The 57,671-nt window shown below is 37.3% G+C and carries 43 protein-coding genes, 1 tRNA gene and 3 pseudogenes (2 of these 47 cut by a window edge); 32 read left to right on the top strand and 15 right to left on the bottom strand.

Going from position 1 to position 57,671, the window contains the following annotated elements; genetic code table 11:
* The 7 genes and pseudogenes from J7E77_RS09105 to J7E77_RS09080 form a co-directional block, all read left to right on the top strand.
* Positions 1–1,722 carry the 3' portion of a PTS sucrose transporter subunit IIABC gene (locus J7E77_RS09105; protein WP_214713599.1) on the top strand. 168 nt of this gene lie to the left of the window's left edge, so 1,722 of the gene's 1,890 nt are visible here — the last part of the coding sequence; the start codon falls outside the window, past its left edge; it ends in the stop codon at positions 1,720–1,722.
* A gap of 132 nt (positions 1,723–1,854) precedes the next feature.
* The gene (locus tag J7E77_RS09100) at positions 1,855–2,562 is read left to right on the top strand and encodes an IS6 family transposase (RefSeq protein ID WP_214713598.1); all 708 of its coding nucleotides are present in this window, start codon (positions 1,855–1,857) and stop codon (positions 2,560–2,562) included.
* A gap of 222 nt (positions 2,563–2,784) precedes the next feature.
* Positions 2,785–2,928, top strand: a pseudogene (locus J7E77_RS31705) (recombinase zinc ribbon domain-containing protein); the annotation flags it as partial.
* 15 nt (positions 2,929–2,943) lie between these two features.
* A complete protein-coding gene (locus tag J7E77_RS09095; protein ID WP_251028019.1) occupies positions 2,944–3,384 on the top strand; it encodes a hypothetical protein in 441 nt (146 codons plus the stop codon).
* A gap of 383 nt (positions 3,385–3,767) precedes the next feature.
* Positions 3,768–3,908, top strand: a complete 141-nt coding sequence (locus tag J7E77_RS09090; RefSeq protein WP_214713597.1) for a hypothetical protein — start codon at positions 3,768–3,770, stop codon at positions 3,906–3,908.
* Positions 3,895–4,311: a recombinase zinc beta ribbon domain-containing protein gene (locus J7E77_RS09085; RefSeq protein ID WP_215018209.1), complete on the top strand. Its 417-nt coding sequence runs from the start codon at positions 3,895–3,897 to the stop codon at positions 4,309–4,311. The genes J7E77_RS09090 and J7E77_RS09085 overlap by 14 nt, the downstream gene beginning before the upstream one ends.
* Complete coding sequence (locus J7E77_RS09080) at positions 4,311–4,562, top strand: hypothetical protein (RefSeq protein WP_214713595.1); 252 nt, start codon at positions 4,311–4,313, stop codon at positions 4,560–4,562. The genes J7E77_RS09085 and J7E77_RS09080 overlap by 1 nt, the downstream gene beginning before the upstream one ends.
* 294 nt (positions 4,563–4,856) lie before the next feature.
* Here the strand turns inward: J7E77_RS09080 and J7E77_RS09075 are convergent, their stop codons facing one another.
* The 5 genes from J7E77_RS09075 to J7E77_RS09055 all read right to left on the bottom strand — a co-directional run bounded on the left by J7E77_RS09075 (position 4,857) and on the right by J7E77_RS09055 (position 10,133).
* The gene (locus J7E77_RS09075; protein WP_214713594.1) at positions 4,857–5,315 is read right to left on the bottom strand and encodes a DUF1643 domain-containing protein; all 459 of its coding nucleotides are present in this window, start codon (positions 5,313–5,315) and stop codon (positions 4,857–4,859) included.
* Between the two features lie 509 nt (positions 5,316–5,824).
* Positions 5,825–6,865: an AbrB family transcriptional regulator gene (locus J7E77_RS09070; RefSeq protein WP_251026930.1), complete on the bottom strand. Its 1,041-nt coding sequence runs from the start codon at positions 6,863–6,865 to the stop codon at positions 5,825–5,827.
* A 103-nt stretch (positions 6,866–6,968) separates the two neighbouring features.
* Complete coding sequence (locus tag J7E77_RS09065) at positions 6,969–7,949, bottom strand: VOC family protein (protein WP_214713592.1); 981 nt, start codon at positions 7,947–7,949, stop codon at positions 6,969–6,971.
* 93 nt (positions 7,950–8,042) lie between these two features.
* Entirely contained in the window at positions 8,043–9,212 is a 1,170-nt protein-coding gene (locus J7E77_RS09060) for an acyl-CoA dehydrogenase family protein (RefSeq protein ID WP_214713591.1), read from the bottom strand.
* Positions 9,213–9,236: 24 nt separating this feature from the next.
* Positions 9,237–10,133 (bottom strand): alpha/beta fold hydrolase, encoded by an 897-nt coding sequence (locus tag J7E77_RS09055; RefSeq protein WP_214713590.1) that lies wholly within the window; start codon positions 10,131–10,133, stop codon positions 9,237–9,239.
* A 178-nt stretch (positions 10,134–10,311) separates the two neighbouring features.
* Between J7E77_RS09055 and J7E77_RS09050 the strand changes: the two genes are divergently transcribed.
* Complete coding sequence (locus tag J7E77_RS09050; RefSeq protein WP_214713589.1) at positions 10,312–12,117, top strand: V4R domain-containing protein; 1,806 nt, start codon at positions 10,312–10,314, stop codon at positions 12,115–12,117.
* A gap of 195 nt (positions 12,118–12,312) precedes the next feature.
* Here the strand turns inward: J7E77_RS09050 and J7E77_RS09045 are convergent, their stop codons facing one another.
* A complete protein-coding gene (locus tag J7E77_RS09045) occupies positions 12,313–13,608 on the bottom strand; it encodes an MFS transporter (RefSeq protein ID WP_214713588.1) in 1,296 nt (431 codons plus the stop codon).
* 546 nt (positions 13,609–14,154) lie between these two features.
* Here J7E77_RS09045 and J7E77_RS09040 point away from each other — a divergent pair.
* The 5 genes from J7E77_RS09040 to J7E77_RS31700 all read left to right on the top strand — a co-directional run bounded on the left by J7E77_RS09040 (position 14,155) and on the right by J7E77_RS31700 (position 17,653).
* Positions 14,155–14,628 carry a flavin reductase family protein gene (locus tag J7E77_RS09040; RefSeq protein ID WP_214713587.1) on the top strand — a complete coding sequence of 158 codons (474 nt, stop codon included), beginning with the start codon at positions 14,155–14,157 and terminating at the stop codon, positions 14,626–14,628.
* Between the two features lie 14 nt (positions 14,629–14,642).
* The gene (locus J7E77_RS09035; protein ID WP_214713586.1) at positions 14,643–15,443 is read left to right on the top strand and encodes a 2-keto-4-pentenoate hydratase; all 801 of its coding nucleotides are present in this window, start codon (positions 14,643–14,645) and stop codon (positions 15,441–15,443) included.
* Positions 15,444–15,462: 19 nt separating this feature from the next.
* Positions 15,463–16,257, top strand: a complete 795-nt coding sequence (locus J7E77_RS09030; RefSeq protein WP_214713585.1) for an FAD synthetase family protein — start codon at positions 15,463–15,465, stop codon at positions 16,255–16,257.
* Between the two features lie 531 nt (positions 16,258–16,788).
* A complete protein-coding gene (locus J7E77_RS09025) occupies positions 16,789–17,229 on the top strand; it encodes a S1 domain-containing RNA-binding protein (protein WP_214713584.1) in 441 nt (146 codons plus the stop codon).
* Positions 17,230–17,542: 313 nt separating this feature from the next.
* Positions 17,543–17,653: a DUF3934 family protein gene (locus J7E77_RS31700; protein WP_374102962.1), complete on the top strand. Its 111-nt coding sequence runs from the start codon at positions 17,543–17,545 to the stop codon at positions 17,651–17,653.
* Between the two features lie 373 nt (positions 17,654–18,026).
* Here the strand turns inward: J7E77_RS31700 and J7E77_RS09015 are convergent, their stop codons facing one another.
* The gene (locus J7E77_RS09015) at positions 18,027–18,449 is read right to left on the bottom strand and encodes a CBS domain-containing protein (RefSeq protein WP_214713583.1); all 423 of its coding nucleotides are present in this window, start codon (positions 18,447–18,449) and stop codon (positions 18,027–18,029) included.
* A 1,002-nt stretch (positions 18,450–19,451) separates the two neighbouring features.
* On the opposite strand from J7E77_RS09015, the gene J7E77_RS09010 reads away from it, so the two are divergent.
* Positions 19,452–19,548, top strand: a tRNA-Sec gene (locus J7E77_RS09010).
* 760 nt (positions 19,549–20,308) lie between these two features.
* On the opposite strand, the gene J7E77_RS09005 is transcribed toward J7E77_RS09010, so the two are convergent.
* From J7E77_RS09005 to J7E77_RS08995, 3 genes and pseudogenes are all read right to left on the bottom strand, one after another.
* Positions 20,309–20,761: a helix-turn-helix domain-containing protein gene (locus J7E77_RS09005; protein ID WP_214713582.1), complete on the bottom strand. Its 453-nt coding sequence runs from the start codon at positions 20,759–20,761 to the stop codon at positions 20,309–20,311.
* 39 nt (positions 20,762–20,800) lie between these two features.
* Positions 20,801–21,199: a hypothetical protein gene (locus tag J7E77_RS09000; RefSeq protein ID WP_214713581.1), complete on the bottom strand. Its 399-nt coding sequence runs from the start codon at positions 21,197–21,199 to the stop codon at positions 20,801–20,803.
* Positions 21,200–21,401: 202 nt separating this feature from the next.
* Positions 21,402–21,872: pseudogene (locus J7E77_RS08995) on the bottom strand (hypothetical protein); the annotation flags it as partial.
* Between the two features lie 1,129 nt (positions 21,873–23,001).
* Here J7E77_RS08995 and J7E77_RS08990 point away from each other — a divergent pair.
* The 5 genes from J7E77_RS08990 to J7E77_RS08970 all read left to right on the top strand — a co-directional run bounded on the left by J7E77_RS08990 (position 23,002) and on the right by J7E77_RS08970 (position 33,608).
* Positions 23,002–29,262, top strand: a complete 6,261-nt coding sequence (locus J7E77_RS08990) for a TIM-barrel domain-containing protein (RefSeq protein ID WP_214713579.1) — start codon at positions 23,002–23,004, stop codon at positions 29,260–29,262.
* Between the two features lie 106 nt (positions 29,263–29,368).
* Positions 29,369–29,518 (top strand): hypothetical protein, encoded by a 150-nt coding sequence (locus J7E77_RS08985; protein ID WP_214713578.1) that lies wholly within the window; start codon positions 29,369–29,371, stop codon positions 29,516–29,518.
* A 72-nt stretch (positions 29,519–29,590) separates the two neighbouring features.
* Entirely contained in the window at positions 29,591–29,704 is a 114-nt protein-coding gene (sda, locus tag J7E77_RS08980) for a sporulation histidine kinase inhibitor Sda (RefSeq protein ID WP_214713577.1), read from the top strand.
* 618 nt (positions 29,705–30,322) lie between these two features.
* A complete protein-coding gene (locus tag J7E77_RS08975) occupies positions 30,323–32,722 on the top strand; it encodes a glycoside hydrolase family 66 protein (RefSeq protein ID WP_214713576.1) in 2,400 nt (799 codons plus the stop codon).
* Between the two features lie 181 nt (positions 32,723–32,903).
* Complete coding sequence (locus J7E77_RS08970; RefSeq protein ID WP_214713575.1) at positions 32,904–33,608, top strand: SAM-dependent methyltransferase; 705 nt, start codon at positions 32,904–32,906, stop codon at positions 33,606–33,608.
* Between the two features lie 177 nt (positions 33,609–33,785).
* Here the strand turns inward: J7E77_RS08970 and J7E77_RS30540 are convergent, their stop codons facing one another.
* Entirely contained in the window at positions 33,786–33,965 is a 180-nt protein-coding gene (locus J7E77_RS30540) for a hypothetical protein (RefSeq protein ID WP_251028018.1), read from the bottom strand.
* 3 nt (positions 33,966–33,968) lie between these two features.
* Positions 33,969–34,145, bottom strand: a complete 177-nt coding sequence (locus J7E77_RS30535; protein ID WP_251028017.1) for a transposase — start codon at positions 34,143–34,145, stop codon at positions 33,969–33,971.
* Between the two features lie 998 nt (positions 34,146–35,143).
* Here J7E77_RS30535 and J7E77_RS08960 point away from each other — a divergent pair.
* The 13 genes and pseudogenes from J7E77_RS08960 to J7E77_RS08895 form a co-directional block, all read left to right on the top strand.
* Positions 35,144–36,796 carry a type 2 periplasmic-binding domain-containing protein gene (locus J7E77_RS08960; RefSeq protein ID WP_214713574.1) on the top strand — a complete coding sequence of 551 codons (1,653 nt, stop codon included), beginning with the start codon at positions 35,144–35,146 and terminating at the stop codon, positions 36,794–36,796.
* 72 nt (positions 36,797–36,868) lie between these two features.
* Positions 36,869–37,759 carry an ABC transporter permease gene (locus tag J7E77_RS08955; protein WP_214713573.1) on the top strand — a complete coding sequence of 297 codons (891 nt, stop codon included), beginning with the start codon at positions 36,869–36,871 and terminating at the stop codon, positions 37,757–37,759.
* Positions 37,760–37,776: 17 nt separating this feature from the next.
* Positions 37,777–38,718, top strand: coding sequence for a carbohydrate ABC transporter permease (locus J7E77_RS08950; RefSeq protein ID WP_214713572.1), 942 nt, complete (start codon positions 37,777–37,779; stop codon positions 38,716–38,718).
* A 35-nt stretch (positions 38,719–38,753) separates the two neighbouring features.
* Positions 38,754–39,470 carry a YesL family protein gene (locus J7E77_RS08945; RefSeq protein WP_214713571.1) on the top strand — a complete coding sequence of 239 codons (717 nt, stop codon included), beginning with the start codon at positions 38,754–38,756 and terminating at the stop codon, positions 39,468–39,470.
* Between the two features lie 139 nt (positions 39,471–39,609).
* Positions 39,610–41,400, top strand: a complete 1,791-nt coding sequence (locus tag J7E77_RS08940; RefSeq protein WP_214713570.1) for a cache domain-containing sensor histidine kinase — start codon at positions 39,610–39,612, stop codon at positions 41,398–41,400.
* Positions 41,393–42,931, top strand: a complete 1,539-nt coding sequence (locus J7E77_RS08935) for a response regulator (RefSeq protein ID WP_214713569.1) — start codon at positions 41,393–41,395, stop codon at positions 42,929–42,931. Before J7E77_RS08940 ends, J7E77_RS08935 begins: the two co-directional genes overlap by 8 nt.
* Positions 42,932–42,979: 48 nt before the next feature.
* Positions 42,980–44,227 (top strand): extracellular solute-binding protein, encoded by a 1,248-nt coding sequence (locus tag J7E77_RS08930; protein WP_214713568.1) that lies wholly within the window; start codon positions 42,980–42,982, stop codon positions 44,225–44,227.
* Positions 44,228–44,230: 3 nt separating this feature from the next.
* Entirely contained in the window at positions 44,231–45,907 is a 1,677-nt protein-coding gene (locus tag J7E77_RS08925; protein WP_214713567.1) for a glycoside hydrolase family 13 protein, read from the top strand.
* 330 nt (positions 45,908–46,237) lie between these two features.
* Entirely contained in the window at positions 46,238–50,524 is a 4,287-nt protein-coding gene (locus J7E77_RS08920) for a glycoside hydrolase family 66 protein (protein ID WP_214713566.1), read from the top strand.
* A 247-nt stretch (positions 50,525–50,771) separates the two neighbouring features.
* Positions 50,772–51,758, top strand: coding sequence for an ROK family glucokinase (locus J7E77_RS08915; RefSeq protein WP_214713565.1), 987 nt, complete (start codon positions 50,772–50,774; stop codon positions 51,756–51,758).
* 53 nt (positions 51,759–51,811) lie between these two features.
* Positions 51,812–52,000 carry a hypothetical protein gene (locus tag J7E77_RS08910; protein ID WP_214713564.1) on the top strand — a complete coding sequence of 63 codons (189 nt, stop codon included), beginning with the start codon at positions 51,812–51,814 and terminating at the stop codon, positions 51,998–52,000.
* 1,219 nt (positions 52,001–53,219) lie between these two features.
* Positions 53,220–53,675, top strand: a complete 456-nt coding sequence (locus tag J7E77_RS08900) for a DUF3967 domain-containing protein (RefSeq protein WP_214713562.1) — start codon at positions 53,220–53,222, stop codon at positions 53,673–53,675.
* A gap of 84 nt (positions 53,676–53,759) precedes the next feature.
* Positions 53,760–54,092: pseudogene (locus J7E77_RS08895) on the top strand (aldo/keto reductase); the annotation flags it as partial.
* Between the two features lie 226 nt (positions 54,093–54,318).
* Here J7E77_RS08895 and J7E77_RS08890 read toward each other — a convergent pair.
* The 3 genes in view from J7E77_RS08890 to J7E77_RS08880 are tightly spaced (at most 27 nt apart) and all read right to left on the bottom strand, a layout consistent with a single transcriptional unit that may run on beyond the window.
* Positions 54,319–55,578, bottom strand: coding sequence for an extracellular solute-binding protein (locus tag J7E77_RS08890; protein WP_214713561.1), 1,260 nt, complete (start codon positions 55,576–55,578; stop codon positions 54,319–54,321).
* Between the two features lie 27 nt (positions 55,579–55,605).
* Positions 55,606–57,180, bottom strand: coding sequence for a response regulator (locus J7E77_RS08885; protein ID WP_214713560.1), 1,575 nt, complete (start codon positions 57,178–57,180; stop codon positions 55,606–55,608).
* A gap of 25 nt (positions 57,181–57,205) precedes the next feature.
* Positions 57,206–57,671: the end of a cache domain-containing sensor histidine kinase gene (locus J7E77_RS08880; RefSeq protein ID WP_214713559.1), read on the bottom strand. Its footprint extends 1,319 nt past the window's final position; only the last 466 of its 1,785 coding nucleotides appear in the window; its start codon lies beyond the right edge, outside the window — the gene reads right to left on this strand; it ends in the stop codon at positions 57,206–57,208.

Here is a 57,671-nt window from a genome sequence, read left to right as displayed (position 1 = left end):
AATTCTGGTCAGTTTCAGATTATCTTGGGAACTGGATTGGTAAACAAAGTCTATGACGAGGTCATGATATTATTGGGTGATAATATTCAAAGTCAGACTCCTATCAAAAAAGAAGGAAATCGCTTTCAACGTAGCGTTAGAATTTTTGGAGATGTTTTCGTTCCAATTATTCCGGTTCTGGTTGCGACTGGTTTATTTATGGGCTTAAGAGGTTTGCTTACACAAGAATCTGTTTTGGCATTGTTAGGTTTAACACCTAACAGTATTCCCAAAGAACTCTTATTGTTCACTCAGATCCTAACAGATACAGCTTTTGCCTTTTTACCAGCGTTAGTTTGTTGGTCAACGTTTAGGATCTTTGGAGGTAATCCAGTTTTAGGGATCGTACTAGGTTTAATGCTTGTAAACCCTGTTTTACCAAATGCTTATGAAGTAGGTCAACAGGCTGCAGACCCATTAGTGTTTTTTGGATTTATTAAGGTGGTAGGTTATCAAGGATCTGTTTTGCCGGCATTTATAACAGGAATTGTAGGAGCAAAAATTGAAAAATTCTTGAAAACAAAAATACCTGACTCCCTTGACCTTATTTTGACGCCATTTCTAACACTTCTTTTTGGTATTACACTAGCATTATTTGTTATTGGACCTATTTTCCACGAAGTTGAACTGCTTGTCTTATATGCTGTTCAATTTTTATTGGAGTTACCGTTTGGAATCGGTGGCTTGATTTATGGAAGTTTTGGACAACTATTAGGTATTTTTGGTATTCATCATATATTGAATTTCTTGGAAATTAACATGCTTTCACAAACAGGTTGGAATATGCTAAATCCAATTGGAACTTGTGGTAATATGGCTCAAGCTGGTGCAGTCCTAGCAGTAGGGATCAAAACTTTTTCTCCAAAAATGAAACAAATAGCTTATCCAGCAAGTCTTTCTGCTACTTTAGGTATTACAGAACCAGCAGTCTTTGGGGTGAACCTTAGGTTGGTGAAACCTTTTGTTATGTCAATGATTGGTGGGGGAGTGGGAGGATTCTTAGCGTCTATCTTACAATTAAAAGCTACTGGAATGGCATTAACAGGTATTCCAGGAACCTTATTATACTTGAATAATCAATTGCCCCTTTATATTCTTGTAAACGTTGTCGCTTTCTCTGTGTCATTTGTTTTAACTTACACAATTGGTTACAAACCAGTCGAGACTGGGAATCAAAAACAAGTAAACAAAATATCAAATTCATCAATTATGCCACAGTTCGTAAATGTTAAAGACGAGAAGCTTTATGCACCAGTTACAGGAAAGGTCATGGATTTAAGCGAAGTCAATGATCCCGTTTTTTCCAAAAAATTGATGGGCGATGGCTTTGCAGTCACACCTAGTGACGGGCAGATTGTTGCTCCGGTTGTCGGCACTGTTTCAATGGTGCAAGGACATGCAGTTGGTTTGACCCGCACTGATGGCTTGGAAGTTCTCGTGCACTTGGGCATAGATACCGTTTCGCTGAAAGGCGCACCATTTTCTAACAAGGTCAAAGTTGGTGACTTTGTCAACGGAGGTGACCCGATTGCGATGGTTGACTGGAAGAAGGTTACCGACGCTGGTTTAGCAACAACGACTATGGTTGTGATAACGAATACCAACGACAAACTTGATAGCATGGATTTTCACACGGGTGAAGCGACCGATGGAGCCTGCATCGGTGTCGCTAAGGCAAAATAGCGATCGTGTTCAACTTTCATACAAATAGTATTACCTGCTACATTAATAATTTGGTTCTGGTGCAAAAAGTTTAACAAATCTCTAAATCTTGGACATACAGATACTATTACTCTAAAAAAGGACGTGATCAGTATGGAAAAGCAAAATTTATTTAAGTGGAAACATTATCAGCCCGACATTATTTTGTTAACAGTAAGATGGTACCTGCGGTACAACTTAAGCTTTCGTAACATAGGGGAGATGATGGAGGAACGTGGCTTATTCATCGCTCACACAACGATTATGCGTTGGGTACATCAATATGGTCCTGAGTTGGATAAGAGAATCCGTCGCCATCTCAGGCAAACGAATGACTCATGGAGAGTCGATGAGACCTATATCAAGATAAAAGGGGAATGGATGTATCTGTATCGTGCAGTAGATTCCGAAGGAAACACCATTGATTTTTATCTCAGAAAAAATAGAAATGCCCAATCAGCCAAGTGCTTTTTCAAAAAAGCCTTGGCTTCTTCGCATGTATCCTCTCCTCGTGTGATCACAGTTGATAAGAATCCAGCGTATCCTGTTGCGATTCAAGAATTACAAGAAGAAAAAAGCATGCCTTCAGGCACGCAAATAAGACAACAGAAGTACCTAAATAATATCATTGAGCAAGACCATCGCTTTATAAAGAAGCGAGTTCGTTCTATGCTAGGATTGAAATCGTTTCGAACTGCCAAAAAGATATTGAGTGGTATGGAAGCGATGCATATGCTTCATAAGAAGCAAGTTTTCTTACGGGAGAAGTCTGTCAAAAACCAGAAAGAATTTATACATCAGTTGTTTGGACTTACAGCATAAGGTAGGATTCCGTAAGGAATCTATTCATTTTTTCAAACCTTTATTGTATTTGCACCAGAACCGCTTAATGTATTTGGTGATTTATAGCTATGATGTAACCCGAATTCTCATTCGATATTCATCACCATGCGGCTTAATTGTAAATAGGTATTCATTTCATTGTGCAAAGTTTCATATTAGAACACTAAACGACCAAAGGAAAAGAAACATTTATTCACTAATATTGTTTTTTGTGCTGATTGTGGGACTGCATTATGGTATATGCAAAATAGGCAGGGGTATATATGTGGCAGATATCGTAAACATGGTATTCAAGCATGTTCAAGCCATGTAATTAGGGAAATGAAGTTAAAGGAATTAATTTTACAGGATTTACGAGAAATGGTATCTATAACGGTGAATAAATCCGACTTCCTTCAAAAGGCCAACGATAAGATAAAAAGAATAGAGAAGGAGGTTCATAATAAACAGCAAAGAATAACAAAAGAAATTGAGATGTTAAAAATTGAAAATAAAAATCTTCTAAGGCTATTGGCACAAGGTACCATTACACAAGAAGAATACCGAACGGTTGCGGATGAGAACCAGCAGAAAGTTCAAGACTTAGAGCAACAGTTTATGGTTCTAAACAAGCAGTTAAACGATCAAACTGATTATTTTGAGGTAACATCAAAAATAATGAAATATGTAGATAAAATACTTGAATTTCAAGATTTAAATGAAGAACTTTTGCATCGAATAATTGAACGAATTGATGTAAAGGAAAACAAGGATATTGTGAAAAACTACCGTTTCGCAAATCCTTATTCCAATTTAATGTAGTCACCGGCACACCACACATGTGGAGTGTGTCGCGCAGCTTATTCTTTTAAAGTAATATATAGAGAATTTATGCCTATTCTTCGGAGTGGGCTTTTTGCGTAGCTTAGAAAGGGATTGATTTTAGAGAAAGTTCGCAAATTATTTTCTCGACAAGATTTGGCAATCTTCGGGTCATGACAGGCACCCAACTTTAAGGGATAGGTGTTACTTACCATTCTTACTTCCTTGCACAAGATGAAAGCAGGTCCATATCTGAAAACTCTACTTGGGGAATCAGCAGAAGGTACGAAAACGGCAAATTTGGTATAAGTTCAAAGAGATTTCTCGGCGACTCCACAGATGCAGATGGCAAACTGATTGTTAACCATGAAGAGGCGAAGATTGTGGTGAGACTTTACGATGAATACCTTTCTGGAAAAACGGTGGATTATATTAAACGAATTTTTGAACTTGAGGGTATAAAGAAACTGGAACGGAAAGGAAAAATGGCAAGCAACAACCCTCCAAAGTATGCTCCACAATGAAAAATACAAAGGCGATGCCATTTTGCAAAAAAGCTACACGGTGGATTTCCTTTCGAAGAAACGGGTCAAAAATGAAGGGCAGATTCAGCAGTATCATATTGAGGATAACCACGAAGCAATCATTGACCCTTTAATTTGGGAAGAGGTGCAACATGAACATCAACGTAGAAGCAACTATTGTGAAGAACACAGTTTGAATTCATTTTCACGCACACCCGAAGCAAATCCTTTTGCAGGAAAGGTAATTTGCGGAACCTGCAATCAAGCCTTTACAAGAAGAGGGCGGAAGACAGGGGATAATTACCGAAAAGTTTGGCAATGCCAAGAACGCTATCGAGTGAAAGGTCTACAAGGATGTACGAATCGACATGTGGATGAAGCCATTCTTGAGCAGCCTTTATGATGGCTTGGAACGCTTTGATAGATAATCGGGATGAGATAAAGGCACGATGGGAGACACATGCTGAATTTGGTAATCCGTTAGAGCAATACAGAGCGGTCCAGTTCGCAGATATAACAGAAAATGCAAAACACATCACGGATTTTGAAATAGATTTCATGTTAAAGACAATTGATCACATCACCGTTTTTGAAAGTGGAAAACTGGTTGTCACTTTCATGGATGGGACGGAAATAGAATGCAATGGGGAATAGTACAAGTACGACAGCAGCCTTTTTGAACGAATATAATAATAGGCTTAGTTCTCTTTAAATAGAGAAAAACCTATTATTTATTACTAGTTCGTCCGAGAAAATCATCACAAATAGCTCTATGAATTAATCATTCTATTTAACTTATCTCACTGCATTTGATGGATAAGGTGAAATATCCTCATAATCATACCAATACTTGCCATGACCTGGATAATTATTATTATTTACCATTGGACCAACACGATAAAGGGGTTTATCTCCAATTAGCTTTATAACATCACGTATTCTTTCCTTTTATTTACTCTCAAGTAGAGGCTTATAGTTCCCCCAAGCTGCAATAATGATATCCTTCTCAACATTAATATTGGACAATAATTGCAATAATACTTCATTGTTGTATGTTCGATACCTCAGCTCATCATCCGTTCCAATGTAATCTCTTAAATAATCTGGTGTGCCACTGACCATCGTAAATAAATTGACAATGGTTACCTTTTGAACATTCCCTAGTTTATATAGATAATCCGTTATCTTATAAATTGTATCATCAGAAACTTTTCTTCGCTGAGTATCTTCTTTACCTGCATTAATTGGATTTTTTAATATCACAATGGCATGCCCACCATCTATTCGATTATGAAAAGGTATCGTAATTGAAAAACGGTGGAGTGTCTTTTCACTTGAATCAAAAAATTTAGGGTTCATCATAATATTTTCTTCGTCAATAAAATTTGAAAAGGAAACGGTTTTCAAAACCTCACCTCATTATGGATAACATTCTTCTAACGTTATCTTACATTAATTTTAGAATTTTTTGTAATTAAAGAATTAAATAGCCAAATAAATGCAGTGTTTTTCTAACAGTGAGTTAGAAAATTTTTATTACATTTAAAGTAGTTATAAATAAAATTATAAACTACTTTGACAACGATATATTTGAGAGATATAGTTTGGGTATAAGAGGAGGGATATTATGGTAAAAGATTTAGTGGCAAAATGCCCAAGATGCGATGAAAACCTAATCGCAACACTTTCGCACTCTTCAAGCTTTGCCTGATGTTCATTTCAATTATTCTAAGTCTCATCATTTGATACAGAAAACACTGAATTCCTTCTATTATATATGGTTAACTTTCACCCTTATTAATATCAATCAAAAAAACGTCCCACTGACATAAATTCAATCAGCAGGGCGTTTTCGCCATAGTTATAGATTCTCAATAAAAATTTTCCAAAATACGCTTTTATATATTAATACTTTACTATACTGCTTGCTTGATTGTAGACAATCTCTTTTTTTCTCGCCAACCGTAAAACATTTTCATCAAAGGCATAATTAAAATAAAGATGAACAATAGCCTGAACGTTTGGAACATCGAAACAAGCGAGACTTCTGCTTTAACTGCATCAGCTAATAATACCATTTGATCTAAGCCACCTGGGGCTGTGCTTAGAAAACTTGTAGCGAATGTTGTGTCCAATTCAAACGACATTAGGAAGCTTGAGCCGAATGTTAGGGCGATCAGTGCAAATGCGCTGAAAATGCCGCCTACAAGTACACGTACTGGAAGCTTAATCATATGTGGCTTGAGCATTAAGCCAATATGGGCGCCGATTAGTAGCTGTGCGACGTTCATGAACATGCTAGGTACTTGTGGCATTGCGATTGGTGTTGTAAGATGCAACGTAATCAACAAAATAATGGGTGTGATGAAAAATGCAACAGGCAAATGGATACGTTGCATTAAATATGAGCATACCCATGCAAGTGCAATTAATAATACTAAACTAATCGTAAGCTTCGCGTCGGTTGGCTGCTTACTTATTACTTGTCCAGCGACGATAAACGGTACGAATACAACGACTAGTAACAGCCGAATTACTTGAAAATAAGAAATAACGCCAATTTCTTCAACTTTTTCTTCTTCAGCAAATACGACGATTTGACCTAAACCGCCGGGGATTGCACCAAGTACAGCAGCTTTCATCGGGATTTTTGCCCATTTACTAGTTAAGTAAGCGATGCCGATTGAGCCACCGATTAAAATAATGTTTAGCGTTATCATGTAAAATAAAATTGAGCCCATCATGCCGAATAAATCGATGTTAAATTGTACTCCTATTACGGTACCGACCATGACGACACCTAAATCACGCATTTGGCCGGACCATCTGAGCGGTCCTTTATAAACAAATTGGGCTAACATGATGACAACAATTGGGCCGAGCATCCATGGAATAGGGATGTGCAGTAGGCTAAAAATATAACCGCCAATTAAAGATAAAACTAACACCTTTAACATTGCCTTCAACAGTAACACCCCTTCCTATAATAATATTCCTAGCTACATTTATTACTTAAGAAACCACCAGCGTTCATCGTCATGAATACTGGTGGTCTAGTTATTATAATTTCGCTAATTCTTTTACTTGTGCTTCACGATCTACGTCATCGCGGCGACGATCACCCCAGTATGCGGAACCATTTTTCAAATATTCTTCATAAGTCCATTTCACTGGCTCCCAGTCTGGTTCGAAGATTAAGTAGCTATTTGTAAAGATTTCAAGACGCAAGCCGCTTCCCGGGTCTTTTACGTAAATGTACATTGCTTGAGATATACCATGTTTACCAGGACCAACGAATTGTACATCTGCTTCACATAAAATGTCAGCAGCACGTAGTAAGTCTTGTGCGTTATCTAACCAGTAAGCGATATGGTGCATTTCGTTTGGCTCTTTTGAACGTGATGTAGACATGATTGCTACATCATGTACTAAGTTTGTTACTGATAACCAGCTAGCTACTTGCACATCGTCTGGATTTACGAAGTATTCGCGTAGCTTGAAACCTAATGCTTCTTGTAAATATTTTACGATCTCAGCATTGTCGTGAGAAGTTTGTAAGTTTACATGATCGATACGGCGTGGAGATACACCTTTCGCCCAAGATTTATAAGTTTGGTTTTTAAGTACTGATTTACGAGATTCATCAGCAGGTGTTTTTTCCATATCGTAGTAAAGTTCGAAGCGGTGACCACTTGGTAATTCGAAGCGGATTGCTTCACCTTGCGCTACTTCTTCACCTGCCTCTATCCAACGTACTTCTGTACCAGCATCTTCTAATAATGTTGCGAAAGTTGCTATGTCCTCGCGACGTTTTGTACGCCAGCCGATGTGATCGATGTAAGAAGTTTCACCAGCTGTAATTGATAATGTATGGTGTTCGAAGTCGCCCCAAGCTCTTAAGTAGTGTACACCATCTACAATTTCTGTTTCTTCTAGGCCAATTGTGTCGCGGAAAAACCATAAAGATTTTTCAAGATCTGTTGACACTAAAGCTACGTGTCCCAATTTTGCAATTTCTGGTGCGTAATGAAATTTTTCCATTTATATTCACCTCATAATTAGTTGTTTTTTTATTTAAGAGGATATGTGAATTATGAATCCACTCTTTATAAATCACATTTCCGAGTACTAATATTACCCTTGAATGTTTGTATTTACGCCGAATAAATGTCTACCGTAACCTAAAATGCCGTCTTCATATAAAGAAGTAATGTGTGTTGCGATTGCCATTAAGTCACGAGTGAATAGCTCGACTGGGTGACCTTTTAATAATGCGTGTCCACCTAAAGTAAGTAGTGATTTAACGCCGATTTGTGTACACTTATCGATAATCTTTGCACGGATTGCTTTATATTTTGCCCCTTCGTATGGGCCGCCTTTATCTGTTTCCATCATTGCGATGTATTCATTTAATAAACTTTTAGCAGTAAGCATTTCAAGCTTTAATTCCGAAAGCACACGTTGGCTCGTAGGAGAATCTTTTTCGTTAATTCCAGAAAAGCGTACGCGACCTGCTGTATGCTTTTCGAATTCGTCAAGTACACGCTCTGCACCACCAACAGCCATCGCTGCGAACCCTACATAGAAGCCAGGGTAGAATGGTGTGTTGTAGTATAAGTAGTCTTGATCGAACTCTTCATACGGTGGTTGGCTCTTTTCGATAATTTTGCTAAAGCGTAAAATAGCATCAGGCTTAACGAAAACATTATCGATGATTAATGTATTACTACCAGATCCACGAAGACCAAGCGAATCCCAAGTTTTCACAACTTCTAAGTCAGAAACTTTTAATAAAATACCTACACGCTCAGGTTGGTCGTTGTCTTCGAATTTCATAATTGCGCCAACTCCAACCCAATCGCAGTAATTGATACCGCTTACAAAGTTGTACTTACCCGAAACGATATAGCCGTCTTCAACTGGTTCTACTTTTCCGATGGGTGCAAATACGTCAGCTACGAAGCCGCCTTGGTTAATGACTTCATCGCGAATGTGCTTTGGATAGTAGCATACCCAAGAGTTGTGCACTGAGAAGAAGTATGTTAACCACGAAGCAGATAAGTTGTGGTAACCAACTGTACTTACCATATCAACGAACGTGCGCCAATCAAGTTGTGGATAGCCGAACTCTTTCGGTAAAATTAAACGATGAATTTCCTCCTCGCGGATAATATCCGCGATGCGTGGAGAAATTGTCGAGTTTAGATCTGCTTCGATTGCTTCTAACCCTGCAGCTTCACCGATACGCTTCGCCTTTTGCATAATTTCTTCATAAGTAGCTTTATTTTCAACTACTGTTAACATTTGATCATTCCTTTCAAAAATAGTTTATTGTGCTGTAACTACTTGATCTTTTTCCACTGCTAAAAAATTGGTGACTAGTTTGTTCACGATTTCTGGTTGGTCAGTTTGTGCTTGGTGACCGCAGCTTTCGATATATTCGAATTTAATGTTCGGTAATAATTTCTCAAGCTTATAACCTGTCTCAACTGGTGCAACAGAATCTTGGTTACCCCAAATGAATAAGCCAGGGATTTTTAATTTTGGGAATGCATCTTTAATGCAGTAACGATCCCAAAGCCTTGGTTCTTCATTCATTCTTGCTAAGTAAGCATCGAACGCGTGATTTGATTCTTTTACACCTGGTCGAGTTGCTGCTTGATGACGTAGTTGAATTAGTTCTTCAGGAATGACTGTGTCTTCACTTGAATTGCGATACATAAATTTACGTAACGATTCTTCTGTATAGTCGTAACCAATCACTTCTAAGAATGAACGTAGCTTTCTTTCGGGTACTTCTTGCATCGCTTGATAAATTGTATTACTGCCGATATAAACAACCTTATTTACTTTTTCAGGGTGGTCAATTGCATATTTAGCTGCAACGTAAGCACCTTGTGAGTTGCCGACAAGTGATACTTCATCTAGGCATAATGCTTCAATAAAATTATGTACATGGTCCACTAAGCTTTGATGACCATTTACTGGCCATGCGTGAGGGCGTGCATCTGTGAAGCCCATTGATAGTTGATCTACGGCGTATGCTCGGAAGCCAGCTTTTGCTAATGCAGGTAACATCAAACGCCAACCCGCTGCGCCGCAAGCTCCAGGTCCTGCACCATGTAGTAAAATTACAGCTGGTCCTTCTGTTCCGGCCCAGGAATAATGTGTACGTACACCGTTTGCTAATACGAAACTATTATGAAATCCTTCAAAAATTGTCATCGTTTTGCCCCCTTGTATTGTATTGATTGTTATTTTCTGTTTTGAGTATAACTGTTAAAAATATTAAACGTCATAGTGATTTTTATTGAATGAATAGTAATAATCTTTAAAATTTATTGAAAAATGAATCTCCTTTTTGTAATATGGGAAATAGGAAATCAAAGGGGATGTGATTTTAATGAGTGAAATAGCATTTGATTCTAGCGAAACGAAAAATATTTTAATGTCGGCAAATGCCTTCCACACATTAAAAAACAATTTATTTAACAACATCGGCTCTCATAAAACGAAAGGCTTTTTATTCCGATTTGGTAAAGAGTTTGGGATGGAATCAGCAAAAAATATGCTCCAAAGTAAAAACTCGATCAATCCTGTCGGTAAAAGACATTCGCGCTTAGGTCACGTAAAAGATGTTATTTTCATGGGGGAAATTGTGCGCCATCCGGACGGCACGATTGAATGTATTGATACGTGGGGACAATGGGTAGAATCATTCGAAGCAGCATTACACCTTAAAAATTACGGTTTAGCAAATGAATGTGTTTGTCATATGTTATGCGGCTTTGCAAGTGGTGCATTGACATATGAGTTTGGCGAGTCAATTATTGCCGTTGAGTACAAGTGCGTCGCAAAAGGTGATCCATGCTGTGAGTTTAAAGTGCGTTTGGAGCGCGATTGGCTCAAAGAGAAGGAGGATCTTATTCACCTTTATCAAAACGACAACATTCTATCCGAGCTTGAAATGACATATGATGCACTTTTGCATCATAAGCAAATGCTCGAAAAAATTTCGATATTTCAAGGTCAACTTACGCAAAAAGTAACAGATAAGCATTCGATGGATGAAATTGTACAGGCTGCGTATGAGCTGTTGAACATCCCGATTTTAATTGAGGATATTCACGGCACTCCGTTAAGTCAAATCGGTTTAACGGAAGAACAGCAGCTAGTAATAAAAAAAGATAAGGCGAAATTATCGCATTTTGTCGATAAGCACAACGTTTCGCATTATAAAGGTGATAAATATTGGAAGTTGACGGCACCTGTTCTCATTAATAAAAAAAGTTATGCCACTTGTTCGTTTTTTTACTTTGATGACAAGTATATGGATGAAAACGACCACTTATTTTTAGAGCGTATTTCGACGGTCGTGGCGTTATGTATTTTATACGAGGAGACGCAGTTTGAAGAGCAACAACGTATGCGTAGCTCGCTATTAGAGCGCTTAATTCATAATCGAAATATTAAAGATATCGAATCTTACTATAAATTCTTACCGTTTAAGTTTCAGCCGCCATTTTCTACAGGTATAATTAGTGTGAAAAAGAAAAAGAAAAATCACGAAATTATTGACATTCATGACCAGCTAACAGAGCTTTCAAAGTTGGCAAAAGAGTGGGATTTATCTTGTATTTTTGCTGTACTCGGGGAAGAAATTGCTCTCCTTAACTCGCTAAATAGCGATCAGCAAGGTTGGCAAAGGAAAATCACGAAAATTTTTCAAAAGATGGAGAAGCAAAATAGCAATTATAAATATTCAATAGGGCTAAGCGGAACGTTTAGCAACTTTAAAGATTTCGAACGTTCTCTACAAGAGGCGCGTATCGCACAGCGCTTCCCAAACCAAAAGCTACTAACAGATTACGAAGATTTAGGAATGCTTGGCGATATCGTAAAGAACATGAGTATTGAGCAACTGCATGAAATGGCGAAAAAGACGTTAAAAGACTTATACAATTTCAATGATGTACGTAAAAAAGAATTGTTGCACACGCTTTACGTCTATTTATTAAATAGCCAACGCTTAAAAGAAACGATGGATGAGTTGACGTTATCAATCGGCGGTATCCAATATCGTATAAAGCAAATTGAGGAGCAGCTACAAATTTCACTAAAAAACGCATCAACTGCAGCGTATACTTTATTAGTTATTCAGGCACTAATTTTGTCGGATAGCTTAAACTTTGAGGAATTTGCACGCTAAAAAGCCAAATCATATGGACGACAAAAGGCATCGAAAGTTAACCTCTCGTATGCCTTTTGTCATTTGATTTGGACATCAAGCACTCGTACTTAATGATTACCATTAATAATCAAAAAAGACTGTAAACACACTCACTATTTGAGTTTGTCTACAGTCGGATATATTTTTTCTTATGGGATAAACCCATGTTGAATATTATTGCTCTACAACAACGTCTAAGTTCATTTGCACTTCTTCAGCAGCACGACTTGCATCTTCTTTTTCAGTTGATGTAATTTTTAATGTACGCGTAGCTAATAACACGATTGCAGTTACAACATATAAACTAACGATAATTATCACCCCTGAGTTGAAGCCAGAGCGAACGTCATCACCTGCAAGTGTAATTAAGTAACCAGTAATCCATGGACCAATTATACCAGCCATACTTGAAATAGATAGTGTAAAACCTGTCACACTGCCTACTAAGTTTTTCGGAATGATTATTGTTGTCATCGCAGCATTTAACGGTAATAAGCTTGTGTTCATTATTAAGCCCACTCCTAAGAAAATACATGCTAAAACTGGGGAAGATACAATGGTTGTCATTGCGTAAGAGGTTGCACCAACAAGTAATACTGTAACTAATACACGGTCATAAGATTTGATAAGGCTTTTATTTTTCTTGAATAAGAAATCTGTAAATTTACCTGCACAAATTGCGAATACTGTACCTGTAATACCCATTCCAGCGAATATTAAGCTCATCCTTTGTGGCTCAAGACCAACGATTTTTGTTAAGTAAGTTGGTGCCCAAGTAAGAACCCAAGTTGTAATCCACATGGATACGAAACCTACAACAAAAATTGATAATACATACGGGTTGATTAATACTTTTAAAATTTGCTTGAAGGGTACTTCCTTGTTAGAAGCTAAAGATTTTACGTCTTCGATCAGTGGTTGCTTTGGCTCGTCTCTCATAAAGAAGAAGAAGAGTGCCCATGCAAAGCTTGCTACCCCTAACATTGCAAAAGAATGTTGCCAACCTAAGTTTGTAATACCCATAACTATAAGTGGTGCAGCTAAATACGTACCAACTGTTGTACCAGAAGTCATAATAGCTGTAGCGACACCACGTTGTGCAATAGTGAACCATCGTGCAAGGTGTACTAGGCAAAAACCGAGCGTAGCACCCTCGAAGAAACCTAAGACAACACGTAGTAAAATTAATTGAGTTAACGTTTCGACAAAATAAGCGCTTGCTAATGAAAGTGTCCATCCAGTAGCGATCATCATTAATAAATATTTTGAGTTGAAGCGATACGTTAATGTGCCTAGAATAATACTTCCGACAGCGTATGCAGCGAAGAAGCTACTTCCCACTAAACCAAACTGATCGTAAGATAAATTTAGTTCAGTCATGATTGGTTCTGCGGCTAATCCTAAAACTGATTTATCCGTATAGTTTAAAACAGAAAGCAAGAATAGAAATCCTAATACAACCCAACGCATGAAAAGCCCCCTTATATTTCCGTATTTTCCCATCCCTATCATTTTGTAACCAAATTGTTAGATATACTTGAAAATTCTTTAGGCAATTTCACATCTCCACTTTACTCTAAGGCGATTGTCAGCGTTTTCAAAAAATTGTTAGGATAATTTCCCACCTCCATTTTTTTTGCAAGATACGCATTCATTTCAGCGATTCTTTAATAAAATAATAGTGTCTATTGGGAATATTCAGATTACGAATCTTCCATGAAAAGAATTCTATTTGAAAAAAAAGAGATTTACAAGAAAAAAAAAGAAGGATACTAATTTGTTTTTGGAAGAGAACAAATTAGAAAGAACTAAATTCCAATTCCAAAAAGTGAAATTTTTGACATGATGATATATTGATAGATCTGACTTTTTCTTAAAAAAAATTCACAAAAAATTCAAATTTGGTTTCGGGTAAATTTTATTGTTTATATTTGAATTTTCAATAAAAAATACCATGATAATATTAAATTAACTCAATTATGATTAAATCAATCGATTAAGAATGGAGGAATTGAGATGGATGATCGTTTATTTAGGGATGCAATGGGAAAGTTTGCTACAGGGGTGACGGTTCTTTTAACTGAAAACGAGGGAGAAACACATGGAATGACAGCAAACGGTTTCATGTCAGTATCATTGGATCCGAAGCTTGTCTTAATTTCTATTGGACATAAAGCAAAGTTTTTAGAGAAAGTTTCACAGTCTAAAAAATATACAGTAAATATTTTAGCGGAAGATCAAGAGCATTATTCACGTCATTTCGCTGGAAAACCTGGTGAAGAAGTTGAATTTGAGACGTTAGCTGAACTACCTGTATTAAAAGGGGCGATCGCTCAAATCGCATGTGAAGTTGTATCAGAACATATAGAAGGTGACCATACATTATTCATTGGTAAAGTAGTAGATTTACGTCTTCTGGATAAAGATCCGTTATTGTTCTTCAGCGGTAAATATCGTCAATTGACTGTGTTAGAAACAGTTAAATCATAAAAGGAGAATTGTCTATGAATATTCAAATAATGGCTGAAGCATTGCTTGAAGCAGAACGGACGAAACAACCCATTGCCCCATTAACTGAAACCTATGAAAATATTACAGTTGCAGATGCTTATGCAGTGCAATTAGCGCAAATTCGTCAGAAGATTGACACAGGGGCGACAGTAAAAGGGCTAAAAATCGGTTTAACCAGTAAAGCGATGCAAGAAATGTTGAATGTATATACACCAGACTACGGCTTTATTTTAGATACGATGGTATATGACGAGGAAGATGGTTTAGTGGCCGAGTCCTATATTCAACCAAAGGTAGAGTTTGAAATAGCATTTGTTTTCAATAAAGAGTTAAAAGGGCCAAAAGTAACCGTACAAGATGTAATTGATGCAACAGCTTATGTTGTACCAGCAGTAGAAGTAATCGATAGCCGTATTGCGAATTGGAAAATAAAATTCGAGGATACAGTGGCAGACAATGGTTCTTCAGCAGGTGCGATTTTAGGCGAAAAGCGTACACTGCTTAAAGAAATTGAAGACATCACAAATATTCCAATGATGGTGAAGAAAAATGGTGAATTTTTAGACGAAGCAACGAGCTCGGCCGTGTTAGGTAACCCACTCCATGCGGTTGTTTGGTTAGCAAATGAAGTAAGTGCATATGGCATTTCTATCGAGCCAGGCATGTTTGTTTTATCAGGAGCACTATCAAAGGCTGTTACCTTTGAGACAGGCGATGAATTCGAAGTTGACTTCGGTATACTGGGAAAAGTAAACGTTACCATTTTGAAGGAAGTAGTGAAAAAGGCAAGATAAAAGAAAAAGGAGAATCGCAATGAAGGTAATCTATGTGAATGCTAATAACTTACAAGAGATTAGACAAACAGCTCCTGATGTCGCAATGGCGCTTGGTTATTTTGATGGTGTGCATTTAGGGCATCAAAGTGTAATTCAAACAGCTAAAGAAAAAGCAAAAGCACAAGATTTATCATTAGCCGTTCTCTCTTTTTTCCCGCATCCAAAAAGTGTGTTATTTCCAGACAAAGAATTCTCCTATCTAGAGCCACTAGAACAAAAAGTAGAAAAGTTAGAAAAGCTTGAAGTGGATATTTTTTATATCGTAGAATTTACAAAGGAATTAGCTAAAGTAGAAGCGAACGATTTTTTAGATGATTATATTATCGGTTTGAATGCTAAGGAAGTTATTTGCGGTTTCGACTATACATATGGGGCAAAAGCAAGTGGTACTGTTAAAACACTGGCAGTTTATGCGGCGACACAGCAAGTAGGCCTAACTGTTGTCGAGGAGTTAAAGTGGAATAATCAAAAAATTAGTTCGACTTTGATTCGGAAGCACTTAACAGAACGAAAGCTTAGTGAATTACCGAGTTTATTGGGAGGCTTTTATAAAACTAAGTATTGTCAAAAGAATGGTATACTACCGAATTATTCGTTACCGAATGTAGGTAGTTATAAAGTATTGATTGAAGATCGACATTCTTTCATTGAATGTGTTGCAACAGTAAAGTGTAAAAAATATATTCAGATTCATCATGAAGTGTCTACACTACCGAATTTATTAACGATACAATGGGTTGATCGTTTCAACAATACCAAGCTGATTATTTAGCCTTTGATTTTATTGATAAACCCACCAACATCCCTTTGTGTTGTCAATTACACTCCACACATGTGGAATGCAGAAACATTGGTGGTCAACTGGTGGCAGATGGATTGCAAACTTGCCGTATTGCTTGTTCCAATGATATATGTAAGTCGTAAATTAAAAAAAATAAAATTAATTATTGATTCTATCAATATTTTTAAAATATATTTCAACATATATGTCAGGTTATCTTATATATTTACATATAAGTTATTTTTAATTATGTTGATCATATCATCATTATTATTAAACAATGGGATTGCTGTGGTAGCTTCTTTTTCTTTTGGCCCTGTTAAAATAATAGTGTTGATTTTTAAATATGGAAAAAATCAGGATGAACAATTGATGGAAAACCATGAAGAAATACGCTTTTGTCTTTTGGTTAAGAGGACGAACTAATCAAAATTAAGAGGATAATAACTTCAGTTGATTTCATTTACCTTATTTAGTTATAATGAATTGTTTTTAACATTATTGAGGAGGAACATTATTTTTATGTCAGTAGAAGTAGGCAGCAAAGTACAAGGTAGAGTAGCAGGCATTACTAATTTTGGAGCTTTCGTGGAATTACCGGGAGGCACAACAGGTCTTGTACATATCAGTGAGGTTGCTGATAGCTACGTTAAAGACGTTAATGACCATCTCAAAGTTGGCGACCTGATTGAAGTAAAAGTGATTAGTGAGAAAGACGGAAAAACTGCCTTGTCAATCAAACAAGCGATAGATAGACCCGAAGGACAAACTTCTTCTTATCCACAACGCCAAGGAAGAGATTCTAGCCGTTCAAAAGACTTCCGTTCAAAAAGTAATTTCAAACCAAAGGAAAATTTTGAAGATAAAATGGCTCGTTTTTTAAAAACTAGTGAAGAGAATTTGTCTACCCTCAAACGTAGCACTGGAGCAAAACAAGGCGGTAGAGGAGGAAGACGCGGATAATCTGCTGCGTTTTTTAAAACTTCATCATATAGATAAAGGCAAGCCTGTATAATAAACGGGCTTGCCTTCTTTAATGTAACTCAAACAGACATTAAAACAATATTAAAGTTTAATAGAGCATTCTTATGACTAACGGAAGGGCTTAGGTGAATAAGGAAATTGGTGTATATGACTTTTTTAAAATGTTTATGTTTCAATACGAACCCTCCTGAAATGATATGGTATATTTCGTGTGCTTGGTTAATAACGTATAAAATGGATAAAACTAACAAACCACAGGAGCTCAGATTTACTATAATAATGGAGTGATTATATTTTAAATAAAGCTAAGGGTAAAGGCGAAACAGGTAGAGGTACAAGCAAGAAAGGCCAAGATCGTTGGAAAGCTAGTGCCACAAGGCAAAGAGTGCCAAACCTTATATAAGCAAGGTAATCTGAATTTTATTGATGATAATGCAATATGGAATATGGCCATAAATAAATTGAATTAATTCAGGATTCAAGGAAGGCAATTAATAAATATAAAGATGGACGAGGATGGAAGCGTAAACTAGAAGTGTTTATTTTCGGAGGATCCAAATGAATACATATGAATAAATTACATATATTAGGACTCATGGAAAAACGTTATTGAAAATGAGAGATAATATAAGGCACTTTTTAGTGCCTTTGGAGTAAAGCACCCATCCTAAATATTTTCGAGGTATTAAATGTTTGAAATTAGAGATATCGATTACATGATCAAAATATTCAAAAAAAATAATCCCTTCCTAATGTTGGAAGGGTAAATTATGATATTAGTGAATTTGTTCAGAAATATGACTTAATGCTTCTCCTGCTTCGTTAACATGAATGTTTACTGTTGCAAGATCGCCAATGGCACAAATACCTATCATTTCTCCATTTTCAACAACAGGAATACGTCGAATTTGATGATCAGACATCATACGAGCACATTCCTGTACATCTGTATCGGGTGAGCATGTGATTACGTCCTTTGTCATACTATCATGGCAATGAACGGACTTACAATCTTTTTCTTCAGCAACACAATTTAATACAATATCACGATCTGTAATCATACCAACAACTTTTTTACCTTCACACACAGGAACCGATCCACAGTTAATATCACGCATAATTTTTGCTGCTGCTGTAACTGTGTCATGTGGTGAACACACCTGAACATCTTTTGTCATAATATCGCGTACTATAGTCATCGTTTCTTCCTCCTCCGGTGATTAATTCTCATTTAGTATTTCCCCATTTAGTTCTATGTTATTAATCAAATACGAGTTTAAATTTCAATTAGATTTATATATCATACCTTATGGCACTAATATGCATCGAAAGCTCAATAAGAATACCTACGTCTTCAATAATTCGCAGCCATTCGGCAAAGAATTTATATACAGTTCAAATTGGGACATTATGACCGTGCTCAAGTGGGAGAGTATGTAGCAAAGCACCTAAAATATGCAGGAGTGGACCAGCAGTTTTTTTCTGATGGTGCATTAGATGAAATTCACCGGTTTTCTGGATGAGCCGCAAGGCTCATAAATAAGTTATATACTCATTGTTTGCTTTATGGCTCACAGAACGGATTTCGAATAATAGATGATCACATGGTTAAACGGGTTATTGAGGTAGAATTATCATGATTCTTCCTTTTTTCAGAGATACGGTTGGACAGTAATTGGACAACTAATACCGTCAATTTATGGACTATAAATTATCAATAACAATAGAAAGGAAAGGATAAAATAATATGATAAATAAACAAAAAAAGTAGACTCCCGTATGAGAGTCCGAAGAAATATATTTATAAAGGGGTCATTAATTACTTTTGATTATAAGCGGGTAATAAATTGTTAAAAAGAGGAAAAAGAACTAAGAATAATACCGAATTATCTAAAAATAATTCCAGGAATTTAATGCCCACTTATTAAAATGACTGTTACTTAAAGGTACTGTCTTATCTGTTAACCACTGTTAAACTATCGTAATCAAACAAAACCTTAAAAACTGATAAGGGCATTAATTTTAAAGATAAATATATATATGATATTATACTGCAAAGAAATCCAATTCTGTTATATAAAGAAATTGTAAAGATTCAATTTAATCCGAAATAAAATTAACTTACGTAAAAAACTTGATAATTAATAATTGATATACTGTATTGGATCTTGATAAAAACGTTGATTTAATGCCTTTTCGGAGGGGCTTAATGGGGTACTGGTGTCCTCCACAGTCTTCAAAACTGCTTGAGACCTGCGTGTCAGGTCTGGTGGGTTCGATTCCCACGCAGTCCCGCCAATTTAATGTTTTCAATCCACCACTCAACTTCCAACACACACAGTCTTTTGTTCATTTTTGACGAGACTGAGAGTGACCGAGAAGACGAAACTGTGTTTGTTCAGAACCTTCAAATTCAATCATTTGGAGGTTTTTTATTATGCGTAAAGGTACTAGAAAGCATCTACTAAAATGACAAAGCAAAGATTAACCAACACAATGAAAAATCGAGAAGTACAAGCCTTTCTTATTGCACATAATTATGAAGTGCAAAAAGATGGAAGAACCAAAAAAATAGTTAAAAGAAAAGAAAAAAAATGATACCTTTATTTTAGTTCTTAGGTAGAGTTTGGTTTGGTCAAAGGTTATTAGAATAGTACACAGTTTTCAATAAATATTAGATAACGTATTGTGTACTATTTAGAAAAAGAAATAGTTGATTAAAAATAATGTGGATTTTTTAATATATTCTTTTATAATTACTGTATTATTGTTAATAGTTTTATTACGGCGAGACGAGTGAACGTGTCATTTTTCATCTTTATTAATTTATTCCATCGTGGCTTACCTTGACGTTTTTCTTTAACATTTGCAATAATTTTGCTCTTTCAATTTAGGACTAAACAGGTCATATTTTAAAGTACCAGTATCAAAGGGTACGGTGGTTGAACTTCTAATAAAGGAAAAATACAATCAGCTATTTAAACAAGGGAAATTTTTCAGCCCAGCAAACGAACATTTACAATAAGGCAAAATTAAAGGCTACTCGATTGAGTAGCTTTTAATCTATGGTTATATGCTTCCATCTTTTTCCTGTTGCGATTGCACTAATATGTGCTGGTACTACACTATAGCGTTCAGCTATTACCTTTTGTTTTTCACCTTGTCTTAATAGTTGTTTAATTTCCTTTACTGTTTCTTCGGTTAATTTATCTCTAGGTGGATATGGAATTTTATCATCATATGGTGTTTTTAAACAAGCCCAATTTTTCTTGCTTTTTATTGCGTCAATATTTTTGACCTTAAATTGTTTTGCTATATCTTTACTTCTTACACCTTCTGCTAATAATCGCTTGATTTCAATAACTTCTGATTCTGTTAATAGTGTACGGGATTTATATTGTTCTCCTTTTGCATATTCTCCTACACGTCTTCTACCAGCTTTTGAAGGAACAAATAGTAAGCTGGGTTCATGGTCAAATTCTAAAATAAATTTCTTTTTAATTTTGTTCACCTACTTATGGGAAAATAGAAAAAGCTAATCAGCGAGTGATTAGCCATTACTTTTTTCCACAAAAAATTGTTCAATAGCCATCAAGGTTTCTAATGTGTCAATTTGGCTATCTTCATTTAAAATAATTTCTCCCTTTAGAGATAATTTATCATTCGGCTTTAATTCAAATAGAAAAAACTTCAACATAGTTGATATTAATTTACTTGAATCTCTTTCATTTAAGTGGATTCTCCATAATGTACAGTGAATTACTTCTTCACATAATTCCACATTAATATTATAGCGTCCTGTTCCATGAGAAATACCAATATGCTTGTGTGACCAGCTTATTATTTTAAAATCAAGCGAGTTGAAGAATTTGACGATAATTTTAGGGGCTAACTTTCTGACCAATGCTTTTTCTCTTTTTGTTCGTTTATAATAGGATTCTTCTTGCATATATAAACCTCCAAGAATCAATAATAAATCCATTATTAGTCAAAGAAGGTTAGATTATACGTTATGCTTAGAACTGGTAGGCTTAGAAAATCGAAAATCAGCAGAAAAAAGCGGAAAGCAAGGAAAACGTAAAATGGGATAAATTTTGTGTGTGGGATATAGTCCAGCCGAAAGCAAAAAAAAAGGATACCCCCCTTATTTTTCAAATATTTTTTATTATCTCTGAAAAGTCTGCTTTCCAAAAAAGTCTACTTCGAGGTGAATCTTGTTTGTCCATTTCTATAGCAGCATGATAAACTTTTTTTCTATATTCCAGTACAATTTCTCTTTTTTCGCCGTTACCCATTCCTTGAGCATAAAAATAACTTCGTATTTCTTTTGGAATACCAGTTCCAGGATGAAGGAATGCGGATTTATCAAGTGTTTTTATTGCTAAATCTCCCGAAATAATCTCCCATGAATGACTTTTCAAATAATTCCAATGACCTTTATCTTCAGAATCAATTTTGAAATTACTTTCAACTATTATAAATCCTAAACCTTTTAAAAACCTATTAGTTTCATCACCACCACTAAACAAAGAAGGTAAATATTCTTGACCATTAGCGAAAATATTTGCAATAGAAACCACGTATTTTGGAGGATAATATTTACCTTCATAATAAATGTTAAACCTTGTTGATTCTCTCCTATCTGGTACACCGGTTTACAGCCAGATGATTGGGAAGTAGAAATCACACTTTGATAAAAAGGGTGCTTATGGTTCATTCTGTCAGCACCCTTTTCACTTTCCACAATACAAAATATTTGCGGCTTCGCCGAGTCTTTACGTACGGTCAAAAAAAAATTAAGAGTGAAACTTTTGATGTAACAGCAGGAATATTGACACTTTTAATGCAATGCAGAAAATATGAGAAAAGCAAAACCTTTACCAAACGGAGATTATTTTGAAACTAATCTTAGTGCGAGTGCAATATTCTGATTAGATTTCCTAGATTTGTTTCAAAATTGCATAATCTAACCTCCAAGGTTAAGTAAGGAAATTTTAATTATAACTATTATAGTGAAAATTGATAAGTTCGTTTAAGGTAACACACGATTTTATATTTGCTTCATCTTTAAAATGACCGAAAAATGGCTCTAGGGGAGCGTTATCCCAACAGTTTCTCCTTTTTTAAACACCAAATATATACCTTTTGTGAACTCGATTGGAATTTTAGTAGGTAGATAAAAAAACATTAAGTCTATTTAAGAGTATTCAATTTCTGCATTCCATAATGAACAGAAGATTTAAGGTGGTTAATTTTAAACATAACTATCAAATGAGGTGTCTTTTATTTCTTTTAAATAATAATATAAAACACCTCCTCCTTTTTTAAGAAAAGTAGTGTCAGGAAAATCGTATAATTAGACACCTTCTTCGGAAAGAAAGCGGTTTCCCTAGAGGGTATTTAGAAACATAATAGACTTATAAATTAACAACTAGGAACAACATGAAGTAATAGGATTTGTTAACCATTTAGCAACATTTTTCTTTTTTGTAGTAAGTATGAGTTTATTTATAGATACATATGAAAAACCTCCTCTGTGCATATTGATGACGTATGGTTAATTACAGCTCCTATTAACATATAAGAGGCTTTTTAATATGGACTTCTTAGGTCCACTTACTTCATTCAGAGTAAAAGTAATTTTTTCTATCTTATGAATTTAGTTGCGGCGCCCCTTATGGAGGTGTTTATTGATTTTCGGCTGCTGCATTTAAATAGAATTTATTATATAAAGCTATTGGGGAGGTAAACATGCAAAAAGGAAGGCATTTACAGAAGTCAATTGTTTTATCACTAATTATTTCATTACTATTTTCTACTTTTAGTTTTAATTTTGCATATGCCAGAGATAGTAAATTTACTAGGCAAGGTGCCGGCCCAATGTATTGGAATTCTTATGAACACCAGTGGAGTAAAGATGTGTTTATGCCTGAACATCGGTTAAAAGAAAATGTTGATTGGATGGCCAAAAATTTCCTCCCTTACGGGTACGACATGATCAGTACTGATGGATGGATTGAAGGTGCAACGCTCTTAAATGAAAACGGTTACGTTGTGTCACATAATGATCGCTGGATGACGAACCCGATTTATATGGATGGACGCGAGAATCCCTACCTTCTGCCTGGGAAGTTATTTAATGGTGACTTCGAATATGGTACAAAAGAGGGCTGGGATATTAAAGGAAATGCAGATTCGGGTGTAGATAAGTCCGGGGCGCGTAATAACTTTAAATTTTATTTTTATAAAAATGCAGCGTTTAATGGTTCCGTAAGCCAAAAAGTAACAGGGCTAGAAAAGGATAAAACCTATCATTTGTCTGCATGGGCAGCTTTAGGAGATTTCACAGGATCAAATCAGTTTAATGATGAAGCAATTGGCAGCCATGCAGTAATGCAAATTATTCAGAACGGCGAGGTAGTAAAAAAATTTCCAATTGAGCCTAGTTCAAGTTATAAGAACTATACACTTGATGTGGATTCAGTAGGAACAGAGCTGACAATCGAATTTGTTATTGATGCTAAGCAGGGAAATGCTTCTTTGCAGCTTGACGATATCACCTTTGAAACAGTAGAAAAAGGTCAGATACCTGAAGGGAATATCGCCGTTAATGGTGGATTTGAGCAAGACGAAAAAAGCGGATGGAGTTTTGATGGTTCATTTGGTTATGGACGTAATGATGACCCAGAGGGTGATAAGTCATTATGGACCTATAGCGGGGATCCAAACAAACAAACTGTTTCACAATCATTAACTAATCTTCCAGACGGCAATTACGCTGTTAGCTCCAAGGCTAAAGGGAAAAATAGTTTTGTAGACAAAGGGGTTACTATTGAAATGAAGCTTTCTGGATATGATCAGGCTAATCCAGACGCCTCTGTAAGTAAGCAAGTAACTTCAGAAACGTGGGCTACATATGCAGCAACGGTTCACGTGACTTCCGGCCAATTGAAGATTGAATTTATCGTCAATCCTGCTGAAAAACAAGGACGCGATGCTGGAATTGACATTGATGATGTCAAAGTGGAATACGATTCATGGAAGGGTTACCCGAATGAGCGTTATCCAGATGGTCATACATGGAAATATTGGGCTGACTATGTAAAAAGTAAAGGAATGAAGTTTGGAATCTATTACAATCCACTTTGGGTTTCCCCAGAGGTTGTTAAAAATCCGGATAAATACAAGGTTCCAGGAACGAATACACCGGTAGCCGATCTTGTCATTAAAGAACCGCAAGATATTGGCGGCGGAAAAATACTTCAAGGTGACCGATTTGATGGTGGCCAGGGCGGCGAAAGAGCACTTTATTGGTTAAATGTTGATCATCCTGATGCAGAGAAGTACTTGAAAGGTTATATAAAGTTCTTTGCTGAACAGGGTGCTTCGTTTTTACGTGTCGACTTCCTCTCCTGGTATGAGAGCGGCTATGATAAGGGACTTGGCCAGATCGGGACAGGACACACAAGAGAGCAGTATGAAAAGGCACTTAAATGGATGGATGAGGCCACAAAAGAAAATAATGTATTCCTTAGCCTCGTTATGCCCAACTTGAATAACCATGGTGAATTAGAACAGAAATACGGCGATATGATCCGGATTGATGAGGATGCTTTCAGCGGCGGTTGGGACCATATCAGTGGACGGAGGCAGGAGTGGACAAATAATTGGTCACAGTGGGCTAATCCATTCCAAGGATTTACTGGCTTTGCCGATATTTCTGGAACGGGTTCGATAATCAATGACGGAGACTTCTTAAAGCTGAATACCTTTAAAGGCCGTTATGCTGAGGACGAAAAGAAAACAGCCATTTCGCTTTTCACTATGGCAGGTTCACCAATTACGATTGCCGATCAATATGACACAATTGGTGACAACTATAAATATTTCCAAAACACAGAAATGGTTGAATTGAATAAACTTGGATTCGTTGGAAAACCAATTTTCTATTCCAATAAGCATTATAAAACCGGTAACAGCCGCGACAGTGAAAGATGGGTCGGGCAGCTGCCTGATGGATCGTGGGTTGTTTCTCTTTCCAACCGCAGTGATTCAAGTAAAGGACTTTCAGTGGATTTTAAAAAATTACTTGGAATTGAAGATGAAGCATTTGTCCGCGATCTCTGGGAACATAAAGATTTAGGCTACCGGACGATGTACTCCAAGATGCTCGACCCGCATGACAGTACCGTAATAAAAGTAGTACCAGAAACAAACAAAAAAGTTTATCAAACGGAAGTAGCTTCTTATCAAGGAGGAGCCATTTTTGATAACGATCTGAAGGGATTTGGCGGATTCGGCTATATCACTGGACTTAATAAAAAAGGGTCAAAAGTGACAATGGCTGTTGATATGCCGGAAGCAGGGAAATATCCTTTAGACATAAAATATTCAAACGCAGACACAGAAGAAAGTACATTATCCTTGTCCGTTGAGGATAGAGATATGAAGGTAATCCAAACTCCAGTGCAGGTAACGTTTAAAGGTACTGGAGATAAATGGGGTACTGCTGAAAAATCCATCCAGTTTAACAAAGGTGTTAATTTAATCACCCTTGAATTCACAGGGGAGGACAAAGGTTCTGCTTCAATTGACTCTATTCAATTCGGATCTTCTGCCGGCGGACAGCTTGTTAATGGAGATTTTGAGATGGGCAATGAAACTGGCTGGACTGTAGATACGATGGGGACAACCCTTTGGCATGGAGTTGATACAAACGATGCCTATCAAGGAGCTAAACAATACTTGTATTCTCCAAATGATGGTGGTAAAGCTTCCTCTAAGCAAACTGTATCTGGTTTAAAAAATGGAAAGTATACCGTTTCGTCTATGGTTAAACTGATGCCGCATTTGGATCCATCTTTTGCAGGCGGAGTGGCAAAAATGATTGTATCCCAGCCTGGCAAAGAGAAGGTAGAAGTAACTCTTCAACCGAATCTAAAAGATCCTAATGGCCCGGTGAAGCAAAAATATGATGCAGCAGATTTTGAGTATAAAAAGTTTAGCACGGATACGATTGATGTAACAGAAGGTCAAGTGACAATTGAATTTTATCTAGAGGCATCTAAAGCAGATACATCCATGCAACTTGATAATGTCGAGCTTGTATCAGCTGACTCAGGGGCACCAGAGGAAGTCAAAATCCAACTCTACAACAATGGATTTGAGGAAGGTTTCACAGGGTGGAGCAGGACCAATATGGTGAATCAATCCATTGAAGCGGAAGGTGGAAAGGTCTTTGCACGGGTGGCTGGTTCCGATGCATATTCATCTGATATATGGCAATTTGCCAATGCACCGATCGATGGAAATTACCAATTATCGGTTAGTACTCGCAAAGCGGGAGGCTTTGAAAATGCTTCGCTTTATGTTACCTATTCAGGTGGGACAAAAGAGGTGTCTATCCCAGCAGGAAGTGACTGGAAAGAAATAAAGATTCCAAATATCTCACTGTTAAATGGTGAAGTCGTGAAGGTCGGCATAAAAGCAGATGGTCAGGCTGACAGCGTCCTTGATGCTGATGAGATAAAATTAACAAAAATGGATCCATCTGTCCCATTGAAAGTTTCTTATATTGAGAGTTTAGATGCAGATAAACCGTACACTCTAAGTGCAGATGGTAAGAGCATTGTTTTGAATTCTACAGGCGGGGAGAAGGTTAAGGTCGAGTTCGTTCAAAACGATACTGCTAAAGTTTGGCTGGAACCGACTGGAACATTTAAGAAAAAGGCTTCTTATGTTGTTAATCAAGAAGCAGCAACTATTGTCCCTAAAGTAAGTGATCAGAAAGATTATATTTTAATTCAATCAGACAAAATGAGTTTACGAGCATACAAGTCTCCATTTAAGCTTGCCTATTATGATACGGCTAATGCTAAGCTGCTCACAGAACAGCTCGGAGGCAGTGGTTTAGGCTATGACGAAGATACAGGCGTATACGCTGCAATGAAACTTGATACAGATGAGCATTTCTTTGGTCTCGGTATGGACCGTGACTCCCAATCCTTTGATAGAAGAGGTCAAAGGATAGTGATGAACAACGCTATGAAGGGTGGGTACGGTGGTAACACTTCCGACATTTCAGGTACGTTCTTCACAAGTACAAAAGGATACGGACTATACTTTGATAACACCTATGAAAATGTCACATTTGATATGGGAGCAACTGATACCGAAAAGTATACATTCCATTCACCAAACGGCGAAATGGTTTACTACTTTATCGCTGGAGAAAGTAAAACGAATCTAACGGACATTATGAAAAGCTTTGCTAACTTAACAGGTACTCCACCAATGCCTCCACAATGGACATTAGGCTATATTCAATCGAAGTTTGGATACAAGAGCTGGGCTGAAGTGAACAAGGTTGCAGATACTTTCCGTGAAAAACAAATTCCTTTGGATGGTATGATCCTTGATGCTTATTGGGCAAAAGATAACCATTACTTTGACATGACATGGTCGGAAGCTTTTGCAAATCCGAAAGAAAGCATGGAAGCGTTAGAGAAAAAAGGTGTTAAGATGGTCCCACTTGTTGATCCGTATGTTCAAATAACGGCAAACACCTTTAATGAAGGTGACAAGAATGGATATTTCGTTCAAGATACGTCAGGTAATACCATTATTTATGATGCTTGGTATGGTAAATCGGGGTTAGTCGATTTTACCAACCCTAAAGCTGTGGAATGGTTCAATGCACAGGTTAAATCCTTACATGATGCTGGTGTAAAAGGGTACTGGATTGACTTAAATGAGCCCGAAATAGCAACCGATTCCATTAGACATCAATTCGCTAAAGGAAATGCAGCGGAAATTAGAAATGTATATGCCCTAAATGAGGCAAAAGCCTTTTATGATGGGCACAGAAGCTACAGCAATGACAGACTTTGGAGCTTGGCACGTTCCGGTTTCACCGGGATTCAGGAATATGGAACTACAGTTTGGAGCGGCGATGTCGATGCGAGCTGGGATTCTTTACAGCACAATTTACAATTGGGCTTAAGTGCTTCAATGTCGGGAATGTCTTACTTCACAACGGATACTGGAGGGTTTAACGGGAAGCCATCTGCTGAACTCTATACACGCTGGATGCAGGCAGGTGCGTTTATGCCAATTTTCCGTGCCCACAATTGTGAATGCGGAGATCCAACAAATACAAGAGAGCCATGGGCGTTTGGCACAGATGCAGAGGCGATTGTTAAACAAAGCATTGTGCAACGCTATAAGCTTCTTCCTTACATTTACTCAGCTGCAAAGCAAACATCAGAGAACAACATCTCGTTGATGAGACCACTTGTCATGGATTACGCAGCAGATGCTAAAGTATATGGTATTGAAGATCAATGGATGTTCGGTCCGAATATGCTCGTTGCTCCTGTATCAAAAGAAGGAGCAAACAAAAGAAGTATCTACCTTCCGGGAGGTACATGGTATGACTGGAACAATAAAGCTGCATATACAGGTGGACAAAGCATCGAGTATAATGCTGATTTGTCCAAGGTTCCGGTTTTTGCCAAGGAAGGAGCTATTATCCCAGAGCGTGAGGTTCAAAATTATACAAATGAAAAACCTTTAACACAAATAAATGTAAAAGCTTTTCCGAAACAAAATGGGGAAGTAACTACCTTCAACCTCTATGAAGATGATGGGCAAACATATAATTATGAAAAAGGCCAGTCAGTAGATACTAAGCTTTCCATAGCATCCAATTCAGGTGAAGTAACATTTGAAATTGCAGCGATGAAGGGGAGCTTTGCTGGAAGTATTCAAAACAGAGCATGGATGGCTGAAATAAAGGCAAACGCTTCAGGTAAAGCTTTCAACTCTGTAAAAAGAAATGGTAAAAAATTAAAACAAGTAGCTTCTAAAGAAGCAGTTGAAAAAGGCAGTGATGTTTGGTACTACGATTCCAAAACCGATATGTTATATTTTAAAACTGCTCAGGTATCAACATCCCAAGCACAAGTTATTACAAGCGATTTAAAGGGAAAGCCTCCTGTTACAGTAAAGTGATGGAGTAAAAGAAAAAATTCTAATGAATAAATAGCCCCAGCAGTTGCTTCTGGGGCTATTTTCTAAATTTAAATGGAAATTTATTTTCCCCAAGGAGGGTTACCTATTGGTAAGAGAATATCCTGGATTATTAGAAAAGGTAAATGTAATAATTGGGAAGAATGTTAAAAATATGACTCTAATTGATACAATTAAAGAATTAGTCGATAGATTCGAGAGTCTTAAAGCTCTCCCTAAGCATGAGCATAATAAATGAATATATTTCAGGCTAGTAATGCTATTAAATAAAGATATAAGGAAAAACCTTTTTTTTAAGGGGGGACTAATCATGGGAAAACTTGACTTGGAAGAATTGAGAGAAGTATACGAAAAGGCACTAAAAATAAATATAAGCCCAAATTTTATTAATCTAATAAAAAATGAATTAAATAAAAGAAAATAAAAATATATTTTAGATTATAAAACGTATCCGACAGAGTAGACACTAAAAAAGGTCTACCTCATCGGGTACTTTTTTGTATAATGAAAAAAATGTGAGAAATTAAGAATAATCATATATAACTCTTTACCGATAAAGAAATAGAAAAGATTCTTTCTAATACTCCTTATGTCAAATCTGTAAGTACATTACACATACTGATAAATATAAAAGGATCTTTATTGCTGAAAGCGAGAATGGAAAATTACCAGGGAGCAGTGACTTGGTAGCATAAATCGGTACTTTATCATTGTCTCATATTAATTGGTCATTTCAGGTTAGCCCTTTCATTGGAAGTGTTTTTTTATACAAAGAACGAAATTGGTTTAGGACGGATAGTGTAATATATTACGATTTAAGTGTTAATTATTTTGTTTTTAGTGTTTAAAATTATGAATATTCTAGAAGAAATCATATAAAGATTCATTTTATTGTATAGTGAAATTATCAAGGAAAGGGGGAGTATATAGAAAATACAAAGGATACTAATGCTTCAACTTGCATTGCCAGTAATCTATTAGTGTATGAAAACGTAAAAGGCCTTCAAGTTATTTGTAAGCGTTATCACATTTTAGATAGGGGATGAAATCGATTAGAAAGAAGAGTATATTTTTCGTTATCATGATTCTGATTACCGTGCCTTTCTATTTTATCGGAAAAGATCAGCCACATGCGCAAGCCGAGGATTCTGGTACAATTATAAAATTAGTGAATACAGACAAGGCTCGATACAATCCTGGCCAGTCTGTAGAAATATTTGTGGATTTACTAAATAAAACGGGAGCTAATTTTTCAGGGAACGTTACTCTTTACTTTCGGTATCTTGGTTCACAGGCTGACACAGACCAGGTTAAATCGATTACCCTAGCAGAAAATGAAGCTAAAACATTAACATATAGTTGGACACCGCCCCCAAATGATTACAGAGGATATTTAGTTGAAGTTTGGGTCCGCGACGACACAGGCACAATTATTGATTCTGGTTCAACTGCTGTTGATGTTTCTAGCACCTGGACTAAATACCCTAGGTATGGATATGTTAGTGAATTTTCGGATACAACTGATTCGGCTAAAAAAACATGGGAGTTAAAAAACTACCATATTAATGGACTTCAGTTTTATGACTGGCAATGGAAACATCATATCCCGAACCCTGATCCTTCTCATGCTTACTGGCAGGATATTGGTAACAGATGGATATCAAGAAATACTGTAAACAGCTATATAGATAATGCACATAGTTATAATATGAAAGCTATGAATTATAACTTGATAAATGGAGCATTTGATAATTACTGGAATGATGGAGTACAGGTGGCATGGGGGCTATTTAAGGACTCCAATGGAAATTACGATCCTGGACGGCAGGATGCTCATCCACTGGAAAATGGATGGGCTACAAGCAAAATTTACCTGTCAAATCCTGCAAATACAGATTGGCAGAACTATATAAATTTAAAGGAAAGTGAAGTTTTTAAGAATTTTGCTTTTGACGGCTGGCATATTGATTCTCTGGGACCCCGCGGGGATTTATATGATTGGAACAGGAACCATATAAATCTTGAAGACACATATGGTTCTTTCATAAATGCAGCTAAGGCTTCTTTAGGCAAGGATATAGTTTTTAATTCTGTGGAAGCTTATGGCCAAGATCAGGCTTCCAAGTCCAATGCAGACTTTGTATATTCTGAGCTATGGGATGGGAATCCAAGCAATGATGACTATGCTGATTTGGTAAAATTGGTAGAGAAATCAAAGGCATTAAGCAATAAATCAGTAGTCTTCGCAGCCTACATGAATAGAAACTACTCCAAAACAACCCCTGCAGAGACTAAGAGGAATTTTAATGATTCTTCAATAAGATTAGCAGACGCGGCAATATTTGCAGCTGGAGCTTCACATATTGAATTAGGTGACGGCGGATATATGCTTTCTGATGAGTACTTTCCTAATAAGAATCTCATTATGACGGATTCCTTAAAGAAGGCAATGGGGAATTATTACAACTTTTTAACAGCCTATGAAAACCTGCTGCGTGATAATATTGTAAAGGGAAGCAACAAAATTACCCTGACGGACCAAGTAAATTTTCCATCAAGTACCGATGGGGAGGCAGGGAAAATCTGGACGTTTGCGAAATCGAAGAATGGTTACGATATTGTGCATTTAATCAATCTTATGAACAATACATCTACTAAATGGCGGGATGATAATGGAGACTATCCTGCACCAAATGTGCAGGAAAATATTCCTGTGAAAATTTATTATGATGGGACCCTTTCTTCAAACGCCAAAGTATGGTGGGCCACTCCTGACTTTGAAAACGGTAAAGCAAACAGCTTATCGTACACTAAAGGAAGCGATTCTCAGGGAAATTATATTTCTTTAACGGTACCTAAATTGCACTATTGGGATATGGTATGGATTGAGAAGGATCAAAATGAAACAGGTCAGATAATATTTAATGACTTTGAGTCGGACGGGGTGGGGACATTGCCTACGGGATGGGCCCCATTAAACGGAGCCTGGTCAATAACACAGCCTACAGGTTCTACAGGGGAATTAACTGTTACAAGCTCAAATGGGGGTATTGCTAAATATAAAAATGGTTTCAATACTGGGGATTATTCGGTTGAAGGCCATGTTTATATACCTGATACTACCAATAATGGAGCTATTCTCGCACGCATACAGAAGGATGGTGGATTCTATCAGCTAGAATTAAAGGAAGGCAACAAATATGAATTATATAAATTTGATGGAACGACATGGCGAGAGATAAAAGGAGGAGAGTACATTTACTCTTCAGGCTACCATTATTTAAAGCTAACCTGTATAGGGAATCAATTTACAATTGAGATTGATTTAAATCAAATGGGAACCGTCAGCGACTATCAAGACCCCTTCATGAAAGGCTCTGTCGGCTTGCGAAGTGAAACTGGAAATCGGAGATGGGATAATTTAAAGGTCACTGCCAAATAATGAGAGCAACAAACAAGATAAATATTTATTTTAATAGGTAATGTGTGCAGGAGGTCGTGGCTGCCCAAATGGGCAGCTTTCATATTGATTTAAAGGCGGTTATTTGACCAAAACAAAGAGGTTAAGATTAGTATTTAGTTATGAAAATTGAAATGTAATCTTTTAGAAGAGGTGAGTTTAGTTGAGTAATGTTCAGCAGAATATAAAGTTAGGTTTAGAACGAATTGTTTTTATTGGGAGAACATTCGAAGAGTATTTGGATATGTTTTCTCTTTCAGAAGAAGAACTAAAAGGAAAGAAAATACTCGATTGTCCAGCAGGAGCTTGTTCATTTACTGCTGTTGGTAACAAATCAGATTTAGATGTAACTGCGTGTGATATTGCCTATTATCACTCAGGCGAAGACCTGAAAAATAAAGGTCTTCAGGATATTGAACACGCGATGAAGCATATGGAAAAAGCTCATAGCAATTATAAATGGGATTATTTCAAGAATATAGAGGGGCTTAGAAACAATCGGTTAAAAGCCTTACATGATTGTGTCAACGATATGATGGAATCCAGAGAAAGATACATTCCCGTTACTTTACCTACTTTACCGTTTAAGAATGAACAATTTGATATTCTTCTATCTGCACATTTTTTATTTATGTATGCCGATAGATTAGATTATCAATTTCATATAGATACATTAGATGAATTATTAAGGGTTACTAAAGAGGAAGTTCGCATCTTCCCCTTAGTTGATTTAGAAGGTAAAAGATATATACATTTAGACAAAGTAAGAAATCATGTTATCGAAAAAGGTTATTCTGTAGAGGAAGTAAAAGTAACCTATGAATTTCAAACAAATGCTAATTCGATGTTAAAAATAAAAAAAGGATAGTAAAAAGGGATCAACGTAGATGCGTTGGTCCTTTTTTACTACCTATCTTGTTGAACTAACATGAAAATAAACTTCTGTAATTCAGGAAAAAGGCAATACTGTAGAAGATGCAGCTCATTCATTTTTAAAAAAGGGGAGAGCGCCTAATTCATGATCTTTGTAATAGAGTTGAATAGATTAAAATGCTTCTAGCTCTAGTAAAGTAACTGTGTATCCTAAACTTTCAAGTCTTCGTAGTGAAGGCCGAACAATGGATTGCTGTCTCTGTTTATCAAAGTAGACTTCGCCTAAGTCTACATACATTTCTTTCCGTGTTAAGAGATAATAAGAGATACCTAACATGGCATGTGCGACCACTATTCAGGCTCGCCTTTTGCCTTTTCGTGATGCTGTTCGTCGATACAGTGCTCCGAAATAGTTCTTCAAACCTTTTACTGAATGATCTGCTTCAGTTAATGCTGATCTCAAATACATATTTCCTTTTTTTGTTTTAGCTGATTTTCTTTTTCCGGCACTCTCGTTTTGTCCAGGAACCAATTTTGTTCTTCAGATTTTATCCTAGCTAGCTGAAGAAGAAAGGGAACGTATCAAAAACGGCAACGCGAAGGAATTGTGGAAGCTTAAAAAGCTGGTAAACATTTAGGGCGACCTACTGCTACTTTTACAGATCGATTTATAGAGACATACCAACAATTTAAAGCTGGCAACATAACAGCTGTTAAAGCTATTGAACTTTCCAATATAGGGAAAAGTACATTCTATAGATTGTTAAAAAAATATGAAGAGGGCAAATAGCAGACTTAATCCATGATAAGAAAGAAGTTTATTTCAGGTCAAAATTGAGGTTAACAAAGTTACTTTATGCAGAAGAGTATATTAACCATGTTTATTCTACTGTAAATACATGATCGAAAAACAAACTGTTGTTCTGATTGTAAAATATCCATAAAAAACGCCATTCTTTCCAATGATTCTATGAAAAGGATGGTGTTTTTCCCGTATGAGTTCCATTATTTTTTAGTTTAATACTATAAATTCACCCTATAACGTAAACGTTTATGTAAAAGAGCAAACAAACCCTTAATTTGCAAGGTTTAGCATGTAGCCAACAGTAAACGTTTACGTAAAGGGACGATAAATACGGAATTTTCCGTAAGTATCTTTTAAAGGGATTTCACAGTCCCTCTTTCAATAATTCGGTCAAAAATGGTGTAATTTATCTCTCTTTAATAATAATATAGAACACCTTATCGATCAGTAGGAAATCGGTGGTGAGATATTTGTAATATAAGACACCATCCTGGTGATGGAAACGGTTTCCCGAAAGGGGCTTTAGAATCATAATAGGCTTATAAGTAGATAAGGGGGAAGCAAATGAAGAAATCAAACAGTTTAATTTATTACTATAGTTTTTATATCCTTTTGTAAGCGGTACATTTCCACTTCAAGTTGATTACCGTCAATTTATTCTGTTAGATCTGAAGTTAGTAATCTCGTTAAATGATTTGAAAAAAATGGATTTGGAGGAAACAATCATGAAGAAAATTATTTCAATTGCCGCTGTAACCATGATATCATTCGGAATTTTGGCAGGTTGTTCAGTAGGCTCAAACTCCTCGGAAGATTCACAAACAAAAACCGTGGCAAATAAAGAGGAACTAAAACCTTTCGGTAAATATAAGGAAACTGTTACTTATACCGTTGGAAAGGCTACTCCAGGTATTGCCAAATTACCTCCTGGGCAAACGTATGAAGACAATGCTTATACAAGTTACTTAAAGGAAACGCTTAATATTCAAAGTAAAAATAAGTTTGAAGCTCAAGATGGAGATGCGTACAAGCAGAAGGTTTCAATGGCAGTTGCGTCAGGAGATATACCTGATATTATGGCTGTTGATGCGACAACATTACGTCAATTGGTCGACAATGACTTGGTTGCAAATTTATCAGATGTTTATAAATCAAGTGCATCTGATTATGTTAAAAAAATGTATGATTCCTACGATGGTCGTGCATTAGAAGCAGCGACAATTGATGGGAAATTAATGGCATTACCTTCTACTTCTAATGCTAATATTCCAACTATGCTTTGGTTACGTAAAGATTGGTTGGATAAGCTTGGTTTAGAAGGACCTAAGACTGTTGATGATATGGAAAAAGTTATAACAGAATTTATTCAAAAAGATCCGGGTGGAAACGGTAAAGGAAAAACGGTTGGTTTAGCATTATCTCCTAGTATTGGAGGGATGTATGGATCTTTGTTCCAAGCTGATAATATCCTTCAAACCTATAATTCTTTCCCTCGTCAATGGATTGAACAAGATGGCAAGGTAGTGTATGGATCTATTACCGATGAAACCAAACAAGGATTAGGTAAACTAGCAGATTGGTACAAAAAAGGTCTGATTGATCCACAGTTAGCTGTCCGTAAAAGCATTGAAGATTTAATTATTGGTGGTCAAACTGGTGCATACTTTGGTCCTTGGTGGACACCAGACTATCCATTGAACTCTGCAAAACAGAAGAATCCTTTGGCAGATTGGGCACCCTACATTATCTCTAAAGATGGTAGCGGTACAATCACAGCTTATACACAAAATCCTGCCTCTGAATTCTATGTGGTAAGAAAAGGTTTTAAACATCCAGAAGTTCTACCAAAATTAGTTAATGCATTAGATGATAAGTTACGCCAAGAAGATAGAAATTATCAGCCTGTCGTAGATTTTATTAAATTTGGCGGTGACCGTGGGGCACCAGTAAATATCATGGTTAACTTTAATGATGCAACCGCACAAATGTATCAAAATATTAATGCAGCAATTGAAGGTAAGAAACAACCAAATACCTTATCGCTTGATGATCAATCATCTTATCAAAAGATCACAGGTTATTTAAAAGAACCCGCGAAATCAGATGCAAACCAATGGAGTGCCTATAAATCTAGAATGGTAGCTGGAAAGTTAATGTCTGAAACTATGATTAATGAAGTAGATCCTGTTTTCTTTGGTCAGACCAAGAGTATGAAATTGAAATGGGCAAACTTAACGAAATTAGAGGATGAAGCATTCTTGAAGATTGTGACTGGAGAAAAGGACTTAGATTATTTCGACAAGTTTGTTGAAAACTGGAAGAAAACAGGTGGCAGTGATATTACAAAAGAAGTATCTGATGCCATTAAAGAAAAATAAAACCAAATGGGTACAAATGTAAAATTTGTACCCATTTATACAATTTATACTTGAAAGAAGGTAGCATGCGAAATGAAAAAACGTGGAGGGCAACTGGAGTATCATCTCTTGATGGCACCGGGCATGATTTTTTTAATTATTTTCAGTTTTATACCAATGTTTGGGATTATCATGGCGTTTGAAGATTATGTCCCTGCTAAAGGTATTTTAGGATCAGACTGGGTCGGTTTGGAAAACTTTAAATACATGCTGGAAATTCCGGATAGTATGAAGATATTAAGGAATACCGTTGTGATTGCGGTTGGTAAGATTGTTCTAGGAACGCTGGTACCTATTATTTTTGCTCTATTGCTAAACGAAATTAGATTAAAATGGGCGAAAAAATCCATCCAAACCATTGTTTATTTACCTAACTTCTTATCTTGGGCGATCTTGGCTGCAGTATTCATTAACATCTTTGACTACCATGGACCAGTGAATAACTTTTTACAGGCACTAGGACATGACCCGATTTTGTTTCTAGGAAGCAATGAGTGGTTTAGAAGTATCATTATATCAACTGATGTGTGGAAAGGCTTTGGTTATGGCGCGATTGTTTATTTAGCCGCATTAACAGGGATTGACCCTGGTCTTTATGAGGCATCTTCAATTGATGGTGCTAATCGCTATAAGCAATTACTGCATGTCACTTTACCAGGAATTTTGCCAACTATTATGCTGATTACAGCACTGAATTTGGGGAATATTCTAAACGCTGGTTTTGACCAAATCTTTGCCTTATATAATCCTATTGTGTATGAAACCGGGGATGTTATTGACACTTATGTGTATCGTGTAGGTCTGTTAGGACAACAATACAGTTTTGCAACGGCAATTGGCTTATTGAAATCAATCGTAAGTTGCGTATTAATTTTATCAGCTAACCAATTGTCCAAGAAACTTGCAAACATGCGGATCTTTTAAAAGGGGAGAAAGAGTCAATGAAATCAAAAACAGTTGGCAGTCAATTTGCCGTTGTATGGGGGAAACAGTCGATAAAATCCAAACGTTCTAAACCCTTTGGAAGTCGGATTGCCGATTTATTTATTTGGGCAATCCTATTGCTGATGACGGCCCTATGTGTATTACCATTACTTAATATGGTATCTATTTCTTTTAGTGACAGAGTTGCGGCTCAAGCAAATGAGGTTGGCTTGTTGCCAGTAAATTTCAATGTAAGTGCTTATCAGGTCTTACTTGGAGATGCACAATTTTGGCGTTCCTTTATGATTTCTGTGGAAAGAGTTGTTTTAGGGACTTCTTTGAACATGTTGTTAACGATTTTAATGGCCTATCCGTTGTCTAAAAATAAACGGGAATTTGGTGCACGCAATATTTATATGAATCTTTTGATTTTCGCGATGCTCTTTTCCGGTGGGATGATTCCAACGTTCCTAGTTGTAAAGAACTTAGGTTTGATTGATTCTATTTGGTCACTTATTTTACCGGGGGCAGTGCCAATTTTTAACGTTATTTTATTAATGAACTTTTTCAAGAGTATTCCAGGTTCGTTGGAAGAAGCCGCTATTATGGATGGTGCGACAAAATTAAAAGTTTTGTTTAAAGTTTACTTGCCCATTTCACTGCCGGCTTTGGCAACTATTTCACTTTTTTCTATTGTAGGGCATTGGAATGATTATTTTAGTGGTTTGCTTTACATTAACAAAGCTGCTAACTATCCGCTGCAAACGTATATTCAACAATTGAACATTGATGTTACTAAAATTACGGATGTGTCGCAATTAAAAGCTGTTGCGGCCATTTCAAACCAAACACTGAATGCAGCTAAGATTGTGGTCTCTACGATACCAGTGTTATTAATCTATCCGTTTTTGCAAAAATATTTTACAAGTGGGTTAGTGATCGGTTCTGTTAAAGAATAGGTATAATATCCTATTTGTGTTTAGGAGGATACAAAATGAACTTGTTTAAATACAGTGATCAGTTGATGAAGGGGCTCTATATGATTCTAAAACTGACGGGTATTTGGTGGCTATTTAATCTTCCATATGTTTTTTTAGGGGTGACTCTTTTGGGGGCACCCGATGTAACCAGTGTACACACGATGGTCATCGTCGGTATAGTTCTGTTACCCTTTGTTGCAGTACCGACAACGGTAGCTACCTTGGCTTTGGCAAGAAGATATGTGAAGGGTGAAGACGGGTTTCCATTCCTTAAAATATTCTGGAATTATTACAAAAGAGAGTATGTAAAAAGTATGGTTTTAGGCTGTCTTAATGCCACTGCGTTGATCGTTTTTTATCTATCACTAAGGTATTATTCAGGGCTGTCCTCACTATTGGCAATTGTCTTTTACGTATTAGTCATTGTGACACCATTTTTCTTTTTATTTGTATACAGTTTCCTTGTTGATCAGGAACTGCCTTTGAAGGCGTATCTGACTAATGCCATGTATCTATTGTTCCTGCATCCTTTGAATACAGTTCTGATGATTCTTGATGCAGTAGTCGCAGCTTATATCATGTGGATGATGTTTCCTCCTTTACTACTCTTTATTCTACCAGGATTAGTAGCTCTGATTGTTACTTATTTTTATCAAAAGAGTATGGGGAATGAAATCAGAAAAAGGCGATCAGTTCATATTCTTAATGCCAATTCATTAAAAGGAAGCTGAAAAAAGCGTTTTGTCCATTCTGACCATGGAAACAAAACAGTAAAGGCAAATCCGTGAAAGTATAAAATAACTTGAACCATTCCAGGTGAATAGGTAACATGAAATACAGATGTATGACGTAAAGAAGGGGATTTCACTGATGAAGAAGATGCAGGTAAACAAGTTTTCAACAAAGGTCATCATAGCCATATTCATTAGTATATTGATTCCTAGTTCGTTCATCAGTGTGTTCTATTTTATTTCTTCATCTAACATTGTGAAAGAGAATGTAAGAGAATCTTCACTTCAAACAGCTAAACAGGCTGCTGACTCCCTATCTTTCGTTTTATCAGTAGGAAGTGATATGTCGGATCTTCTATACAGTAATAAGCAGCTTCAGAATATTGTCAAAATGGATGAGGATCCCGTGCTCTCTTCGATAGATAAAGAGCAGAATGGTGCCGAATTGACTTCATTTTTAAACTCACAAATTTATTCGAGTTCCTTTGTCAGAATCCTCTATATTTTAAAGGATGAAGGAACAAGCTGGGGAAGCGGTTCCTTTTCTTATGTCAAATTGGGCAGATATCGACTCCATGATTTCAACTGGATCCAGGAATCGATAAAGAAAGACGGCGATCTGGTTTGGCAGGGGCTTCAATATGATCTTTTTAGCGGGGCCGGTGAGAATACCGAACTTGTTCTGCCTGTCACTAGGGAAATGAAAGACCTTGATACTATGGAAAATATCGCTTTTATTCAGGTGAATTTGGATGGAAGGTCCATTTTGAATAAAATCGAACAGTTGAAGCTAGGCAAAACGGGACATTTTTTCGTTGTAGATGATCAGGGGCGAATCATGATTGATTCCAATATGGATAAAATCAACAAGCAGATTGAAAATCCCGATTTACACAAGCACATCCGAAATAATAAGGTTGATGAATTTGAATATAAAGAGAATGGGGATTTCTTTTATGGAGTGAAACAACCGCTTTCAAATGGCTGGAACATTGTGGGTATTGTTCCGATTGACGAAATCACTGGTGAACTGGCAAAGGTACAGCGAATTACGATTCTCTCCTCCATCTTGTTTACTCTGTTTGCTGTTGTATTTGGTTTGTTCGCAGCCAATAAAGTGACAAAGCCGATTATGACTCTGACGGAGCATATGAGGCAGGTTGGGAATGGGAATTTTAAAGTCCGAACCCATATTAAATCAAATGATGAAATTGGTTTGATGAGTGACACCTTTAATCAAATGACGAAACAAGTTGACCAGTTGATGGAACAGGTAAAAGAGGAACAAAGCCTTAAGACAGAAGCGGAACTTCGGGCGATTAAACATCGAATCAATCCTCATTTTCTGTTTAATACATTAAGTACGATTCGCTGGCTTGTAAAATTCAAGCAAACAGAAAAGGCAAATACAGCTTTATCTGCTTTAAGCCAGTTACTTGAAGTAAGCATGGGGAAAAGTGGTACCTTTGTAACGCTTCAGCAAGAGTTAGAAATCATTGAAAGATTCCTTGTTATATTACAAATTCGGTACGAGCAGTCCTTCCACCTGAAACTGGATATGGAAGCTGAGACAGAAGGGTTTATAATTCCAAGAATGCTTATTCAGCCTATAGTTGAAAATGCAGTTTTTCATGGCTTAGTCCCTACAGGAAAATCAGGGGTGATATCCATGAAAGCTTATTCCATTGGCAAGGGTGTAAAAATCGAAATCCAGGATAATGGAGTCGGGATCACCAAAGAAAGATTAGACCAAATCTTGCCATCGGAAGAATCCAAAAATTCTTTCATAGGAATCGGGTTAAATCATGTGTATGATTCGGTACGGCTTTATTTTTCGCTTGCATCAAGCGTGGATATTAAAAGCGGAGATCACGGAACGCTGGTTACATTAGAATTATTCCCGAAGGATGGAGGTGAAAATAATGTATAACGTAATGATTGTAGATGATGAACCAGTCATTCGGTTTGGTTTAAAGGCTTCTGTTGATTGGGCCGTGGAGGGCCTCCATTATCTGGGGGATTATCCGAATGGAGAGGAAGCCCTCAAAGCGGCTGAGGGTCGACTAGTTGATTTGTTAATCACGGATATCAAAATGCCTGTCATGGATGGCATCACTTTAATGAAGAAAATGCTTCAGCGGTTGCCTAATTTAAAAGTAATTTTAGTCAGTAGTTATACCGATTTTGACTATGTTCGGGAAGGTTTAAAGCTTGGCGCCGTGGATTATGTTTTGAAACCAACATTGGAACCTGAAGAATTTGTGAAACTTATCCAAAAAACTGTGGAAATGATAAAAAAAGAGCGGCTAGTTGAAGAGAAACTACAGTTGGCCAATCAGACCACTTTTTTAAGTGAACGTAAAAAACTAGAACAAGCCATCAAAAAAGTCATTCTTGAGGATTCTAATCTTAATGAGCTTCATCAGAAATTCGGGTGGCTGCAAGAGCCCTTCCTTATGTTAACAATGAGCCTAAATCATGTGGATAAGCTGGAGGAACAGCATGGCTTTTTATTTAAGACAATGCTATTGGAAGACGTCCAAAATTATTTCTACAAGAATATAGACGAAGGAATATGTTTTCCAGTTAATGAGAACCAAATGCTTTTCTTACTATACACGTCATTAGATCCGTATGCTAACATAGAAAAATTGAAAAAGGAAATTGAGCTCGAAACAAGCTCCAGCTTTACTGTTGGTTTTGAGGTAATTCGAGATCTATCTTTTGTAAAGCAAGGATTTAAAAGAAGTGGCTCAGCACGCGAACGAAGATTTTTTAATCCAGGTGCATCCATTTTCCGATATGAGCAGTTTCCTGAGGGAAAATTGCCTCCTTTAGATACGGCTTCGCTTCACCAGATTTTATTGCCCTATGATAAACAAAGTCTTGCAGATTTCCTCTGTAGAAGATTTCAAGAATGGGAATCGGTGGTTATTTCCCCAGTCGACATTAAAAACGATGCGTGTGAGATTATTAGATATTTATTTATAAAGCAATTGAATGCTGATGAATTAATGGAAAAATACGAGCAGTTAAAAAAGATTGAAACGCTCGATGAATTAAAAAAGACCTTGTTGTTGCAAATAAGAGAGTATTCAGAGTTAATTCAATATAGTAAGCAACACCCACAAGGTGAAAATGTGATCATGAAAAAAGCACTGGAGTTTATTCATGATCATTATACGGAAGAACTGACATTGCAACTCGTTTCAAGTCATGTCCATATCAGCCGTAATTATTTTAGTGTCTTGTTTAAAAGGCTTGTCGGTCAGAATTTTATCGACTATGTCATGGATTTACGTGTCCGGAAGGCAAAAGAATTATTGGAAAATACTTCATTAAAGGTGTATGAAGTGGCGGAACAATCTGGGTTTAAGGATGTAAAGTATTTTAGCAAGCTTTTTAAGAAATTAATGGGCTCTTCTCCCATTGATTTCCGGACGAAGAATCAGAGTCCATAATAATGTTGCAGCTATGAACATACCTGTTGTGGAAGGGGGATGATGGCTTTGAACAGATGGCTTTTGGCTATTGTCTTAGCAGGATTGGTTTTAATCTCAGGATGTAATAATCAATCGATTATAGATGGCGATCATTCTCTTCAGAAACCTGATAACAAAAAAGAAGAGATTATTGTCTGGCATACCTATAGTGAAGAAGAAACCGCAGTTTTTGAAAACGAGGTCATTCCCCTATTTGAAAAACAACATCCTAATCTTGATGTAAAGCCTGTCCGCCAGCCCTATGGTGAACAGTTGAAGTGGACTCTTCTTGCTAGAGCTTCTGCCAAGAAGCCACCTGATGTCGTACGGATGGATATTTCCTGGGTTCCATTTTTCGCTAAAATGGGACAAATCTCTTCTGTTAGTGATTTCAAGGATTTTCACTTTGTAAAGGAAGGTTTACTGGAAACTCCGTTAAAATCGAATCTTTTTAACGGAAAATATTATGGCCTTCCTCTTAATACCAATACGAAGGCTGCCATTTACAATCGCGAGTTGCTGAAGGACGCTGGATACACCAGGCCTCCAGGAAATATGGATGAACTACTGGATTTAATCGTTAATCACCATTACCAACTAGGCCTGACTGGATATACAACATGGGAAAGTCTGCCGTACTTTTATGGGTTCGGCGGGACACTATTAAGTCCTGATCATACAAAGGCAGATGGATTTTTAAACAGCCCAAAAAGTATTCAAGCGGTTGAGAAATTACAGATCCTCTATAACTCCTCGGGAAAAACGGATACGTGGCAGGGAGTCGTTGATGGAAAGTATTTTATGATTGATGAAGGCCCTTGGTTCTATAGTGTCCAAACTCCTCAAAAGCTGGAAGAAATTACCGAGAATACTATCTCTGCTCCGTTTCCCGTTACAAATGGAAAAGGGTCTGTGCTTGGCGGGGAAAACCTTGTTATCATGAAAGGGGCTAGGAATCTAGAAGCGAGTTGGACGTTTATTAAATGGATGGCTAGTCCGGAACCACAAAAGCTTCTAATGAAAACCGGCTTAATGCCTACGGTAAAAGGAATCAAAATAAAAGAGTCGACTATGGAATCAGGCTACTTAAGCAGTTATATTGAAGGTCTTGAGAATTCCTTTTCACTACCGCCTGTGGTTAATTGGGCCGAGATTGAAGAAATTTATATAAAATATTTAAGAATGATAATCCTAGAACAAATCGGTGTAAAAGAAGGATTGTCGCTTGCAGCAAAGGAAATTGATAGCTTACTTTTGAAAGAGAAAGGAAGATAAAAAATGGAGAAACAATGGTGGAAAGAAAGTGTTGTGTATCAAATTTATCCGCGAAGCTTTATGGATAGCAATGGAGACGGAATCGGTGATCTTCGTGGAATTATTTCAAAGCTTGATTATTTAAATGAATTGGGAGTTGATGTGATCTGGCTGTCGCCAGTTTACAAGTCGCCAAATGATGATAATGGTTATGATATTAGTGATTACCAAGATATCATGGATGAGTTTGGATCAATGGTAGATATGGACGAATTATTAAAACAGATACATGACCGCGGAATGAAGTTGATGATGGATCTCGTAGTAAATCATTCATCAGATGAGCACCACTGGTTTGTCGAGTCCCGTAAATCGAAGGATAATCCGTATCGTGACTATTATATTTGGCGGCAGGGAAAGGAGGGGACAGAACCAAATAACTGGACCTCTTTTTTCAGCGGTTCGGCGTGGCAATATGATGAAGCAACCGAAGAATATTTCCTTCATCTTTTTAGTAAAAAACAGCCGGACCTGAACTGGGATAATCCAACCTTAAGAAAAGAAATTTATGACATGATGAAATGGTGGCTGGATAAAGGAATTGATGGTTTCCGAATGGATGTTATTAACTTGATTTCCAAAGTAGATGGACTCCCAAGTGCTCCTGGAGGGAAACAGTACGACTGGGGCGGCGATTTCTTCATGAACGGTCCGCGTGTCCATGAGTACCTGCAGGAAATGAATCGTGAAGTTCTATCGAAATATGACATCATGACAGTGGGTGAAAGTCCGGGTGCATCTACTGATGATGCCGTAAAATATGCTAACAATGAAGGTACAGAATTGAATATGATTTTCACCTTTGAGCACATGGATTTAGATTCAGGTCCTGGCGGCAAATGGAATGTAAAACCATGGAAGTTGGCCGATCTGAAGGACGTCATGTCAAAATGGCAGAACGATCTGGACGGCAAGGGGTGGAACAGTCTTTATTTAAATAACCATGATCAGCCGCGGATGGTTTCCCGATTCGGAAATGACAAGGAATACAGGGGTGAATCAGGTAAAATGCTCGGAACATTCCTTCATATGATGAAAGGAACCCCATACATCTATCAAGGTGAAGAGTTTGGAATGACAAACGTCCGTTTTGAAAATTTGGAAGATTACAATGATATTGAAATCCACAATATGTATAGGGAAACAGTGGTAAAAGGCGATGCAGACCACAATACAATAATGGAGGCAATCTATAAAAAGGGCCGCGACAATGCAAGAACGCCAATGCAATGGGATAGTAGTGAAAATGGAGGTTTTACAACAGGTATTCCGTGGCTAAAGTTGAATCCGAATTATAAGGAAATCAATGCGGCAAAAGCTATTGCTGATCCAGACTCCATCTTTCATTACTATCAGCAGCTTATTAAGCTGCGTAAAGAAAACGAAATAATTGTATATGGAAAATATGAGTTGATTTTGCAAGACGATGAAAAGATTTATGCATATACGCGAACGTTAGATAATGAAAAATTAGTTGTTTTGTGCAATTTCTCTGCTGAGGAATCGCCATTTGAATTGCCAAAAGATTTTGAGCTTGATACAGCTGAGTTGTTAATTGGCAACTATAAAGTTGAGCCAGGAGATACTGTTAATTTATTTATTTTGAAGCCTTATGAAGCTAGGGTATATTTGCTTAAATAATGTATATTTGTTTTGCCCTGTCTTAATTGGCAGGGTCTTTTTTGGGGAGGGGAAGGACAATTTTAATAGAAATTTGTACAGTTTTTTTTGTTCCTATAAAACTCAGTCTATTTTGGTGTTTTTTATCTCTCAACTAGTAATAATAAAACACTCCCTCTAACAGACTTCTATTTTTCATGAACAAAATATAAGACACCAACAAAGTAATGTGAACGGTTTCAAATTTTCGTAATCTAAATGAAAATGAACCTAACATACTTTTCCGAAAGGAGATACAAGATTAGTTTTGACGAACGCTTCCATAAATCTTAAGAAACTAAGGAGGAAAGCATGAAAATTTTCAAACGTAAACGAAAAAAGTTATCACTTGTCAGTTTAGTAGCATTAAATTTGGCATTAACGTCGGTGCCGTTTACACCAGTGATCAAAGCTCACGCCACTAGCGAGCAAATATCTCAGGCAACTAAAAAGCAACTACCTGCAGAACCTATTCAAGCATTTTTGGTAGACAAAGCACGTTATAATCCGGGAGAAAAAGTAACGATGTCGCTGTTGTTTGATTCATCCCAAGAGTGGAAAGGCACGCTTAATTTGGAAGTCTATCATTTAAATGAGAAGGTCGCGGAAGGTAAGAAAAATATTCAGGTCAAGAAGGATCTAAAGGGAGTGGAAATCGTATGGACACCTTCTGCTGAAGACTTTCGAGGCTATCTGGTAAAAGCATCCATTGAGGGTTCCAATCAAGTTCTTACAGCAGCAATTGATGTCTCCAGTGATTGGACTCATTATCCACGGTACGGCTATACAACGGAGTTTCCTAAAGAGACAACAGCTGAAAGTGATAAGAAGATGAAGCAGCTTACACAAGAATACTATTTAAATGGATTTCAATTTTATGATTGGATGTGGCGGCACGATGTATCTGTTTATTCCAAAACGGATAGCAGCGGGAAACCACTTTTAGACGAAAAAGGAAATTTTATTACACAAGAGATCGGACCGAATACTGCTTATAATGATTTATTAGGCCGTAATCTTTTTCCGTTGTCCATAAAACAGCAAGTTCAAGCAGCGCAAAAATATAATGCAGCAGCCTTAGCTTACCAAATGAATTATGCAGCTAGGGAAAATTACGAGGATTTTGGAGTGAAAAAAGAATGGGGGCTGTATCGGAAGAATGCTCAATTCCCAAATCCTAAACTTGCTGATCAGGAAGGTTTTTTCTTTGACTGGGCGAATACGGGGCTATACCTACAGGATCCAGGCAATCCACTATGGCAAAAATACATTAACAAAGAGTTTACTAGAAGTGTAAACGAATTTGGCTTTGACGGCATACACCTAGATCAGTGGGGCGCGAATGATAATGATTACTTATATGATTACAGTGGTGAGAAACGTTATTTTTCAAAGGACTATGATTCTCTGATTAATTCAGTAAAAGATTCTCTTGAAAAGAATGATAATAAGAAAAATTTTGTTACCTTCAATATGGTTGGTGGAAATGAAGGTTACAAGGATGTTCCGATTCCATCTACAAACACAGATTTTGATTATAGTGAAATTTGGCAGGATAAAGACAACTATCGAGATTTAGTAAAAGTAGTTGAGGAAACCCGTAAGACAAATGGTGGAAAAGCTGTTGTCATTGCTGGATATATGAATTATAAGCAGGCTACCGGTGACCACTATGAGGTGGCAAATGTGAAAGGTGTTCCTAAATCAGAGCAATTCGTATCGCGTATTCAAAAAACTCCTGGTTGGGTTGGGGACTTTGGAAAAAAAGACGAAGATCAAATTATATGGACAGTAGATGTTCCTGATGCAGGAACCTACAATGTTTCTCTTAAATACGGACATGATAATGGCGATAGCCCTGAAGGGAAATTATCTCTCAATAATCAAATCGTTAATAATGCGATAACTTTTAATGAAAAAACAGGATGGGGAAATCCTGTGGCGATTAAAAATTTATCATTAGATTTAGAAAAAGGAACAAATCAAATAAAACTTCAACTCAATACTAATGATCTTTGGTTAAACGTAGATAGTATAGTTGTTAAAAAGGATTTGTTTGAAAAAGAATATGAGGCAGAAGATGCGGAACTAATCAGTTGTAAAGTAGATAAAATTGGACATGTATATAACTTTGATACAGACGGAGACTTTATTAAATTTACAGTGAATGAAGACCAGGCAGGAACATACCCAATTAAATTTGGATATGGTGTTGAAAGCGTGGCGGTAAATCGTCATATGTATGTCAATAATGAACTCGCATTTGATTCTATTAAGTTCGAACCTACTGGTGGCTGGGAATCTTTTAAAAATTCTAAAGAAATTCAAGTGCCGTTAAAAGCAGGAGAAAACAAAGTTGTTCTAAAAGTAGAAGGAGCCAACGATACAGGGGGGAAAGTTGATTACATGATGGTTGGGGATACGCGATTTCAAGCTGAAAGAGCAGAAATCGGCTGGGAGCCAACACGGCAACCAATTATGGAAAAATCAACTAATTCTATAAGTAACTTTAAACAACAGGGAGATTATGTATCTTTTAAAGTAGATGCTGATGAGTCAAAAGAATATCCAATCTCCGTTGCGTATAAAAATGCTGGCAGCTTAACACAACGAAGCTTTTTCGTTAATGGTAAAAAAGCTGGAGTGGTTAACTTCTCCAAAACAAGCGGGGATGGCTGGAATAAAGTTGAAATTCCAATCTATCTATATAAAGGAACAAATGAGATACAACTAAAGATGGAAGGACAAACCGCTGAAACAGGAATAGAAGTCGACAATTTTGAAGTGAATAATAGAGTGATAGAAGCTGAACAAGCCAACCTTGGATGGAATCCTTTTGTGGAAAGAACTAGTAGTGTTGCTGTTTCTCCTGGTAAGACTGATAACTTTGGAAGCGCAGGTCAACGTGCTATTTTCACAGTCAATATTCAAGGGGAAACTGATACACTAAGATTTAAATATAAAACAGGTAATAATCCAAAAGTAAATATCTATGTCGACGGAAAATTAATTCCAGCAAACAACAGTTATGTTGATGGAAAAACAGTTTCCGAAAATATATTTTCCAGTACACCAGGTGGTTGGGATGGTGCGATGGTTGAGAAGTCGATAAAAGCAACTGTCCCTGCTGGTCAGCATGAGGTTGTGTTTGAACTGGCTTCAAATGGTGAGTATATCAATTTAGATAGTTTACTGGTTGGTGATGAAGAATATCAAGTCGAAGAAGCAGCATTTGCGCCGGAGGGTAATGGAATTACAACTTCAATAGGAAATGTGTATGATTTTAATGATGATGGGGATTTCTTAACTTTTGAGGTAAATGCTCCACATACAGGAAACTTTGATTTAGTCTGGAGATATAACAATGACTCTTCATCGAAAAGAACTGCAAATCGTTCTGTCTATGTAAATGATGAGAAAATGAAAAACATTAGCTTTACTTATAGTAACAGTTGGAAAGATGAAACCATGACTGGAATTCCTTTGAAAGAAGGAAAAAATAAGATAACCATTAGAGTGGAAAATCTCGATGATGACGGGGTGAAGTTGGATTATTTGCAAATAGGAAGTAAAAAATTTCAAGCAGAATCTACCAATTCTCTTCCTCCAATGCATATCTACAAAGATACATTGTTAAATTTCGGGCATGCTGGGGACGAAGTAACGTTTGACGTAAATTTAGCTCAAAAGGGAGAGACTAGTTTTATCTTCACTTATGCTAATGCAGGAGCAGATACAGTAAGGGGAATTTATGTAGATGGAAAACCGATATTAGATGACAATGGGAAACCTTATACGGTTGTATTTAAGAGTACAGGAAGTAAGGATTCCTATAGTGAGGATGGATACGTTGTTTTACCAGGTTTAGACTCAGGGAAACATAAAATAACATTGAAACAAGAGGAAGAGCAAAAAGGATCTATTGATTTACGCAGAATGACAGTAGGCCTATTTGATGAACCATCTGTACGTTTAATGGATGCGGGATTAGCAGCTCTGGGTGCAACACATATTGAATTGGGTACTGCTGAAAAATATGAAGAAGGACCTAACATGTTGGCCCATGAATATTATCCAAATCGTAGCAAAAAAATGACAAGTCCTCTCAAAGGATCGATGAAGGATTACTATAAGTTCTTCGCTGCTTACGAAAATCTTCTGTTTGATAGTAAAGAGACGGATCGATTGATAAAGGTGGAAGAAAAAGGGCAGCCACTTAAAGTTAGCAGAAATGGAGAGAAAAATACCATTTGGTCAATTGTCAGGGAAAATAGGAATAATAAAGGATTTGAGGATTACGATGTTGTTCATCTTATCAATCTCTTAAATAATGATTCAAACTGGAGAAATGCCGCTTTAACACCGAATAAGTATAATGATATAACGGTACGCTATCCGATTGGAAAGAGCCACCAAGAACTGCCTGACTTAAAAGTTTATACGGCAAGCCCGGATGCAGATCAGGGACAATTAAAAGAAATTCAATATAAATGGGAGAATAAAGAGATAGTTATTACTCTTCCAAGTCTGGAATATTGGGAAATGATTGTCATTGACCGCGACGGAACTGAAAATATAAAACCGACGAAAATAAAATAGTTAAAGAGATAAGTAATAGAGTTATAGAACTTTGATGGAACGCATTGAATCCTCAATGCGTTTCATCTTTATTTAGGTGTAGTCTAGTAGGACTAAGCCGCGGAATACCGTTTGAAAGCTTTAAAATCAGCATAGATTAATTTATAAAAAATGTTGCTACCTGTAGAAATAAAAAAGAGATATAAATAAAACTAAGTAGATTTCAAGGGCTTTTTTGGAACGCTGAAGTAGGAGAATCACAAATATAATGCAGAAAAAGAGTGATGGGTATGAATGGTTAGTTGGTGTTGATTTAGGTGGCACCACGATTAAAATGGCATTTATTAGTTTGCATGGTGAAATCATTTATAGCTGGGAGATAGATACTGACAAAAGAGAAAGGGGTCAGTTTATTCCAATAGCGATTGCAAGATCGATTGATCAAAAGTTGGAGGAATTAAATCAAACAAAAAATCGGCTAATCGGTATTGGAATCGGAGCGCCGGGGCCTGTTAATGAGGATGATGGTTCCATAGAGGTAGCTGTTAATTTGGGATGGGAGAACTTTCCTTTACAAGCTATTCTTGAGCGGGAAACATCCTTGCCAGTAGTCGTTGACAATGATGCCAATATTGCGTCAATCGGTGAAATGTGGAAAGGCGCCGGCAAAGGAGCTAAAAACTTAATCTGTGTCACATTAGGAACGGGTGTAGGAGGCGGAATTATCGTCAATGGCGAGGTTGTGCATGGTGTAAATGGAGCTGGTGGTGAAATTGGCCATATGACATCAGTTCCTAAAGACGGAGCACCTTGTAATTGCGGGAAATCGGGATGTTTGGAAACGGTAGCGTCCGCAACAGGAATTGTCCGCTTGGCAATTGAGGAATTAGCTTCTTCCAATTCTATAAGTCAATTACGAGACTATTATGAGAAGCATCAAACGATAACTGCCAAGCAAGTTTTTGATGCTGCAAACGAAGGGGATGAACTCGCCAAGCGAGTCATTCATCAGGTTGCCTACCATTTAGGATTGGCGCTGGCGAATTTGGCCAATGGCTTAAATCCTGAAAAAATTGTCATTGGAGGCGGCGTTTCAAAAGCAGGCGACACATTGTTGAAACCTTTAAAAGAAGAATTTTTTCCGTTTGCTTTTCTAAGAGTGGCCCAAGGTTTAGAGATTGTTACTGCCACACTAGGCAATGATGCAGGGGTAATTGGAGGAGCATGGTTGGCGAAAGAGAAACTAATTAATTAGTCTAAACTCCAATATGTCCAATGATTAGTCGGGATAAATGGGGGGTGGTTTTATTGAAATCAAAGGAAGAAACCCTTATAGATTTAAAAAGAGAATTACTTCGGATTGGTTCAACTAACCAGAGAGATTATGATTTGTTGAAGAGAAAAGGGCAAGTTTTAAGTACAACCATTTGTCGAAGATTAAAATTATGTTGGCCAAGGGTTGTCGAGAAAACAGGGCTAATATCTTCAAAGAGATAATGGTACAATCGTCCGTATTCTTTTTTATTGTTTACGCTTTAACTGGTGAATATGAAAATAGACATAAAAAGGAAATGACGAGGAATTTGGATTTTTATCATTCAAAACCTCGTCATATTTTTCTTTATTTTGTTCAATTAAGTAATCTTAATAAAAAATTGACAGGGTTGAGGTCATTTACAATAACGCAGATTAATGGTCAATTTCGTAATATGTAAACAGTAAAAATTAATAAAGTAAATAAAATCATCTGCAGACCACTTAAAACAGGATCTGCAGATGATGTTGGTAACATAGGGTTTGGTGCCGAATAGAAATAAAGTGGTAACATTTTGGTCACGAACTCAAAATAACTAACGATAATAATTAATAACAAAATTAATAAAAATGACGTAAAACCCTTTAAGAATAAGGATTGCTATAACTATTGATACTTAAAAATAACTTTAAATAACACTTTCCCTCTAACTTCAAAACTGCTTGAGACCTGCGTGCCAGGTCTGGTGGGTTCGATTCCCACGCAGTCCCGCCAACCAATCCAGTAATATCAATAGTTTCGACTGTTTTTAAGCTAAGTTTTTACCGCTGTTTAAACAGTGATTTGAAAGTGAAAAGTCACCAGTATTTTTTCTGAAAATTAAATAGTACTAGTGCGACTGATTTAGGGTGTACAAGTGTGTCAAATCCACCAATTTCTCAATGAAAGGTGGATTTTTTTATGCAAACCGTTAGGAAAACTCAGTAAAAAGGTTCAAGAAGTACTCAGAATATTAAACGGTTCAAACATACTGAACAAAAGATGACTCTGTTTGAAATGTTTGAGCGATTTTTGGCATTTAAACAAACTGAGGGATTGCCAAAACCTTCAATCCAAGGCTATTATGAACATTTTCATTATCTCAATGATTACTTGGGAGGAGATGTTCCTAATGAAGTTACTGTTGAGTTGTTTCGAAATTATATTGGCTATATGCTTAATGACCAAGGTTTAAAACTAACTACTGTTAATGTACGTATCAGAATAAATCGTGCTTTCTTGCGACATTGTTATCAAGACACGGTAATTGGCAGTACCAAAACTCATTCCCTAAAACAAAGTAACATTTTTTTAACCAAACACCGTTTTTAGTACTAAATATAGGGAGCAGACAAGGTAGATACAAAGCAAGATAGGAATTTTATGTAAATGATCTGACTGACTACAGCAGTAACCCTGTGATTGGTCCCTTATGTGGGAGATGGACGTCACCGAAGGTATCGATCAGAGACTGCGGACATACTGCGGTTCATTGCGGAAGGGTTCAACTGCAACCTAACCGCAATGGAGATTGAGGAAGAAACCGCAGTGACAACCGCAGCAGCGCAGCAGCAGTCTAATCAACAGACGATATCCGTTCAGGTAAAGATAGGAGAACAATTTCAAGAACTCATGAAACAGACCCAAGCTGCTAAACAGATAATGGTCGAACAAAAGGAAGAGATTATGGAGTTGCGGAAGGCCGTTGCGAAACTGCGGAACCAGCAAGTTAAGCAAAAAGAGTATATTGATCATCGATTAGAGAAACGTGATGGCGAGTTAGTGAACGCGATGAAAGAGATGATGGAAATGAAAAAACAAGTTACTGTGTTAGAGGAACAGAAAGCTCAAAGGAAGTGGTGGCAATTTTGGAGATAATGTTGGGAATTAAAAAGAACAGTTCAAGACAAAATTGATTGTCTCGGATGATTTATGGACCATGCTGGATAAACAGGTACAAGCAAACAGGATCTGGGTGTTTTAGCCCGAGTTCCACTAGCTAGTGGATTCTTAAGTGGGAAATACAGACCTGGTGCAGTGTTCAAAGATAATGTAAGGAAAAGACGAGACCGGGAAGAAATGGATGAAAAGTTACGGCTAGTAGAACAAATTCAGCAGAATGAAGTTCCAGAAGGTGTGAATATGGCAGAATGGGCTTTGGCCTGGTGCTTGCAGCACCCTGCAGTGACATGTGTCATACTTGGTTGTAAAAGTGTAGAGCAAGTTGAAGTTAATGCCAGAGCAGCCGATCTAGACTTGGTAAAAGAAGATCATCCTAGTGCGGTAATTAAATAAATAAAACTTAAATCATAGCTACATAAAAAATAACCGAGGCAATTCAATTCGGATACGAAAGTCAATTTATAACCTTTATGTAAACTTGTTAAGTTACCGAGGACATGTTTGTGAATACAAACATGTCCTTTTTGTGACTGGCATGAGCGACAAATACTTAGCGGGATGTGATAATACCACTTAGTATTTTTTTATAAAATATTCACCAACAAAAGTGTAAAATAAATTAGTTGGCAAGGAGAATATCGATTTCAGCTGCTGCACGATCCAATCCTTCTTGAACGGACAACTCACCAAGGAAAATTCTGCTCATATATCCCGTATACACCTGTTCGATATTGCCCCAGTTTTTTACAGGCGGCCGTAGAAAAGCATCATCCGTAGCGTTCACATAAGGATAGAGGAAAGAATTCCGGTTCACTTTCCAAGCATCACGCGCCTTCAGATTGGTCGGTATCAATCCGGTTTGTGCCATCGTTAGCTGAGCTTTCTTTGCGGTCATCCACTTCATAAAAGTCCATGCCTCAGCTGGGTGTTTGCTCCCTTTCATGATAACCAAATGATTTCCGCCCATTATTGAAGCCGTGCCTGCATTACTCGGAAACGATACAGGAATGGTCTGCTTTAATGCGCGATCTAAGCCTTCTTTATCCAAAATTCCATAAAACCAAGGGCCTTCATCCGTCATCAGCACATTTCCGGACTTTACTTCAGTCCAGATGTCGCCGTGGTCTTTCATCCGTGAAAAATGGATGATCTTTTCCCTGTAAAGAGCCCTTAACTGCTTGACCGCTTGGACTGTCTCTTCGCTATTTAAAAACCCGGAAGACTTCGTGAAGTTCTCATTCATCAGCGATCCTCCGAGGCTGTATATATAAGGAAGCGTATCCCACGGTTCCCATCCCCCGAGTCCAATCGAATAATGGTATTTCCGTGCAAGATCAATTACTTTTTGAAACGTGGGTGGCGGCTCTGAATATCCAGCCCGTTGGAGAAGCTTCCGGTTAAAAATAGCCGATTTAACATACATATCAAGTGGCAGGGAGTAATATTGATTCTGCTCAAAGCCGACTCTCCTAGCTTCCCGTTGATATAGCCGACTGATATCTTTGTAATCGGAAAATCCGTTTAACGGTTCAAGAAGTCCTTTATGTGAAAACTCGGGTACCCAGGACAAATCGATTCGGACCACATCCGGACCCCGGTTGGAGGAGGCAAGTGAAATCAAGGTGTTCCTTAATTCGTTATTGATCGCTAGGTTTATGGAATCGACCCGAATATTCGGGTACTGCCGTTCAAAAGCCGGAATTAGCTCCTCCTCCAGTACCCGGGTTTCTTCATCGCTGTACGTGTGCCAAAAAGAAACGACAGTGACTTCGTTTCCGTGGAGTGTTTCAACCTTATTCGGATCGGAGATCAACGATTGACTCCCGCAACCGGTAGTAAATACAACAAACATTAATATTAAAATCAAACGGAAGGCCATTTCGGAATGCCTCCTTTCTTAATTGAGTTAAGAGTCTGCTGTTTGGTGTTCTTCTCTGTATTTAACCGGAGTAAATCCGGTCATTTTCTTGAACATCTTACTGAAATACTTCACATCTTTAAATCCCGCGGCTTCGGCCACTTCGTAGATATGGCAATCATACTGCGCCAAAAGCCGTTTAGCTTCCCGAATCCGCAGTTCGATTATATAATCGATAAAATTTCGGCCAGTTTGTTTTTTGAATAGAAGACTAAAATAACTTTTATTAAGATGAACGAAATCCGCCACACTCTGTAGCGTCAAGTTCTCTTTATAATGATTTTCTATATATTCTAATGCCTTTGTAATCATTTGCCCGCCATATCCGTTATTCTCCACTTTTAATACAACTGGCTTTACGATTTCCTCCAGCTGACACTTTAAAATGAACACCAATTGTTCTAAAGTTTCCGCCCTCTGAAGCTGATTAAGCTGTTCAACGAGCAATGGTCCTTCCCCCTCATACAGCTTATAACTACCGGATAGAAGACTGTATGCTTCTTCCTTTACTTTTTCCGGGGGGTGACCTCCATAATTCCATCGTTTATACGCAAATTCAACAGCGATGGAAACGGGATCTCCATTATGCAGCATTTCGTAGAAAGGAGTCCAATCGCTTTTCACTTTCCCATCCATTAATGACATTCCATTGCTATGACTGTTTTCCGGTTCGTTCATTCTATATATTCCACCTACGCCATTGAAAAATCGCTTTTGACAGGCCGTGCGGCTGTCAAAATATCCATTTAGAATGCTCTGAATTCCTTGTTCTACCGTAAAACCGATCGATGTTGAAATTCCCCATTCCAATTCTAAATACCGCTTCCACTGAAGAAGCCAATGCTTCGCTTCTCCGTCATAATCAGGAAATAAAAGAAACATGCTGTCTTCAGATACCAGTAATGCGGATCCCTCTTTTTGCTTTAAATAAAAGCTTCCTTGCAAATCTTCCATGAGCATCTGCACATAAAGATAACCATGATTTTCTATCCATCCTTCCGCCCCATCGAGCATGAGATAGGCACATACATAAGATTGTTCGATCCACACTGGAGCCCAATCGGCTGAAGAAGGAGGAGTCTTTTCTTGTGCGATCAATCTTTTGATCTCCTGTTCAACACTTTTTTGTTTCCGATAAAGTGCTGCCTCCTGGTATTGAATCAACTCGGTATCCTTTTTCTGCTCTTCTTCGAGCATGGAGATACACCTCCGGAGGACTGCAAGAAGGTCATCCCGTAGCAAGGTCAACTTTAACAAATAATCAACGGCTCCCAACTTAAGCCCTTCCTTCACGTATTCGAAGTCGCTGTAGTTGCTAATCAGAATCACTTTCAGCGAAGGATAAAGGGGCAGTGCTTGCTTAATGAGATCGATACCGTTTAACAAAGGCATTTTAATGTCTGTTATGAGAATGTCGAAGGGATGAATTGCCATTGCATCCAGTGCCTCTTTCCCGTTGGCACATCCTTGCTCCGCCGACATTCCTTCCATTTCCCAATTAATTAAGGCGTGAATTCCGTTACTGATGATTGGCTCGTCATCCACGATGAGTACGCGATACATCGTTTTCCCTCCTGATCTATTGGTTCTATGAGACGATTGGCGCTTGGTTTTTCAACAAAATCCGAACGGTGACGCCTTTCTCAGGGCCATTCGTTATGGACCATTCCGAATGACCAGGATAATAAAGCCGCAGCGTATCGTAGAGATGGCGCAGACCGATGCCGATTTCGCCGCTTGCAATAGCCGTCTCCGGATCGTTCAATTCCTTCAGCTTACGGTTCTCGATGCCCAATCCGTCATCTGAAACAAGAAACTCCACATTCCCTTTAACCAAACGTATTCGAATCAAGATTCGCCCGTCCATTTTTTTCGGCACAATTCCGTGAAAAATGGCATTTTCAACCAGTGGCTGTAACAGCATGCGGGGAATGATGAGCTCCTCCGTTCCCGGCTCCACATCCAGCTCCAGATGGAAATTTTTTTCGTAGCGAAGCTCCAAAATCACTAGGTACTTGCGGATTATGTCAAGTTCCTCCGCTACCGTTATCATA

This window comes from Bacillus sp. ISL-77, from assembly GCF_018613105.1.
Note: the sequence above shows the minus strand (reverse complement) of the source record. Positions and strands in the feature narration are given on the sequence as shown.

Excerpts from the sequence above, each read along its gene's own strand:
- J7E77_RS09065 (WP_214713592.1), bottom strand. The coding sequence starts at position 7,949 with ATGGAAAAATTTCATTACGCACCAGAAATTGCAAAATTGGGACACGTA.
- J7E77_RS09035 (WP_214713586.1), top strand. The coding sequence starts at position 14,643 with ATGAATATTCAAATAATGGCTGAAGCATTGCTTGAAGCAGAACGGACG.
- J7E77_RS08915 (WP_214713565.1), top strand. The coding sequence starts at position 50,772 with ATGCAGAAAAAGAGTGATGGGTATGAATGGTTAGTTGGTGTTGATTTA.
- J7E77_RS09030 (WP_214713585.1), top strand. The coding sequence starts at position 15,463 with ATGAAGGTAATCTATGTGAATGCTAATAACTTACAAGAGATTAGACAA.
- J7E77_RS08925 (WP_214713567.1), top strand. The coding sequence starts at position 44,231 with ATGGAGAAACAATGGTGGAAAGAAAGTGTTGTGTATCAAATTTATCCG.
- J7E77_RS09100 (WP_214713598.1), top strand. The coding sequence starts at position 1,855 with ATGGAAAAGCAAAATTTATTTAAGTGGAAACATTATCAGCCCGACATT.
- J7E77_RS08940 (WP_214713570.1), top strand. The coding sequence starts at position 39,610 with ATGAAGAAGATGCAGGTAAACAAGTTTTCAACAAAGGTCATCATAGCC.
- J7E77_RS08975 (WP_214713576.1), top strand. The coding sequence starts at position 30,323 with ATGAAATCGATTAGAAAGAAGAGTATATTTTTCGTTATCATGATTCTG.
- J7E77_RS09085 (WP_215018209.1), top strand. The coding sequence starts at position 3,895 with ATGCTCCACAATGAAAAATACAAAGGCGATGCCATTTTGCAAAAAAGC.
- J7E77_RS08955 (WP_214713573.1), top strand. The coding sequence starts at position 36,869 with ATGAAAAAACGTGGAGGGCAACTGGAGTATCATCTCTTGATGGCACCG.
- J7E77_RS08935 (WP_214713569.1), top strand. The coding sequence starts at position 41,393 with ATGTATAACGTAATGATTGTAGATGATGAACCAGTCATTCGGTTTGGT.
- J7E77_RS08960 (WP_214713574.1), top strand. The coding sequence starts at position 35,144 with ATGAAGAAAATTATTTCAATTGCCGCTGTAACCATGATATCATTCGGA.
- J7E77_RS09025 (WP_214713584.1), top strand. The coding sequence starts at position 16,789 with ATGTCAGTAGAAGTAGGCAGCAAAGTACAAGGTAGAGTAGCAGGCATT.
- J7E77_RS09060 (WP_214713591.1), bottom strand. The coding sequence starts at position 9,212 with ATGTTAACAGTAGTTGAAAATAAAGCTACTTATGAAGAAATTATGCAA.
- J7E77_RS08885 (WP_214713560.1), bottom strand. The coding sequence starts at position 57,180 with ATGTATCGCGTACTCATCGTGGATGACGAGCCAATCATCAGTAACGGA.
- J7E77_RS09015 (WP_214713583.1), bottom strand. The coding sequence starts at position 18,449 with ATGACTATAGTACGCGATATTATGACAAAAGATGTTCAGGTGTGTTCA.
- J7E77_RS09040 (WP_214713587.1), top strand. The coding sequence starts at position 14,155 with ATGGATGATCGTTTATTTAGGGATGCAATGGGAAAGTTTGCTACAGGG.
- J7E77_RS09095 (WP_251028019.1), top strand. The coding sequence starts at position 2,944 with ATGGTATCTATAACGGTGAATAAATCCGACTTCCTTCAAAAGGCCAAC.
- J7E77_RS09070 (WP_251026930.1), bottom strand. The coding sequence starts at position 6,865 with ATGTTAAAGGTGTTAGTTTTATCTTTAATTGGCGGTTATATTTTTAGC.
- J7E77_RS08990 (WP_214713579.1), top strand. The coding sequence starts at position 23,002 with ATGCAAAAAGGAAGGCATTTACAGAAGTCAATTGTTTTATCACTAATT.
- J7E77_RS08945 (WP_214713571.1), top strand. The coding sequence starts at position 38,754 with ATGAACTTGTTTAAATACAGTGATCAGTTGATGAAGGGGCTCTATATG.
- J7E77_RS09050 (WP_214713589.1), top strand. The coding sequence starts at position 10,312 with ATGAGTGAAATAGCATTTGATTCTAGCGAAACGAAAAATATTTTAATG.
- sda (WP_214713577.1), top strand. The coding sequence starts at position 29,591 with ATGGGAAAACTTGACTTGGAAGAATTGAGAGAAGTATACGAAAAGGCA.
- J7E77_RS09055 (WP_214713590.1), bottom strand. The coding sequence starts at position 10,133 with ATGACAATTTTTGAAGGATTTCATAATAGTTTCGTATTAGCAAACGGT.
- J7E77_RS09045 (WP_214713588.1), bottom strand. The coding sequence starts at position 13,608 with ATGCGTTGGGTTGTATTAGGATTTCTATTCTTGCTTTCTGTTTTAAAC.
- J7E77_RS09000 (WP_214713581.1), bottom strand. The coding sequence starts at position 21,199 with ATGCAAGAAGAATCCTATTATAAACGAACAAAAAGAGAAAAAGCATTG.
- J7E77_RS09080 (WP_214713595.1), top strand. The coding sequence starts at position 4,311 with ATGGCTTGGAACGCTTTGATAGATAATCGGGATGAGATAAAGGCACGA.
- J7E77_RS08890 (WP_214713561.1), bottom strand. The coding sequence starts at position 55,578 with ATGGCCTTCCGTTTGATTTTAATATTAATGTTTGTTGTATTTACTACC.
- J7E77_RS08920 (WP_214713566.1), top strand. The coding sequence starts at position 46,238 with ATGAAAATTTTCAAACGTAAACGAAAAAAGTTATCACTTGTCAGTTTA.
- J7E77_RS08950 (WP_214713572.1), top strand. The coding sequence starts at position 37,777 with ATGAAATCAAAAACAGTTGGCAGTCAATTTGCCGTTGTATGGGGGAAA.